This is a genomic window from Roseobacter sp. HKCCD7870 (assembly GCF_037830315.1).
Lineage (GTDB): Bacteria > Pseudomonadota > Alphaproteobacteria > Rhodobacterales > Rhodobacteraceae > M30B80.
Window position 1 is genome coordinate 392,500 of sequence record NZ_JBBLYO010000002.1, and the last position, 55,829, is coordinate 448,328.

At 52.4% G+C, this 55,829-nt stretch carries 57 protein-coding genes, 3 tRNA genes and 1 pseudogene (1 of these 61 running past the window's edge); 36 read left to right on the plus strand and 25 right to left on the minus strand.

Features of this window, described 5'->3' with window-relative positions; translation table 11 throughout:
* The first annotated feature begins 115 nt into the window (after positions 1-115).
* Positions 116-1,009 carry an NAD(P)-dependent oxidoreductase gene (locus tag AAC637_RS10370; protein WP_340303499.1) on the plus strand — a complete coding sequence of 298 codons (894 nt, stop codon included), beginning with the start codon at positions 116-118 and terminating at the stop codon, positions 1,007-1,009.
* Between the two features lie 149 nt (positions 1,010-1,158).
* Here the strand turns inward: AAC637_RS10370 and AAC637_RS10375 are convergent.
* A tRNA-Thr gene (locus AAC637_RS10375) sits at positions 1,159-1,233 on the minus strand.
* A gap of 176 nt (positions 1,234-1,409) precedes the next feature.
* Here AAC637_RS10375 and AAC637_RS10380 point away from each other — a divergent pair.
* The 14 genes from AAC637_RS10380 to AAC637_RS10445 all read left to right on the plus strand — a co-directional run bounded on the left by AAC637_RS10380 (position 1,410) and on the right by AAC637_RS10445 (position 9,850).
* Positions 1,410-1,583, plus strand: a complete 174-nt coding sequence (locus AAC637_RS10380) for a hypothetical protein (protein WP_317655419.1) — start codon at positions 1,410-1,412, stop codon at positions 1,581-1,583.
* Positions 1,584-1,616: 33 nt separating this feature from the next.
* A complete protein-coding gene (murA, locus tag AAC637_RS10385) occupies positions 1,617-2,888 on the plus strand; it encodes a UDP-N-acetylglucosamine 1-carboxyvinyltransferase (RefSeq protein ID WP_340303500.1) in 1,272 nt (423 codons plus the stop codon).
* The gene (locus AAC637_RS10390; RefSeq protein ID WP_340303501.1) at positions 2,881-3,342 is read left to right on the plus strand and encodes a DUF2948 family protein; all 462 of its coding nucleotides are present in this window, start codon (positions 2,881-2,883) and stop codon (positions 3,340-3,342) included. The genes murA and AAC637_RS10390 overlap by 8 nt, the downstream gene beginning before the upstream one ends.
* 65 nt (positions 3,343-3,407) lie before the next feature.
* On the plus strand, positions 3,408-4,721 hold the full coding sequence (gene hisD, locus AAC637_RS10395; protein ID WP_340303502.1) for a histidinol dehydrogenase: 1,314 nt from the start codon (positions 3,408-3,410) through the stop codon (positions 4,719-4,721).
* On the plus strand, positions 4,718-5,200 hold the full coding sequence (locus tag AAC637_RS10400; RefSeq protein WP_340303503.1) for a UPF0262 family protein: 483 nt from the start codon (positions 4,718-4,720) through the stop codon (positions 5,198-5,200). The genes hisD and AAC637_RS10400 overlap by 4 nt, the downstream gene beginning before the upstream one ends.
* A gap of 4 nt (positions 5,201-5,204) precedes the next feature.
* Positions 5,205-5,681 carry an arsenate-mycothiol transferase ArsC gene (locus AAC637_RS10405; RefSeq protein ID WP_317655414.1) on the plus strand — a complete coding sequence of 159 codons (477 nt, stop codon included), beginning with the start codon at positions 5,205-5,207 and terminating at the stop codon, positions 5,679-5,681.
* Positions 5,681-6,073, plus strand: coding sequence for a ketosteroid isomerase-related protein (locus AAC637_RS10410; RefSeq protein WP_340303504.1), 393 nt, complete (start codon positions 5,681-5,683; stop codon positions 6,071-6,073). The genes AAC637_RS10405 and AAC637_RS10410 overlap by 1 nt, the downstream gene beginning before the upstream one ends.
* Positions 6,070-6,654, plus strand: coding sequence for a GNAT family N-acetyltransferase (locus AAC637_RS10415; protein ID WP_340303505.1), 585 nt, complete (start codon positions 6,070-6,072; stop codon positions 6,652-6,654). Before AAC637_RS10410 ends, AAC637_RS10415 begins: the two co-directional genes overlap by 4 nt.
* Entirely contained in the window at positions 6,651-7,544 is an 894-nt protein-coding gene (locus AAC637_RS10420; protein ID WP_340303506.1) for a carbon-nitrogen hydrolase family protein, read from the plus strand. Before AAC637_RS10415 ends, AAC637_RS10420 begins: the two co-directional genes overlap by 4 nt.
* A 73-nt stretch (positions 7,545-7,617) precedes the next feature.
* Positions 7,618-7,836 (plus strand): translation initiation factor IF-1, encoded by a 219-nt coding sequence (gene infA, locus AAC637_RS10425; RefSeq protein ID WP_011455993.1) that lies wholly within the window; start codon positions 7,618-7,620, stop codon positions 7,834-7,836.
* Positions 7,837-7,842: 6 nt separating this feature from the next.
* On the plus strand, positions 7,843-8,418 hold the full coding sequence (locus AAC637_RS10430; protein WP_340303507.1) for a Maf family protein: 576 nt from the start codon (positions 7,843-7,845) through the stop codon (positions 8,416-8,418).
* The gene (locus tag AAC637_RS10435) at positions 8,415-9,467 is read left to right on the plus strand and encodes a ribonuclease E/G (protein WP_340303508.1); all 1,053 of its coding nucleotides are present in this window, start codon (positions 8,415-8,417) and stop codon (positions 9,465-9,467) included. Before AAC637_RS10430 ends, AAC637_RS10435 begins: the two co-directional genes overlap by 4 nt.
* Entirely contained in the window at positions 9,464-9,682 is a 219-nt protein-coding gene (locus AAC637_RS10440; RefSeq protein WP_340303509.1) for a DNA gyrase inhibitor YacG, read from the plus strand. The genes AAC637_RS10435 and AAC637_RS10440 overlap by 4 nt, the downstream gene beginning before the upstream one ends.
* A 93-nt stretch (positions 9,683-9,775) precedes the next feature.
* Positions 9,776-9,850, plus strand: a tRNA-Phe gene (locus AAC637_RS10445).
* Positions 9,851-10,008: 158 nt separating this feature from the next.
* On the opposite strand, the gene AAC637_RS10450 is transcribed toward AAC637_RS10445, so the two are convergent.
* From AAC637_RS10450 to pcaC, 6 genes are read right to left on the minus strand one after another with little or no spacing between them, the layout of a single operon-like run.
* On the minus strand, positions 10,009-11,064 hold the full coding sequence (locus tag AAC637_RS10450; RefSeq protein WP_340303510.1) for a 3-carboxy-cis,cis-muconate cycloisomerase: 1,056 nt from the start codon (positions 11,062-11,064) through the stop codon (positions 10,009-10,011).
* Positions 11,061-11,846 carry a 3-oxoadipate enol-lactonase gene (pcaD, locus tag AAC637_RS10455; protein ID WP_340303511.1) on the minus strand — a complete coding sequence of 262 codons (786 nt, stop codon included), beginning with the start codon at positions 11,844-11,846 and terminating at the stop codon, positions 11,061-11,063. The genes AAC637_RS10450 and pcaD overlap by 4 nt, the downstream gene beginning before the upstream one ends.
* Positions 11,839-12,690, minus strand: coding sequence for a BKACE family enzyme (locus AAC637_RS10460; RefSeq protein WP_340303512.1), 852 nt, complete (start codon positions 12,688-12,690; stop codon positions 11,839-11,841). The genes pcaD and AAC637_RS10460 overlap by 8 nt, the downstream gene beginning before the upstream one ends.
* Positions 12,683-13,237, minus strand: a complete 555-nt coding sequence (gene pcaG / locus AAC637_RS10465) for a protocatechuate 3,4-dioxygenase subunit alpha (protein WP_340303513.1) — start codon at positions 13,235-13,237, stop codon at positions 12,683-12,685. Before pcaG ends, AAC637_RS10460 begins: the two co-directional genes overlap by 8 nt.
* The gene (gene pcaH / locus AAC637_RS10470; protein WP_340260081.1) at positions 13,237-13,959 is read right to left on the minus strand and encodes a protocatechuate 3,4-dioxygenase subunit beta; all 723 of its coding nucleotides are present in this window, start codon (positions 13,957-13,959) and stop codon (positions 13,237-13,239) included. The genes pcaG and pcaH overlap by 1 nt, the downstream gene beginning before the upstream one ends.
* A gap of 51 nt (positions 13,960-14,010) precedes the next feature.
* Positions 14,011-14,394, minus strand: coding sequence for a 4-carboxymuconolactone decarboxylase (gene pcaC / locus AAC637_RS10475; RefSeq protein WP_340260082.1), 384 nt, complete (start codon positions 14,392-14,394; stop codon positions 14,011-14,013).
* 93 nt (positions 14,395-14,487) lie between these two features.
* Here pcaC and AAC637_RS10480 point away from each other — a divergent pair, with 93 nt between their 5' ends.
* The gene (locus AAC637_RS10480; RefSeq protein WP_340301235.1) at positions 14,488-15,399 is read left to right on the plus strand and encodes a LysR substrate-binding domain-containing protein; all 912 of its coding nucleotides are present in this window, start codon (positions 14,488-14,490) and stop codon (positions 15,397-15,399) included.
* 152 nt (positions 15,400-15,551) lie between these two features.
* Here AAC637_RS10480 and AAC637_RS10485 read toward each other — a convergent pair whose 3' ends face one another.
* From AAC637_RS10485 to AAC637_RS10500, 4 genes are all read right to left on the minus strand, one after another.
* Entirely contained in the window at positions 15,552-17,441 is a 1,890-nt protein-coding gene (locus tag AAC637_RS10485) for a bifunctional sugar phosphate isomerase/epimerase/4-hydroxyphenylpyruvate dioxygenase family protein (protein WP_340303514.1), read from the minus strand.
* Positions 17,438-17,668, minus strand: a complete 231-nt coding sequence (locus AAC637_RS10490) for a hypothetical protein (RefSeq protein ID WP_340303515.1) — start codon at positions 17,666-17,668, stop codon at positions 17,438-17,440. The genes AAC637_RS10485 and AAC637_RS10490 overlap by 4 nt, the downstream gene beginning before the upstream one ends.
* 120 nt (positions 17,669-17,788) lie before the next feature.
* Complete coding sequence (locus AAC637_RS10495; protein ID WP_340303516.1) at positions 17,789-18,709, minus strand: LysR family transcriptional regulator; 921 nt, start codon at positions 18,707-18,709, stop codon at positions 17,789-17,791.
* A gap of 463 nt (positions 18,710-19,172) precedes the next feature.
* Complete coding sequence (locus AAC637_RS10500; RefSeq protein ID WP_340303517.1) at positions 19,173-19,880, minus strand: lysozyme inhibitor LprI family protein; 708 nt, start codon at positions 19,878-19,880, stop codon at positions 19,173-19,175.
* Between the two features lie 55 nt (positions 19,881-19,935).
* On the opposite strand from AAC637_RS10500, the gene AAC637_RS10505 reads away from it, so the two are divergent.
* On the plus strand, positions 19,936-20,535 hold the full coding sequence (locus AAC637_RS10505; RefSeq protein ID WP_340303518.1) for a hypothetical protein: 600 nt from the start codon (positions 19,936-19,938) through the stop codon (positions 20,533-20,535).
* 27 nt (positions 20,536-20,562) lie between these two features.
* Here the strand turns inward: AAC637_RS10505 and AAC637_RS10510 are convergent, their stop codons facing one another.
* The 7 genes from AAC637_RS10510 to AAC637_RS10535 all read right to left on the minus strand — a co-directional run bounded on the left by AAC637_RS10510 (position 20,563) and on the right by AAC637_RS10535 (position 29,213).
* Positions 20,563-21,714, minus strand: coding sequence for a CapA family protein (locus AAC637_RS10510; RefSeq protein WP_340303519.1), 1,152 nt, complete (start codon positions 21,712-21,714; stop codon positions 20,563-20,565).
* A complete protein-coding gene (locus tag AAC637_RS10515) occupies positions 21,711-22,919 on the minus strand; it encodes a CapA family protein (RefSeq protein WP_340303520.1) in 1,209 nt (402 codons plus the stop codon). Before AAC637_RS10515 ends, AAC637_RS10510 begins: the two co-directional genes overlap by 4 nt.
* Complete coding sequence (locus AAC637_RS12705; RefSeq protein WP_445322734.1) at positions 22,916-23,758, minus strand: L,D-transpeptidase; 843 nt, start codon at positions 23,756-23,758, stop codon at positions 22,916-22,918. The genes AAC637_RS10515 and AAC637_RS12705 overlap by 4 nt, the downstream gene beginning before the upstream one ends.
* A gap of 222 nt (positions 23,759-23,980) precedes the next feature.
* Positions 23,981-25,363, minus strand: coding sequence for an MBOAT family O-acyltransferase (locus AAC637_RS10520; RefSeq protein WP_340303521.1), 1,383 nt, complete (start codon positions 25,361-25,363; stop codon positions 23,981-23,983).
* A 12-nt stretch (positions 25,364-25,375) separates the two neighbouring features.
* Positions 25,376-26,218: a DUF459 domain-containing protein gene (locus AAC637_RS10525; RefSeq protein WP_340303522.1), complete on the minus strand. Its 843-nt coding sequence runs from the start codon at positions 26,216-26,218 to the stop codon at positions 25,376-25,378.
* Positions 26,215-26,997, minus strand: coding sequence for a DUF459 domain-containing protein (locus AAC637_RS10530; protein WP_340303523.1), 783 nt, complete (start codon positions 26,995-26,997; stop codon positions 26,215-26,217). The genes AAC637_RS10525 and AAC637_RS10530 overlap by 4 nt, the downstream gene beginning before the upstream one ends.
* Positions 26,997-29,213: a tetratricopeptide repeat protein gene (locus AAC637_RS10535; RefSeq protein ID WP_340303524.1), complete on the minus strand. Its 2,217-nt coding sequence runs from the start codon at positions 29,211-29,213 to the stop codon at positions 26,997-26,999. Before AAC637_RS10535 ends, AAC637_RS10530 begins: the two co-directional genes overlap by 1 nt.
* Positions 29,214-29,807: 594 nt before the next feature.
* Between AAC637_RS10535 and AAC637_RS10540 the strand changes: the two genes are divergently transcribed.
* Positions 29,808-30,230: a CBS domain-containing protein gene (locus AAC637_RS10540; protein ID WP_340303525.1), complete on the plus strand. Its 423-nt coding sequence runs from the start codon at positions 29,808-29,810 to the stop codon at positions 30,228-30,230.
* Between the two features lie 10 nt (positions 30,231-30,240).
* Here the strand turns inward: AAC637_RS10540 and AAC637_RS10545 are convergent, their stop codons facing one another.
* Positions 30,241-30,807, minus strand: coding sequence for a hypothetical protein (locus tag AAC637_RS10545; RefSeq protein WP_340303526.1), 567 nt, complete (start codon positions 30,805-30,807; stop codon positions 30,241-30,243).
* 341 nt (positions 30,808-31,148) lie between these two features.
* On the opposite strand from AAC637_RS10545, the gene AAC637_RS10550 reads away from it, so the two are divergent.
* From AAC637_RS10550 to AAC637_RS10580, 7 genes are all read left to right on the plus strand, one after another.
* The gene (locus AAC637_RS10550) at positions 31,149-31,355 is read left to right on the plus strand and encodes a hypothetical protein (RefSeq protein ID WP_340245311.1); all 207 of its coding nucleotides are present in this window, start codon (positions 31,149-31,151) and stop codon (positions 31,353-31,355) included.
* Between the two features lie 132 nt (positions 31,356-31,487).
* Positions 31,488-32,999: an AMP-binding protein gene (locus AAC637_RS10555; protein ID WP_340303527.1), complete on the plus strand. Its 1,512-nt coding sequence runs from the start codon at positions 31,488-31,490 to the stop codon at positions 32,997-32,999.
* Between the two features lie 10 nt (positions 33,000-33,009).
* Positions 33,010-33,987: a 2-dehydropantoate 2-reductase gene (locus AAC637_RS10560; RefSeq protein ID WP_340303528.1), complete on the plus strand. Its 978-nt coding sequence runs from the start codon at positions 33,010-33,012 to the stop codon at positions 33,985-33,987.
* 167 nt (positions 33,988-34,154) lie between these two features.
* Positions 34,155-34,394, plus strand: a complete 240-nt coding sequence (locus AAC637_RS10565) for a hypothetical protein (protein WP_340255203.1) — start codon at positions 34,155-34,157, stop codon at positions 34,392-34,394.
* 21 nt (positions 34,395-34,415) lie between these two features.
* Positions 34,416-34,492 (plus strand) — tRNA-Ile (locus AAC637_RS10570).
* Between the two features lie 348 nt (positions 34,493-34,840).
* The gene (locus tag AAC637_RS10575) at positions 34,841-35,137 is read left to right on the plus strand and encodes a hypothetical protein (RefSeq protein WP_340303529.1); all 297 of its coding nucleotides are present in this window, start codon (positions 34,841-34,843) and stop codon (positions 35,135-35,137) included.
* A gap of 30 nt (positions 35,138-35,167) precedes the next feature.
* On the plus strand, positions 35,168-35,716 hold the full coding sequence (locus tag AAC637_RS10580; RefSeq protein WP_340303684.1) for a hypothetical protein: 549 nt from the start codon (positions 35,168-35,170) through the stop codon (positions 35,714-35,716).
* Positions 35,717-35,839: 123 nt separating this feature from the next.
* Here the strand turns inward: AAC637_RS10580 and AAC637_RS10585 are convergent.
* Positions 35,840-35,944 (minus strand): annotated as a pseudogene (locus AAC637_RS10585) (TRIC cation channel family protein); the annotation flags it as partial.
* Between the two features lie 162 nt (positions 35,945-36,106).
* Between AAC637_RS10585 and AAC637_RS10590 the strand changes: the two are divergent.
* Positions 36,107-37,270 (plus strand): NADH:flavin oxidoreductase/NADH oxidase, encoded by a 1,164-nt coding sequence (locus AAC637_RS10590; RefSeq protein ID WP_340303530.1) that lies wholly within the window; start codon positions 36,107-36,109, stop codon positions 37,268-37,270.
* 2 nt (positions 37,271-37,272) lie between these two features.
* Here the strand turns inward: AAC637_RS10590 and AAC637_RS10595 are convergent, their stop codons facing one another.
* The gene (locus AAC637_RS10595) at positions 37,273-38,157 is read right to left on the minus strand and encodes a DMT family transporter (protein ID WP_340303531.1); all 885 of its coding nucleotides are present in this window, start codon (positions 38,155-38,157) and stop codon (positions 37,273-37,275) included.
* A gap of 367 nt (positions 38,158-38,524) precedes the next feature.
* Between AAC637_RS10595 and AAC637_RS10600 the strand changes: the two genes are divergently transcribed.
* Positions 38,525-39,808 (plus strand): DEAD/DEAH box helicase, encoded by a 1,284-nt coding sequence (locus tag AAC637_RS10600; RefSeq protein ID WP_340303532.1) that lies wholly within the window; start codon positions 38,525-38,527, stop codon positions 39,806-39,808.
* Between the two features lie 98 nt (positions 39,809-39,906).
* Positions 39,907-40,911 carry a Gfo/Idh/MocA family oxidoreductase gene (locus AAC637_RS10605; RefSeq protein ID WP_340303533.1) on the plus strand — a complete coding sequence of 335 codons (1,005 nt, stop codon included), beginning with the start codon at positions 39,907-39,909 and terminating at the stop codon, positions 40,909-40,911.
* On the opposite strand, the gene AAC637_RS10610 is transcribed toward AAC637_RS10605, so the two are convergent.
* On the minus strand, positions 40,908-42,284 hold the full coding sequence (locus tag AAC637_RS10610) for an 8-oxoguanine deaminase (RefSeq protein WP_340303534.1): 1,377 nt from the start codon (positions 42,282-42,284) through the stop codon (positions 40,908-40,910). The two genes, AAC637_RS10605 and AAC637_RS10610, sit on opposite strands and share 4 nt — an antisense overlap.
* A gap of 218 nt (positions 42,285-42,502) precedes the next feature.
* Between AAC637_RS10610 and xdhA the strand changes: the two genes are divergently transcribed.
* The 7 genes from xdhA to AAC637_RS10645 are packed head-to-tail and all read left to right on the plus strand — an operon-like array spanning position 42,503 to position 51,685.
* The gene (gene xdhA / locus AAC637_RS10615) at positions 42,503-43,861 is read left to right on the plus strand and encodes a xanthine dehydrogenase small subunit (protein ID WP_340303674.1); all 1,359 of its coding nucleotides are present in this window, start codon (positions 42,503-42,505) and stop codon (positions 43,859-43,861) included.
* On the plus strand, positions 43,858-46,140 hold the full coding sequence (xdhB, locus tag AAC637_RS10620; RefSeq protein ID WP_340303535.1) for a xanthine dehydrogenase molybdopterin binding subunit: 2,283 nt from the start codon (positions 43,858-43,860) through the stop codon (positions 46,138-46,140). Before xdhA ends, xdhB begins: the two co-directional genes overlap by 4 nt.
* The gene (xdhC, locus tag AAC637_RS10625; RefSeq protein ID WP_340303536.1) at positions 46,137-47,060 is read left to right on the plus strand and encodes a xanthine dehydrogenase accessory protein XdhC; all 924 of its coding nucleotides are present in this window, start codon (positions 46,137-46,139) and stop codon (positions 47,058-47,060) included. The genes xdhB and xdhC overlap by 4 nt, the downstream gene beginning before the upstream one ends.
* Positions 47,057-48,574: an ABC transporter ATP-binding protein gene (locus AAC637_RS10630; RefSeq protein ID WP_340303537.1), complete on the plus strand. Its 1,518-nt coding sequence runs from the start codon at positions 47,057-47,059 to the stop codon at positions 48,572-48,574. The genes xdhC and AAC637_RS10630 overlap by 4 nt, the downstream gene beginning before the upstream one ends.
* Complete coding sequence (locus AAC637_RS10635; protein ID WP_340303538.1) at positions 48,561-49,646, plus strand: ABC transporter permease; 1,086 nt, start codon at positions 48,561-48,563, stop codon at positions 49,644-49,646. The genes AAC637_RS10630 and AAC637_RS10635 overlap by 14 nt, the downstream gene beginning before the upstream one ends.
* Complete coding sequence (locus AAC637_RS10640; RefSeq protein ID WP_340303539.1) at positions 49,646-50,551, plus strand: ABC transporter permease; 906 nt, start codon at positions 49,646-49,648, stop codon at positions 50,549-50,551. The genes AAC637_RS10635 and AAC637_RS10640 overlap by 1 nt, the downstream gene beginning before the upstream one ends.
* 51 nt (positions 50,552-50,602) lie before the next feature.
* Positions 50,603-51,685: a BMP family ABC transporter substrate-binding protein gene (locus AAC637_RS10645; RefSeq protein WP_340303540.1), complete on the plus strand. Its 1,083-nt coding sequence runs from the start codon at positions 50,603-50,605 to the stop codon at positions 51,683-51,685.
* A gap of 61 nt (positions 51,686-51,746) precedes the next feature.
* On the opposite strand, the gene AAC637_RS10650 is transcribed toward AAC637_RS10645, so the two are convergent.
* From AAC637_RS10650 to AAC637_RS10660, 3 genes are all read right to left on the minus strand, one after another.
* The gene (locus AAC637_RS10650) at positions 51,747-52,670 is read right to left on the minus strand and encodes a 3-hydroxyacyl-CoA dehydrogenase NAD-binding domain-containing protein (RefSeq protein WP_340303541.1); all 924 of its coding nucleotides are present in this window, start codon (positions 52,668-52,670) and stop codon (positions 51,747-51,749) included.
* Positions 52,671-53,012: 342 nt separating this feature from the next.
* Positions 53,013-54,134: a Gfo/Idh/MocA family protein gene (locus AAC637_RS10655; protein WP_340303542.1), complete on the minus strand. Its 1,122-nt coding sequence runs from the start codon at positions 54,132-54,134 to the stop codon at positions 53,013-53,015.
* Between the two features lie 9 nt (positions 54,135-54,143).
* Entirely contained in the window at positions 54,144-54,863 is a 720-nt protein-coding gene (locus AAC637_RS10660) for a GntR family transcriptional regulator (protein WP_340303543.1), read from the minus strand.
* 125 nt (positions 54,864-54,988) lie between these two features.
* Here AAC637_RS10660 and AAC637_RS10665 point away from each other — a divergent pair, with 125 nt between their 5' ends.
* Positions 54,989-55,829: the 5' portion of an LLM class flavin-dependent oxidoreductase gene (locus tag AAC637_RS10665; RefSeq protein WP_340303544.1), read on the plus strand. The gene runs 314 nt beyond the window's last position; only the first 841 of its 1,155 coding nucleotides appear in the window; the start codon lies at positions 54,989-54,991; the stop codon falls past the right edge of the window.

Genomic DNA, 55,829 nt, shown 5'->3' on the forward strand with positions numbered 1-55,829 from the left:
AGATTCTTATCCTGAAAGCTAAGCAAATTTGGTTAGATTAAGCTATGATTTATCGAGCTCGTGTTCGCTTTTCGAATGTCCGTAAAGTGTCATTTTCAATAAAACTGGAGCTATTATGAAAGACCATTCGAAATTACCTCAAATTGGATTTGTCGGGCTTGGGATTATGGGCGCCCCGATGGTGCGGCGCCTTCTGTCGCGTGGCTTTAAAGTAACTGTATGGAACTTAGAGCCGGAACGGGCTTTAGAGGTATTGCCGCATGGAGCAATTTGGGCAGACACTCCAGCAGAAGTGCGCGAGTGCAGTGATATCGTTGCAATGTGTGTTCTTAACACTGAAGCAGTTGAAAACTGTTGCTTTGGTCCCACCGGCTTTGCCAACTCAGATGGTGGCGCCGACCTGATTATAGATTTCTCAACTGTGCCACGCGAAGACACTGTGAGAATTGCTGGTAGAATGGCTGAACACGGAGTTGCTTGGATTGACGCGCCCGTATCAGGAGGTCCTGATCCAGCAGAGACAGGAACTTTAACGGCGATGCTAGGCGGTGTGCAGGCCGATTTTGAAAGAGTAATTCCGATACTTGATGCTCTAACAAAGACCTCAACTTTATTGGGTCCATTGGGTGCTGGTCAAATTGCTAAAACCTTAAATCAGGCGATTGTCGGAACGAATTATGTACTGATGGCAGAGGTTTTGACATTGGCGCGATCAGCGCAGATTGATCCCAAGCTTTTGCCAGAAGCATTAGCGGGTGGAATGGCGGATTCTCAAATTTTGCAACGGATCTACAAGCAGATGGTTTCTGAAGATTTTGATCCCCCTAAAGCTTACGCAAGGCAGTTAGCTAAAGACATGACCGCTCTTGCCGCCTTTATGCAGGCTATTAATGGCGGGCTACCGCTTATTGATAGATCTATAGAAATATACACATCCTACGCGAATGACGGGAACGACTTTTCCGACTCTGCTGCTATCAGCGAGTACTATTTAAAAAAATATACATAATATAAATTAATTATAAGTTTGTGGATCACTTTGATCAGCTAGTCATTCTGTTGATCGTGTTCAAAGTCTGCACTTTTGCAGGCTCAGAGCTAATTGAATTACACACACTAACTAGAGCGTTTGTCGTATTAGTGATCATATGATTTTGATGGTGCTGCAGGGGAGGATTGAACTCCCGACCTCTCCCTTACCAAGGGAGTGCTCTACCACTGAGCTACTGCAGCGCACGTGTGGCGCGTGGATTAGACGCAATCGCAGACCCATGCAAGACCAAAGCAGGCGAAAATTTGCACCAAGGCCTAATTCCTTTTGGTGGGTGCGGATGCACATGGGCAATTTTTGCCAATTTCGATTTGCATCGCGCTAGACGCGAATTGTCCGCTTCGCTAAGAGAGGCGGCATGAAGCAACCATCAAACCCGCAGAAAAGATCAAATTCTGGTCAAAGAAGCGCGCAAGACATTCGCACGGAGCGGTTGAAAGCAGCGCTTAAGGCCAATTTGGCCCGCCGCAAGGCGCAGGCCCGCAAAAGACGTGCGGAAGATGGCGAAAATGGCGCGGGCCCGTCATCTTGACGCGGCCTGAGCAAAGCAAAAGAGGCAGCACCCGTGGACAGTATCATTGTTAAAGGAAATGGCCCGCTTTCGGGCGAGGTTCCCATCGCGGGCGCGAAGAACACCTGCCTAAAGCTGATGTGTGCGGCCCTCTTATCGGATGAACCTTTGACGCTGACCAATGTGCCGCGCCTGTCTGATGTGGCGACACTGGGCAGCTTGTTGGAAAGCTTGGGCTGCGAAGTGGCCCGTTTGGCAGATGGCCGCGCGATGATGATCTCGTCTGCCGATGTGACCAACCTAACCGCGCATTACGACATTGTGCGCAAGCTGCGCGCTTCTTTCAACGTGCTTGGGCCCTTAGTGGGCCGATTTGGTGAGGCGGTTGTCTCGCTTCCGGGCGGTTGTGCAATTGGTGCGCGCAAAGTGGATTTGCATTTGACCGCGCTTGAGGCTTTGGGGGCCACAATTGATCTGCGTGAAGGCTATGTTCACGCAACGGCAAAAAATGGCCTCAAAGGGGCTGAGATCAGCTTTCCCTTTGTTTCCGTGGGTGCCACGGAAAATGCGCTTTGCGCGGCGGTTTTGGCCAAAGGCACCACCGTTCTGCGCAATGCCGCGCGCGAGCCCGATACCGTGGCGCTGGCGCATTGTTTGCAAGGCATGGGCGCAGATATCGAAGGCGCAGGCACAGACACCATCGTTATTCGTGGCGTGGATCGTTTGCATGCAACAACGCATCGTGTCATCGCAGATCGTATTGAGTTGGGCACCTATATGATTGCCCCCGCGATTGCAGGCGGCAGCGTGGAATTGATCGGCGGCAGCCGTGCTATTGTGGCGGCCTTGGCCGATAAGTTGGAAGAGGCGGGGGTCGAGATTGTTGAAACCGATCGCGGCTTGCGCGTCAGCCACAAAACGGGCCGCGTGCGGGCCGTGGATGTGACCACCGCCCCATTCCCAGGGTTTCCAACCGATTTGCAGGCACAGATGATGGCGCTGATGTGCACCGCTGACGGGGTTGCCACATTGGAAGAGACCATCTTTGAGAACCGCTTTATGCATGCGCCCGAATTGATCCGCATGGGGGCCAAAATTGATTTGCATGGCGGAACGGCCAAGGTGGCCGGCGTTGCACAATTGCGTGGCGCGCCTGTGATGGCCACGGATTTGCGCGCCTCGGTCAGTTTGATCCTCGCGGGGCTTGCGGCCGAAGGGGAAACCCGTGTGAACCGCGTCTATCACCTTGATCGCGGGTATGAGCGGGTTGAAGAAAAACTCAGCGGCCTTGGCGCACATATTGAACGGGTGGCAGACCATGGTTGATGCCCGATTTGAGGATGGTTTCGAAGCGCCTTTGGCGCTTGCCGCCGCAGATGCGGAGGATGTGAAAATCCTGTCTGCGCTTGCGCAAGATGCCGTTCTTACTGTGGCTGATATCAAATACACCCGCGCCAAACGTCAATTGGTTTTGCTGCTCAATCGCTTTCGTTGGGAAAATGGGGCGCGCGTCAGCCCGCCCGAGCGGGTGCGCAGTTTGCTGATCGTGGATGACGTGCAGAGCGTGGCTGCGCAAGGCATCAGCCCGCAGGCGCGTGATGTGGTTTTATCATTGCTTTCGGTCGAGTGGCAGGCGGGCGAAGATGGTATGGGGCGCCTCACCCTGACCTTTGCAGGCGATGGGGCCTTGGCGCTTGAGGTCGAGGCAATCAATCTTGCTCTGCGCGATGTGACTAGGCCCTATCAGGCCCCTTCAGGAAAAACCCCCGCGCACCCGTGACGCTTTCGCGTCTTGAGCGCGCGGCCAACACAAGGTAAGCCCCTCCTATTCTGACGGAGACGGGTATGCCTATTTTTCTGAACACGGATATGGCGGATTTTGAGGCGGCGTTTGAAGCGCTTCTCGGGATGAAGCGCGAGGATAGCCCTGATGTAGACGCGGTGGTTGCCGATATCATTGCGCAGGTGCGCAGTGATGGCGACGCAGCCTTGATTGCCTTTGGCGAGAAATTTGATCGTGTCCGTCTGACGCCCGAGCAGTTGATCTTTTCCGAGGCCGAGATTGATGCGGCGATTGCCACTGTGCCCGCCGCCGAGCGCGCAGCACTTGAATTGGCCGCCACGCGCATACGCGCCTATCATGCCCGCCAATTGCCCGAAGATGCTGCGTGGCAGGACGAACTTGGTGCCAAACTTGGGTGGCGATGGAGCCCTGTCTCACGCGCGGGTCTTTATGTGCCGGGCGGGCTGGCCAGTTATCCCTCATCCGTTTTGATGAATGCAATCCCCGCTGCCGTGGCAGGGGTTGGCCATTTGTCGATGGTGGTGCCCACGCCCGATGGCAAGGTAAACCCCCTTGTTCTATTGGCGGCGCGTCTTGCGGGGGTGCATCGCATTTACCGCATGGGTGGTGCGCAGGCGATTGCAGCCTTGGCTTATGGCACTGAAACCGTGCTGCCCGTGGATAAGATCACAGGGCCTGGCAATGCCTATGTCGCCGCCGCAAAACGGCGGGTCTTTGGTAAGGTCGGAATTGACATGATCGCAGGCCCGTCTGAGATTTTGGTGATCGCAGATCGTCACAATGACCCCGATTGGATCGCACTGGATCTTCTGTCGCAAGCGGAACATGACGAAAGCGCGCAATCCATTCTGATCACGGATGATGCAGAATTTGGCCGCGCTGTTGCGGAGGCTGTAGATAAACGCCTCGAAACCCTAGAGCGGCGGGCCATCGCAGGGGCCAGTTGGCGTGATTTCGGCGCTATCATTGTTGCGCGTGATTTGGATGAAGCGGCCGCGCTCTCCAACCGCATCGCGCCTGAACATCTCGAGCTTTGCGTGGCTGAGGCTGAAACCTATGCCGATAAGATCAGCCATGCCGGCGCTATTTTCGTGGGGGCGTGGACGCCCGAAGCGATTGGCGATTACATCGGGGGGCCAAACCATGTGCTGCCGACCGCGCGCTCTGCGCGGTTCTCTAGCGGGCTATCGGTGCTTGATTTCATGAAACGCTCCACCATGGCGCAAATGACACCCGCAGCCTTGCAGGCCATTGGCCCTGCGGCGGCAACATTGGCGAAATCAGAAAGCCTTGAGGCACATGGCTTATCCGTTTTGGCACGGCTTGCGCGGATCAATCAGGGGGATGGTGAATGACGATGCACATTACCGATATTCAGATTGACACCTCGAATATGCCTGCACCAACCCCTGAGATTGAGCAGGAACGGCGCGTAGCGATTTTTGATCTGCTCGAAGAAAACAGTTTTGTTTTGCCTTCGCGGTATGGGCGCACACCGCCCGATGGGCCCTATCATTTGGCCTTGGCCATTCGTGACAAACGTCTGGTCTTTTCTGTTGCTACCCAAGAGACGGAACTGGCCGCCGAATTCCACCTTTCACTGTCGCCATTTCGTCAGGTGGTCAAAGATTACTGGCAGATTTGTGAGAGCTATTATTCTGCCGTGAAAAAGCTACCTGCGGCCCAAATCGAGGCGATTGATATGGCGCGGCGTGGCATTCACAATGAGGGTGCGCGCGTTTTGCAAGAACGGCTTGAAGGCAAAGCTGAGATTGATACCGATACCGCGCGCCGCCTCTTTACCCTGATCTGCGTGCTGCATTTCGGGAATTGATGTGGTGGGCAAAGAATTTCCATCCTCGGTTCTGTTTTGTTGCGATCATAACGCAACCCGCTCACCCATGGCGGAAGGGCTGATGAAGAAATATTACGGCCACCGCGCCTATGTTCAATCTGCGGGTGTGCATCATGAATTGGAGATAGATGGCTTTGCCGTTTCTGTTTCCGCCGAGATCGGTGTCGCCCTTGAACGCCATCGCGTGCGCTCTTTCGATGAAATGGCGGAATGGGGGGATGATCTCTCGGGGTTTGATCTGATCGTGGCGCTTTCGCCCGCCAGTCAACGCCGCGCGCTGGATCTGACGCGTCATGCGCATCTCGATATTGAATATTGGCCCATCATTGACCCAACAGGGTTGGGTGAAACGCGCGAGGCGAAATTGGATGCCTATCGCCAAGCCCGTGATCAAATCAAAAAACGCATTCTAGATCGTTTTGGCCCCCCAGATGCGGGGCTAGAACAAGAGGGGGACTAATGGATCTGATCAATCGGTATTACGCCGCGTTTAATGCGGGCGATCTGGAGGCCATGCTTGATTGCCTCAGCGAAGATGTGGCGCATCATGTCAATGAGGGGCAGGTGCGCATGGGCAAAGCGGCCTTTGCCGAATTTTGCGCCCATATGAACCGCTGCTATAAGGAACATCTCACCGATATCGTGGTGATGCAGAATGAGGCAGGCAGTCGCGTTGCCGCCGAATTTATCGTGAATGGCACCTACCTGGCCACGGATGCAGGATTGCCCGAGGCGCGCGGACAGACATATGTCCTGCCCGCTGGCAGTTTCTTTTCCGTTGAGGACGGTAAGATCACCCGTGTTGTGACCTATTACAACCTTGCTGATTGGATCGCTCAGGTTTCGGCATGAGCCTTGACTATCGCATCTATCGCGGGGCTGAGATCTCGGCAATTGTTCCCGATCTGGCACGGCTGCGCATCACGGTCTTTCGTGATTGGCCCTATCTCTATAAGGGGGATTTGGCCTATGAGACGGGTTACCTCGCTCGCTATGCGCAAGGCGGGGCCATAGTGGTTGCCGCCTACGATGGCGCGCAGATGGTTGGCGCGGCCACGGGGATGCCCTTGCTTCAGCATGATGATGATTTCTCCGGTGCTTTGGCGGCCTGCGATATCGCCGCCGAAGATGTGTTCTACTGCGCAGAGTCTGTTCTGATGCAAGACCATCGCGGGCAGGGGGCAGGGCATATGTTTTTCGATGCACGCGAGGCAGAGGCCCGCGCACAGCGAAAAACATACAGCGCCTTTTGCGCAGTGGTGCGCCCTGCGGATCATCCGATGGCCCCAAAAGACTATCGCCCGCTTAATGAATTCTGGAAAAAGCGGGGCTATCAGAAATTGGATGGCGTCTTTGCAGAATTTTCATGGCTCGATATCGGAGATTCTGAAAAAACCCAAAAGCGCCTGCAATTTTGGATCAAACAGCTATGAAATGTGCCGCCGCTGCCTATCCGCTTGACCCGCTGACGCGTTTCGCTGATTTTGACGCGAAGATCACCGCATGGGTCGCTGAGGCCGCGGATGGCGGCGCAGAGATTGCGATTTTTCCTGAATACGGCGCGATGGAATTGGCCCATCTTGCAGGGCCATCCGTTGCGGCCGATCTTGAAGGCAGCCTGCGCGCAGTCAGTGATATTTGGCCTGAGGCGGATGCCCTTTTTTCGCGGCTTGCGGTGCAGCATAGCCTTGCCCTATTGGCACCATCTGCGCCTATTTTTGACCAAGATTATGGGCTGCGGCCCGTCAATCGCGCCTGCATCTATGGGGTGCAGGGGCGGATTGGGCATCAAGACAAGCAGATTATGACCCGCTTTGAACGCGAGATTTGGCATGTGCAATCGGGCGGGCCTTTGCAGGTCTTTGACCTTGGCGATCTGCGGGTGGGTGTGTTGATCTGCTATGATGCGGAGTTTCCGCTTTTGGCGCGCGCCTTGGTTGAGGCGGGGGTTGATTTGCTTCTGGTGCCATCCTGCACGGATAGCGGCGCAGGCTATTGGCGGGTTCGAGTGGGGGCAATGGCCCGCGCGCTAGAGGGGCAATGCGCAGTTTTACAATCGCCCACAGTCGGACAAGCGGCATGGTCGCCCGCAGTGGATGAAAACCATGGCGCAGCGGCGATCTACGGTCCGGCTGAAGCGGGCTTTTGTGACAATGGCGTGTTTGCTGAAGGCGCAATGAACAAGCCAGGATGGGTGATGGCCGATATTGACCTTGGTCGGCTGCGAGATCTGCGCCAAAACGGCACTGTTTTAACCCGCCGCGATTGGCCCGAGAGCGCCGCGCGCACAGCGCTTGTGCCGCAGGTGAAAGATTTACCTTGAAAATCCGCTCCTTTGGGCGCATTTACCGCGGCGAAGCTGCCATTTGGGGCAGTGAGAAAGCTAAGGAGAGACCATGGCCAAGGAAGAGATGCTCGAATTCCCCGGTGTCGTGAAGGAACTCCTGCCAAATGCGACATTCAGGGTCGAGCTCGAAAACGGCCATGAGATCATCGCACATACGGCAGGCAAGATGCGCAAAAACCGCATTCGCGTTCTGGCAGGCGACAAGGTGCAGGTTGAGATGACCCCCTATGACCTGACCAAGGGCCGTATCAATTACCGCTTTAAGTGATTTGTTTTGCGCCTGATTTTGGGATCAGCAAGCCCGCGCAGGCGGGAATTACTGGCGGTGTTGGGGATAACACCTGACGACATCGCCCCGCCTGAAATTGATGAAACCCCGCAAAAGGGGGAACATCCGCTCGCCTATGTCACCCGTATCGCGCGCGAAAAGGTTGCCGCAGTGTCATCTGCGCCCGAGGATGTCGTTCTATGCGCGGATACGACCGTCTTTATGGGGCGGCGGATCTTGGGCAAGCCTGCGGATGCGGTGGAGGCAGAGGCGTTTTTGCGCCTTTTGTCGGGCCGCCGTCATCGCGTCATCACGGCCTTGGCTGCCCGTAAAGGCGCGCGCGTGATCGAGCGCGCAGTTGAAAGCCGTGTGAAGATGAAATCCCTCAGCGATGCGGAAATCGCGGCTTATCTGGCGACAGACGATTGGAGAGGTAAGGCAGGCGGCTATGCCATCCAAGGCCCTGCTGGCGCGTTTATTCCGTGGATTTCAGGCAGCTATCCTGCCATTATGGGCCTTCCTTTGGCCGAAGCAGCCAGTGCCTTGGCGGCCTTGGGCTATCCCGTTTGGAGACAAGAATGAAGGGCTGCGTCATTGCATTGGATAAGGTTGCGGGGCGCAAGGCGGCAGCATTGCTCGTTGATGGCCGCCTGCAGGATATCCGTATTGATCCCCCTGAAAATGACCCAAGCCCCGAGATTGGCGAGATTTACCGCGCCAAGGTGGCCCGTGCCATGGGCGGGCAGGGCGGCGTTATGGTTGCCCTTCCCGATGGGCAATCGGGATTTTTGCGCGGGGTCAAAGGCCTTGAGCAAGGGACAAGCGTGATTGTTCAGGTCATGGGCTATGCCGAAGGCAATAAGGCCGCGCCTGTGACGACAAGGCTGTTGTTCAAAAGCCGCTACGCCATTGTCACGCCCGCGGCGGCAGGATTTAACATCGCCCGCTCGATCCGTGGCGAAGAAGACCGCGATCACCTGTTGGAACTGGCCCATGAGGCGATGGAGGGCGCGCCTGAGGATTTTGGCGTGATCATTCGCTCAGCAAGCGCTGAGGCGGCGGATGAAGATATAGTTGAGGATGTCAGCGCCATGCGCGTCTTGGCCGAGGCCGTGGTGGCCGATGTGACTGGTGCCCCCGAATTGCTGGTTGCAGCCCCCACATCTCATGAGGTGGCGTGGCGCGATTGGACAAGCCCGATGCCTGATGAAGTGGTGGAAAGCCCCACCGCCTTCGCCGATCTCGGCGTGGAGGAGGCGGTTGATGCCCTCCTCTCCCCGCGGGTGGAGTTGGGTGGTGGGGCGTGGGCCATGTTTGAACCCACCTCTGCGCTCGTGGCAATTGATGTGAACACGGGCGGGGATTTATCCCTTGCAGCAGGGCTTAAGGCCAATTTGGCTTTGGTGCGTGATTTGCCGCGTCAATTGCGTCTGCGCGGGTTGTCGGGGCAGATTACAATGGATTTGGCCCCGATGCCAAAAAAAGACCGCCGCCTGTTCGAGGATAAATTGCGCAGTGCCTTGCGCTCTGATGCGACTGACACAGTGCTTGCGGGATGGACACCGCTTGGCCATTTTGAACTACAGCGCAAGCGCGACCGTGCGCCTTTGCACGAGGTATGGCCGTCATGAGTTGCCCGATTTGTCAAAAAGAAACAGTCGCGACCTATCGCCCTTTTTGCTCGCGCCGCTGCGCGGATGTGGATCTGGCGCGATGGTTGAACGGATCATATGCCGTGCCGTCCAATGACCCCGAAGATATCGAAGAAGCCCTTGATCAAGCAGCCCGCGCCAAAGCATTTGGTCGCAACGGCGATGGCGAGGATGACGCAGGGCCGCTGCAATAGAAAAAACGCGATAATTTTACGCAAACCCTATGGACAGCCTCCCACGAAGGCCCTAGAACGCCCCCACCTTGATGGTGTTCCGCCATCACCCGTGCCCGGGTAGCTCAGGGGTAGAGCAGTGGATTGAAAATCCTCGTGTCGGTGGTTCGATTCCGCCCCCGGGCACCACTTCAAAAAATATTTCAATAAAATCAGTGTTTTTATGTAGGTTTAGCGCATGTTTAGTTCTGAGACGTGTCGAAAGATCAACAAGACAGAGCTCGATTTGCAGCCGTAGGTATTCCTAACCTGTCTGAATTCAGTCTTAGGCTGCTGAAATACGGGATCTAACCGTCGTCGCCTATTTGTCTGATCTTTTGACATAAGTCTTTTGCTGCCAAAGTCGCGCTTCCAGTAGCCATCGCCATCTGCGGTAGCACCATCCATTCTAGCATCCATGCGGCGCCGGATCGTTCTTGTTCATGGACAAGGCTTTGATGCATAGCGGAAAGCTGTGTGGCGTTGAACCGTGCAAGGGTGATAAGCAATTCGGCGAGCACTGGATTTGATTTGTGTGGCATTGCAGATGACCCGCCGCCGCCAGACAATGCGATCGCGTCCACGCCTTGCTGCGCCATCAGCGCGATGTCCTGTCCCATCTTGCCCAGTGCACCAGTGATCTGCGAGAGAAGAGACGCAAAACCGGCAATTTGGCTCCGGTCACTGTGCCAAACTCCATTTTCAGTGAGCTTGAGCGCCTTGGCCACTTCTTCAGCAATGGCGTCCCCTTTGCACTCAAAGGCATCGCGAGTGCCCACTGCGCCACCAAGTTGCAGTCGGGCAATCTGCGAACTTGTCTCAGTGAGATTGGCTAGTGCCGACTGAAGGGGAGAACGCCAAGTAGCAATTCGCTCAGCTGCTGTTACGGGCAATGCCGCCTGCATTCGCGTCCGAGCTACCAAACGATTGCAGCCATAATCTTCCGTAAGTCCGTCGAGATGTTTAAGCAACTTGCTGATGCGGTCCGTCAAAAGGTTAGTCGTCGCAGCAAGCGTAATAGATAGGGCTGTGTCCAGCACATCCTGCGATGTGGCTCCTGCGTGGATCGCCTCTGCACAGTCTGGGGCAGCCGCACGCATTTGTTTTACGAAGTTGGGGATTGGTAGCCCGTCAATAGCGGTCGCTCGGGCCAATTGTGGGATATCGAGCGGTGCTTGCTCGATGCGAATGGCGGCTTTTTGGCCTAAACCGGCTGCTACCAACCCATGTGCTTCGAGCGCATGCGCCAAAGCTATTTCGAACTTACGGTAATGCATGATCTGAACTTCGGCCGACCAGAGCGCTTGAAGATCTGGGTCAGAAAAGAGGCCGCCAAGCCAGGGATGGTCAAAGATTGATGTCATGCCAAGAGAGCCATCTGCTCACTTATAAGCCGCGCGACGGTGTCAGGTGCTTCGATCGCCGGTATGTGCCCAACACCATCGATTACATGGTAAATTGCTCCTGTAATCTTGTCGGCTAAGGCTGCGACAACCTCTGGCGTTGTTGCCTTATCTTCGGATCCTGCAAGGCAAACCGTCCTACAACTGATAGACGCAGCTTCGGACGCTAGATCGGCATCCCGAATTGCTGCGCAGACAGATGCATAGCCCTGCACAGGCGTGCGCGACAGCATCATCCTATAACCAGCAATCTGAACCGTTTCCTTTTGCCGGAAGTTACTGGAGAACCACCGCTCAAGCACACCATCAGCCATTGCATCAAGTCCTAGTTCGTTAACCGCACTGATCCTGTCGGCCCACATTTCTGATGTACCAATTTTGTATCCTGTGTTGCTAAGCAGGAGCCCTGCAGTCAAGTCAGGGCGGGCGGCGGACAGTGCCATCGCAATCATTCCACCCACTGACACACCACAGACCAATGCTCGTGTCAGACTCAAGGAATCCATCAAAGTGGAAAGGTCCGCAGCATGGTCAAAAATTGTGACTGCACCCTTTTCACTCAGGCCGTGGCCGGATTTGTCATATTGCAAGGTTGATGTGCCTTCCGGAAGGCGCGCAATAACATCATCCCAAATGCGGAAGTCGGTCCCAAGTGAATTTGCGAAAACGACGGGTATGCCGCCATTGCCGTATCTAAAACGAAAGTGTAACACGCGTCCGTTTACGTTAGTGAACTTAGCCATCGGCTTGCGCGACCTCCTTTTTTAGCCCAAGAATTGCCCGAGCTTGCTGCCAAGTGGCGACTGGACGTTCGTAGGTCTGGCAAAGATCAACAACGCGTTTCACCAATGCTGCATTTGACGGGGCAAGCTTTTCGCGATCGAGGCGGACGTTGTCCTCCAAGCCTGTTCGCGCATGACCACCTGATGAGACGGCCCATTCGTTCAGGGTAAGCTGATGTGCACCAATTCCCGCAGCACACCATGGAGCGTCGTCACCAAACAACCGCTTTACTGTCTTCACGTAGTAATCAAAGACATCGCGGTCCACCGGCATAGCATTCTTAACGCCCATTACGAATTGCACATAGGGTGTGTCTATGATCTGGCCCTCAGCGTGCATCTTAGCCGCTTGATGGATGTGGCTAAGGTCAAAGGCTTCAACCTCAGGCTTGATGCCGTAAGTTCGCATTTCCGACGCCAGCCAATCGACTAGATCGGGAGGGTTCTCGTACACTCGAGTGGGAAAGTTGTTTGATCCTACCGACAGTGAGGCCATGTCAGGTGACAGTGGGAGCATTCCACCGCGTGTTTTGCCGGCGCCAGATCTTCCACCAGTAGACAGCTGGATGATCATACCGGGGCAGTGTTTCTCAACCCCTTCTTGTAGAGCCGCAAATTTCTCGGGGTCTGAAGAAGGGGTTTGGTCATCATTACGTACATGGGCATGCATAATCGCTGCACCTGCCTCGAAGGCTTCATGCGTACTTTCAATTTGCTCTGCCACTGTAATCGGCACAGCGGGGTTGTTTGCTTTAGTCGGTAGAGACCCGGTGATTGCGACACAGATAATGCAAGGTTTAGACATCGAAAAACACCGTTTCATGATCACCCTGTAGGTGGATTGAATGAACATAAACGTTGTCGGTTTTTTCGGCTACAAGTGTTGCAGCACGCTCCCCGGCAATAGCAAAGACTGGATCAGCCGCGTTGTCGTTTTCGGGAAAGTAAACTCGCGTAATCAGCGCCATATTTATTCCGCGAGCAGCAATCCAGAGAAGAATATGTGGTGTTTGGCCGGTAGGTGCGCCTGGCATAAGCGTTTTGAAGATTGCCTCACCGGTTTCGGCATGGGTCGGCTGGCGCCCCCAATGGTTAAAGCCTTCGGTCGGGCCGAATGAGCCTTCTGGACCGGGCTGCCAGGCTTCGATCATCGCATCAGTCATTGGTTCTCCAGCAGCGTCAATGACACGCAGACATAGGGTGATCCGCTCGCCGGCGGGGTTGCCGGTAATCATCGTGTTGCCGAGGTCTTTGCCGCCATACATGCCTTCAAGTCCAGCAAAAGTGGGCACGCAGCCTATATGCACGTAAGGTCCAGCGGTCTGCGACGGAGATTCTTTGAAGTTTGCCATCACGATCCCTCCATCTTGTTTTCAAAGAGTGTCTGATTGCGGCCACGAAGCACTATGTCAAAACGGTAAGCTCGAATGTCCATCGGGATCGTGTTCGACATATCCAATCGTGCAACCAGTGTGTTGATGGCTTGGGTTGAAGGTATCGACTGAACAATTGGACAGAGCGCAATGTGAGGGTCGCCTTCGAAATACATTTGGGTGATCAAGCGCTGTGCAAATCCATCGCCGAAAACCGAAAAATGGATGTGCGCCGGACGCCAGTCATTGCCACCATTGGGCCAGGGGTAGGGTCCTGGCTGAATGGTTTGGAAGCTATAGCTCCCATCCTCCCCAGAGATGCAACGCCCACAGCCCCCAAAGTTTGGATCAAGCGGCGCAGTGTAGCCATCTTTTTTGTGCCGATAGCGACCGCCTGCGTTAGCTTGCCAGACTTCGATCAATTTTCCAGGTAACGGGCGGCGATCTTCGTCTATCAGCTTGCCATGCACGATGATGCGCGGGCCGATGGCAGCTTCGCCAGGATTTGCGTAGTTCAGGATCAAATTGTCATCCAACGCTCCCAGCATGTTATGGCCAAATGTCGGTCCAGTCATCTCAGTTTCAGTCGGATGATAGTGGAGACGCGCATGGGCTGGCGAACGCAAGATTGAGCTACGATAGTCGGGTGCTAGTGGTGGGGGGTGCCAGTCCAAATCACGAGCAGAAATTAGTCCTGTCATATCACTTCCCCTTTAATGCGGATGATCTTTGTCGTAGTGGCATCTGGTGGGTCATGGATGCTCTTCCATTTCGCTGAAGGTCTGTTTTGCGAGTTTGATGGCATGGTTTGCCTTCGGCACTCCTGCATAGATCGCCACATGCAGAAATGCTTGCATTATATCTTCTTTGGAAGCGCCAGTGCGCGCCGTAGCGCGGATATGCATTGGTATTTCCTCGAAGTTGCCGGTTGCAGCCAGAAGGGCAAGCGTTAGCAACGAGCGCTCACGGTAGCTGATTGTGTTATCAGCCCAGACTGTGCCCCATGCACTTTCGGTGATTAACGTTTGAAATGGTTCGTCAAAGGCTGTTTTTGCCGCTTCGGCACGGTCGACATGAGCGTCGCCCAGAACTGAGCGACGTACCTGCATGCCTTTTTGGTGACGCTCGGACAACATTATTCTCCATAATTAGGCTAAGCTTGCCCCATTATATATCATTATTTCGCTTTTTATATTGATTTTATCGGCACGTTATATATCAAATATGTTATGAATTGGGATCAGCATCTAAATCTTCGGCACGTTCGAACCTTCCTAGAAATTGCGCGTGCGGAAAGCGTGTCGCTTGCAGCGGACAGGTTAGGGATCACTCAGCCAGCGGTGTCACGCAGTCTGAAAGAGTTGGAGCAGATGCTCGGTGTGCGACTATTCGATCGCGTCGGCCGGCGGCTTAGACTAAATGAGGCCGGGCGTGTATTTCAGGGGCACGCAAGCTCGTCGCTCACCGAACTCATACGAGGAGCAGAACGCCTTACAGCTGATGGCGAACTAACGACACGTTTATCAATTGGGGTTTTACCGACGGCTGCGACGGATCTGCTTCCTCGAGCAGCTCTGGCATTCCGAAAGGAAATGCCGCATGTCCGCTTGCAAATTCAATCTGGGCCAAACTGGCTTCTTTTCAATCAGTTGCGAGACGGGCAAGTTGATCTGGTGGTTGGAAGAATGCCAGAGCGAGACACTCGAACGGGTGTTACCTTCCAGCAACTTTACATAGAGGATGTGGTCCTCGTCTGCCGTCCTGGCCATCCCATATTACTTGAGCCAGTACCGGAGCAGAAGGTCGAGGGCTATACGTTAATTTTACCTCCGCAGGGTGCGGTTATTTCTCAAACGGTCGAGCGCTACCTCTCCAGTATTGGTTTGCCGGAGATACGTGCAGCCTATGAGACGGTTGCACTTCCAGTGGGGCGTAAGCTTGTGCGTCTCTCGGATGCGCTGTGGTTCATCTCACATGGAGTGGTTGCCGACGAATTGAAAGAAGGAACGCTGGTTGCTGTTGCACTGTCTTCACCTTTGCTTTCCGGCCCTGTTGGCTTCAGCGTAGCAAGAGGAGCGCCAATCAATGTTGAGCGCAGTGTCTTTGCTGAATGCCTGCAATTTGCGGCATCCAAGCAATAGTCAACAAGTGCCCACAATTAGCTGTGCGCTAAAAAAGTGATCAATCTTCTCGGTTGGAACAAAGCGTACGACACATGGCGTCTTAGACATTAATATTTGGAGTGGTTCCCGAGAGCTCTAAGATAAATTGTGGAAGTAACCTATTTTAGCAGTCATTTGCTTGGCATTCCCTTTGGCCGCATGAGCCGTTTTTGCGCAACAATTCTAAAGGGTGCATTTGCTGCGCCATAGCCGTCGTATTGATCGATACGTTGAACAATTTCAAAGAATAAAGCACCCGCAAAAGGCTTGCCATAAAGCTGGTAGAATGCGCCATCTTGATCCTCGTCGTAAAGAATGTTGAGCGCTTTCATTCGCGTTAAATTTTCATCGTTAATTGAAAAACGAGCCTTGAGATCGTGATAGTAATTCTCGGTCATTTCTAGCGGTTCAAAGCCACGCTCTTGCATGCCTACTGCAGTTTTAAAAATGTCTTCTGTTCTGAAGGCCACATGTTGCACAGCACCTGTAAAGCGCTCTGCCAAAAATCTGCCCGCGACAGTTCTATGAGTCTCTGCACCATTAAGAGTTATTCTAATTGAGCCATTTTTTGCTTTAATTGCTTGGCTCCTGACAAGTCCGTCAGGATCGATAACATCCACCATGGGCGTACGATCCATGTCAAAAATTGAAGTGTAGAACAATGACCAGCTGAGCATTTCATCATAGCTCATAGTTTCTGCCAAGTGATCAATTTGGGTCAGCCCGACCTGATTTTCGATGTTGTTCTCAACTGGGACAAATTCTACATCCCACACATTTGATAATCCGCTATCTTTATCAATAAAATGCATGACGCTGCCCGCAACATTATGAATTGCAGGGATGTCCAGCTCACCCGAAGCGACCTGTTGTGTGAAAGGTTTCGCCGCCAGCGCTTGAGCTCGTTTTATAGTGTCGGATGCGTTGTTCACCAATACGCCAATGTCGCAAATGCTCGTACCATTTGCTACGAAAGATGAATGGCTAAAGCCGGTTTTTTCAGTATTTAACAGAATGCGGATTTCACCTTGCTGCCAGAGCTTAAGTTTTTTTGAAACGTGGTTTCCTACATGTAAAAAGCCCATTGACTTTAATTGGTGGCCTAGCGCCTCAGCTTCATTTTCATCAGTTCCGAATTCAATGAATGCGACCCCTTGTACCTCTATCCTCGGCGGTAAGTTGGGCATTGGAACAGTGATGTCGGGTTCGCTTTTGCGAACATCATCCATGAGTGCCACTAAAGAACGGTAGCCATCTCTTGCTAATCCTTTCGGTAGCCCTCCGCGGAATTGGTCATTAAATATTTCCAGACTTATGGGTCCTGTATACCCAGTTGCCATGACGGCTCGCATGAAGTCAGTTACAGCAAGGTCTCCTTCGCCTGGCATGTTTCTAAAATGCCGAGACCAATAAAAAAGGTCCATTTCAATTGAAGGCGCATCTGCTAATTGAACAAAAAATATTTTATCGCCGGGAATACTGCGGATCGTATTAGGGTCGATTTTTCTTGCCAAGGAATGAAAGCTGTCAAGGATCACGCCGATATTAGGATGGCCTGCGCGTCTCACAATCTCCCAAGCATCACGATGATCGTAAACGTGCCTACCCCATGCCAAGGCTTCATAACCCACGCGAATGTTGTACGTTGCAGCTATTTCCCCAAGATCTTGGAAATCTGCGGCGGCGCGGTCAATTCCACCTAACCCATCTGGGCGGGTTGAGGAGCAGAACAAAATCAAATCCGTGCCTAATTCTTGCATCGTGTCGAATTTGTACCGCGCTCTATCAAACGCTTTTTGGCGTGCTACTCCAGTCAGTCCCTCAAAATCTCTAAATGGCTGAAAAAGCGTTATTTCAAGACCATGATCACGGATCATGTCCCCAATCTCGCGGGGCGTCCCACTATCTGCAATAAAATCTTGTTCGAAAATCTCTATGCCCTTGAAGCCTGCTGAGGCGATAGCTTCAAGCTTTTCTTTTAGGTTTCCAGATATAGAAACTGTCGCGATAGAAGTCTTCATGCCACGTCTCCATTGGATATGAGGTCTGATCGAACGCGATTTTCAGCAGGGGGAAGATTAACAAAGTGTGCCCACGCATGTACTCCTTGATAGAAGAACAATTCATATCCAGAAATAACGTCCAATCCCTTCGTTTCTGCATTTTGAAGGAACTCAGTATTTATAGGGGTGTAATGAGCGATATTGTCACCAATAAGGCCAAGATCAAGATTGCTTTTGTTGACCATGAACACTTCCCCAGTGAGCTGTGAGGCGCACTTGGCACCTCCAGCTTTGTGTTCATTGTTTATATTCCATAACTTAACGTCAAATATTTATATGATCATATCATTAACATGATGTTACTTTTATGAGCGGTACCAAGGCCCGTCTTTTACTGCACGTTCCAACTGTCGTTGAAAATGACCTATTGTGTCTTCTGCGAAACGCGAGAGCACCCGGCCTTTTTTGCGAGCGACATATGATTTGATAGGGATATCGTGCACCAGTGGCCGTCGCACCAATCCGGGCATATACACTTCAGCTACCGAAAACTCATCAATAACCGCCACCCCCAAACCGTGTCTGACCAGGCTAACAACGGTTTGAGCAAAGCGTCCACGCATTGCATGATTAATCTCAATACCAGCCTCTAGAAAAGGTTTAGCCAATAGCGCTCCATAAGGATCATTGGGATCGACGCCGATCACAGGCTCCTTAGCAAGATCCAAGGCTGAAATATTCTTATTCTTGGACAGCCTGTGGCCTTCGGGCATAATGGCGACTAACCGCCCCTCTGCGATCTCTTCATTATCAATTGCTGCATTTTCTACAGGGGAGCTCATAATGACAAATTCACCTCTTTCAAGAAGAAGGTAATCAACTGTCTCTTCAATTTTTAGAACATTCATGTCTACAAATAAGTCGCCATACACGCCCCTAACGTTCTGCAAAACTCGTGCAGCGATAAATTGTGCGATTGAAGGTGCAGTAGCGAACGATAGCCTTACATCTTCGCCACACTTAAGTGAGCTGACTGCAGCATTTAAGCTTTCAACTTGCCGGTATATTTCTCCCACCTGATCAAATACGCGACTTGCTTCAACTGATGGTATGAACACGCCAGCTTTTCGCTCAAATAATCGTATTCCAAGCGTTTCTTCAGTATGCTTTACAAGCCGACTAATCCCTGGGGCGGAAACATTTAAGAGCCCTGCTGCTCCTGAAATCGTGCCCGTTAGCATAACAGCACGTATCACTTCAATTTGTCGTAAGGTCATGTCGTGCATTCGCAAAAGCTCCCTACCTTTACGACCACTATAAGATCTTTGTTAAACGGAAGTCAGCATAGTTTCACCATTCAAAATGTATAAGAATTACGGGATCAAAGTGGGAGGGTTGGATCTTTAAAAACAACACGGAATATAAAAATTTTTATGAAAAAACCATGTCTCGGCACAGGCTTAATCCCGCCCCCGCAACCACTTTTTTCGAGCCAATAAAACAAGGCTCATCCGTAACAGAGTGGGCTTGTTTTTTGCCTGATAGAGCGACATTGAACAAAGCTGCCAACTAACCGTGCGGCACGACTTCCTATCCCTCAGGGGCGTGGCGCAGTTCAAATCGGTCGATCAATTTGCGTATTAACGGAGTAGCTGTTTAAGAGACCAGGTTAAGTTGAGCGCATCATAGTATGGTGAACCCGTCGTGGTTTTCTATTTGCTAACAATGGGGTTAAGCAGTGATTTTTTGTCAATATTCGATGTACTGCTCGAGTCCACCCTGGGCGCGCATTCCGCAATAGTTGTTACAATTTCCTTGAGGGAAAATAGAAAAGCCGTCAGCACTAATTTCAATCAACAGTTCGCAACTGGTGTTGTTGTCTCGATAAATCCATGAGCTGCCTTCTCGTTCAGCGCGACCAGCGAGGGAACAACTATGGCCATTGGGTCCGTCATAATACACGTCAAACGCCATACTACCACCGACACTGAAGCCCCGAATCCGAGGGCCACCCGGATAAGCGGTCACACACTGGCCCCACTCTGCGAGTAAAGTGCCCTGAACACATTTTCCGGAAACTGGATCTCCTTGATACAAGTATGAAGCGAAACTACTACCGGTGTTAAACTCCAAAAAACTGGCTGAAATTTCTTTCAGTCTGGATGTGTATTCCTCTCGAATACAGAGATAATTACTGCCACATGTGTCTCTAGATGCTATCCACTCCCGTTGTGATTGTCTCAGTTCATCCTCTGTCATCCAGCCCTCTGGTGACTGACGTGCCAATTGATATGCTGCTCCCATAAGTTCGTCGAGAGCAGACAATTCAGAATAGTCACATATCGCATGCTCAGTGGGGGTCGACGCCCTCTCACAATCAAAACTTGCGGCTAGAATTCTCGATGAACCACCAGTAGTGAGAACGGCCACACCGAATAAAAAAACTAGTTTGTACATTTTAAGAACTCCATACTAGAATTGCAGTATATCAGGATCCCGCGAGAGTGATGTGATGAGGTTAATATCTTTTATGATTAAATATTTTATATCATCTCTCGCACTACTATTTCCGTCCTACGTTACTGCACAAGATAGCACTTACACAGAACTAAATATTGAACAGGGTTGTACCCTCATTAAAGAAACTGTTGAGGGAACTAGCGCTTCTTATCAGTGCCAGGGCTTTGAAAATTATCCTGTTTATTGGACTTTCGGGGATCTAAGGGAATTTGTAAGGTTTGGGTATATTTCGGATCCTGCATCTTACTATGAAACATTCGCGGAGTGGAATTACGTCAATACCACAATTGAATGGCGCCTTGATAATGGGATCCCTTTTGCCACTATACTTAGGTGGTTCATAGATAATGTAGATCCTGTAACGGGCTCAGTAGATCCAGCAATGCGAGGTCAAGTTTTGGTAGTATCGAGAGTGGCGAATACTCCTAGCGAGCAGAGCTGCATGGTTGGATTGGTTGATGCCAGAGCCAACGCAGATGCTAACGTCCTTGCGCGAGAGGTCGCAGATGGAATGGCTCGCAAGTTCAACTGTGGTTCAGACCTGATTCAATACTATGGTGACGTCGGGCGGTATGCACCCTCGCCGCCATAAATGTATTTTCACGAGAAGCATTCGAATTTACATCGGTTCAGGAAGCCCACATGTCCAGTTAATGTCTAGTGCACAGCAAGCACGGTGAGCACGCTGCCCGTATGGTCCGCCAAAACACGCGAGCCCTCTTGGAGCCCTGAAGGCATCCACAGTGTCAAAAGAGGCTCCTAAGGGACCAGCGCTAATTACAGAAAGCCGGTTGAGGTTGTTAATAGTTGCCTCGGCTCTTGCCATGCTCATGCTGCGCGGAGAAAGGTGCACATTGGTTAGAGGAATGGCCTCGAGTGCGGAGAGTCTCGGACTATCACCAGACATGTCAAAATAAGCTTTGCCCAATAGGCCATAATCTTGCACTGCTCCCCCTACAAAGAGAAGGTTTCCTAACGAATAAAATATTGCATATTCTGAAGTTGCTTCGACTGCTCGAGCGACATGTGGATGGTGACCCAGTACTAAGTGAGCGCCACCCTCCTCAACGGCTCTCAAGAATAAGTCCCTCTGTCCCGAGTCTAGGTATGTTTGGTTCTCAGCTCCATAATGGATTGAAATTATTTTCAAATCCGCATCAATTGTAGCCATATTTTGTAGTAGTATATCATAATGCTCGCCAACGCCGAGGGTCGCCATCCCTATAGCTGTTGGGCTGGACGCTGCATAAAACTGACTGCCGATGCCAATTGCGCCGAATGCAACCCGATAACCACTGATTTCTATGACGCTTGGCATTAAAGCACCGTCGAAGTTACCTAAGCCGGCGAATAACAGCTCAGGATTATATTCGGATGCGGCCGTGAAATAATCTAGAGTTTGTTCGATACCGCCATAACCGTGATCATAAGCATGGTTATTTGCGAGCGAGAACACATTGACACCCAATGCAATTAAGTGGTCGAAATTTTCTGGATGGCTCCTAAAAACAAAGGTTTTATCTGGCCCATCATAATCATTTTCAGAAACCACTGTCTCCACATTAATGAAATTCAAATCTCCATTCCATTCGTGGGAGATAAATTCAGTCGTATAGTCGATTGGGTATGTGCCGAATTTAGTCACCTCGTATGGATTAGGCGCCACGCGACTTTGCGCAAAATTGACGTCTCCACCAAAGGAAATCAGTATTTCTTCGGCAAGGCACGGATGCGCAATAAGTGAAAAAAATATAAATACTAATTTTTTCATTGAATGGAAAAGTTGTCTTGATTGCTCAAATTTTCACAATACTGGCTTGGATGAAGCCCATGATTGGGAATGAGGCTTTCGACGTGATTTCGTGCATTTGTCAGTCCTTGTCTTAATTCACCCTCAAAAATTGGTTGCACCTCTAATGCTCCACCCATTTGCATCCGCATCGCCACCCATCCAATTTCAGACACTACTAAGGTTGGGCGCAAATTGTCGGCTAGGTCTCCAGATAAATTCTGGCGACACATCTCTACCCGCACAAAAATTCCGGTTTCACGCTCTAAGCCCAACTGTCCAGACACAAAATTTCCAGTCGAATAAACGATTGGTACGATATTGTTCGACTGTGGCACAAACTCCCATGGCTGAACTACATGGGGGTGAGTTCCTACAACCAATGTAGCTCCCGCAGAAGCTAAGTCTTCTGCCAAGTCCCGCTCCTGTAAGCTTGGATTACTTGCGTATTCTACCCCCCAATGCGTCAGGACGACTACTGCAACGATATCATGAGATTCGTTTAAGCGTCTGACTTCATCCAATATGTATTCTCGGTCTCGGTAGCAGTACAGAACTTGCTCATCTGTGTCGATTATACCATTGGTGGAGAATGTGCACGATATCCAGGCAATCTGCCCAAGATCTGTGTCAGTTAAAGTAGTAAAGTCTCTAGGATTATTGCTGCGTACTGTACCTGAATATGCAATCCCGAACTGCTCAAGCAGATCTATAGTAATATCTGCCCCAAGGCTGAATCGATCTAGCGCGTGGTTATTGGCTGTCGAAAGGAAGTCGATACCGCTACTTTGCAGGGCTTGGAGAAGGTTAGGATGATAATTGAACAGTGGGTATGATGTGAAAACTACATTGTCGTATACAGGACCAGGATAATCCACGACGCGCCCGTTTCGATCGATCGTTGGGGCCACCGGACCTTCTAAATTTGCTACCGCAATATCAACTTCTTTGAAAAGAGGTATTACTTCCTGCCACAATGAGGAAAATCCTTGAGATAGGCCCTGTCTCTGGAGGCGGCCGTGGATCAAGACATCACCTACAAACGATAGCGTAACCCGCTCATCACTGGCGCAAGCATTAATTTCGGGTGGAGAATTTTGATAGGCCACTGAACATGTTTCAGCCCGGCCTAATTCACCATACAACATCACAGAAATTAAAAAGATTAGACTGCTGGCAAGCCTCATGCACGATCATCTCGAAAAAAAACCGCCAACACTTTGTATCCCGGCTTTGTCAATGTGTTCCCAATAGTGTCGTGAAGTAGACGACCGTCGCGTACGTATCCAGAGCGAGCCGCCCAGCTGTCTTCTGGATCAGATGTAAAATAGCGCGGCACTTCACCCCACAGTGGGCTATGTTCGCGCGGTTCCCCATGTGGAAATAACATGGAGTGTATTACGTCCATGTTTGGTTGCGTCACCCGAACACACCCATGGCTGGCTGGTGTCCCCAGGTGAGCGTACCTACTCTGTGTTGTTCCATGGATTGCCACGCCCGAAGCTCGGCCAGATGAATAGTGTAGGTCGATGTACACCGCCTTATACATTCCTGGACTGCCCCAACCGCCTCGATATCGATGAGTTCTTTCATCGATATTGAAAACACCAACTGGCGTGGGACCTGCACGGGCTTCATTTGCATAGAGGGCTCCAGATGAAACTGGCCAAGACCACCCGTCAGAACCCGAAACAGCGGTGGGGTCGCGGTAGGCAAGGTCCCAGCCGGAAAATCTACGCCGTAAGACCCACATTTTCTGCATTGCGGCGCCCGAGTAGGCAACATTCACATACATAACATGTGAATAAGCTTCATGGACTGCATGCGGGGCCACGAATTTATTTGTATCAGCTAAACTGGAGCTCTCGGATAGTCCTTCTAGATAATCAATTCCTAGTGAATTGCTTGCTTTTGCAATTGATGGTGAAAAACAGACAGTTGCCGCCGCAGCGCCTCGTACAAACGATCGCCGAGTAAGAAAGTTTGCACTTCTTTGATAATTATCCAGGCAGACCAGTCCACTCATGAATTAACTCCCTTAGGAGAGAAAAGTAATTGGTGTCAATCAGCAACAGCTTCAAGCTCTCAAGCTTTAGGATAGCAGAAATTATCAAATCATCGACAAAGAAAAAGTCAGGAATTTCAAAAGCTAGGTCGATGAATATTTCACCTGAAATTAACCAGGACACGATGATCATTATCCATAAAACAATAATAAAATATTTTATTTCGCTATTCATATTATTTCTCAAAATTGAAAATATATAAATGGAGCGACACCATCTTGTGCACATGCAAAGCATAAGAGTATCAACAGAGCAAAGCACACTGCTTTTAGAACGGCTGGCAGGATTGTAAATTTTTTGAGTATTTCGGGCATCCATCTTATTGGTATGAAGTTCATTAGGAAGCCCAGCGTAACAAGAACTGTAATTTGCGGGTAGTACCCGTTGGAGAAATAAAAATTTCCACTGAACATTGATGCCACTAAATTTTCTGTTTCATCCCATGTTCCCGATCGAAAGGGTATCCAAAGGGACAAGACGAAAATAATTGTAAAATATCGATAAAATGGGAGCTTTTTATCAAGGGAGAGCAGTCGCTCGGTCAACAACGCGGTTCCATGAAGAGCCCCCCAGACTAGGAAATTCCAAGAAGCTCCATGCCATAAGCCAGCAAGCGACATAGTCACTAGCAATACAATAGCTTGGCGGATCTTACTTCCTTTGTTTCCGCCAAGCGGTATGTACAGATAGTCGCGTATCCAGCTTGAGAGTGAAATGTGCCACCGACTCCAAAAATCTTTGAGGGACCGTGCACTATAGGGCTGATTGAAATTTGGTGGGAAGCGATAGCCAAGAAGTAGAGCGAGGCCAATTGCCATATCCGAATAGCCGGAGAAGTCGCAGTAAATCTGAACCGCGTACGCAAGAACTGCCAATAGAGTGTCAAACGAACCATGCTCCGCGGGGAAACCGAAGACAGGATCGACAATCAAAATCGCTAAGTAGTTTGCGATTACTATCTTTTTGAAAAGACCGATAGAAATTAAAAGAATTGCTTCTGCTATAGTCCTCTGATTTATCGAGTAATTTTTTTTAATTTGAGGAAAAAAGCTTGAGGCTCTGACTATAGGGCCTGCAACTAATTGCGGAAAGAAAGAAATATAAAGAGCAACATTCGCAAAATCTTTCGATGCGCTTAATTGCTTTCGGTCAACATCAAAAATATAGGAAATGGCTTGAAAAATATAAAAAGAAATCCCCAGCGGCAGGATAAAGCTTAGCCACAAGAGATCACGTTCTAAGAAAGTTTCCCTAAACAAATCCTGTAGAGATAGTATGAAAAAGTTGTAATATTTGAATAGGCCTAAAATTATTAATAAAGATGAGATTGATATTAGCTTTATGCGGTATTTTGGCCCCTCTCTTTCCAAGATGAGACCCGCACCCCAAGCTATGAAAGATACAAAGACCAATAGGGCAAGAAATCTCCAGTCCCAGGCTGCGTAGAAAATATAGGAAGACAAAATAAGAACGTACTTTCTGATATTTTTCGCGGAGCTGACAACTAAGTAAAGTGTTATAACTATTATGTAGAAAATAATAAAACTAATGGTTGGGAAGATCATTGTTACCTCAGCCTACTGGGGTCTAAACAGATGTGCCAAGCGATCATTTGAATTATTAGGATCTAATTGAGGAAACTCATTCTGTAAAAGGTCAACCATCAGACTGGCAGCAAAACGATATCCCTGCATCGTGAAGTGAGAGCCATCAGAAGTTCTCAGCGCAATTCGTTGATTATTTGCAACGATATTTGAAACAAATTCACCGTCAGGGCCCGAGGTATAGCTTCGTAGGGGAATGTATAGTGCGGAATAGTGGTGGGCATTTTCTTCGAAGATTTCGGCCACCATGCGAAGGTGTCGATCTAGATTTGAATTTCTATCAGGCCCGGGACCAATAAATAAAATTGGCGTATTATGCTCAATATTGATTCTAATGAGTTGTTCGACTTGCCGACGATAAGTTTGGTCCCACTCAGCGGTACTATACGCCACAGTTTGGCTTGTTGAGCGGATAGCCTGCATATCATTGGTGCCAAAATGCGCCACGACAATGTCGGGCTGTATTTCGCCCATAAGGCTGTCATATTCCGATACCCAATCGTAGTAATCAATTCGCGCAAGGCCCGTTGACGTTCGCCCCGCATTGGCCACTGTGATCAAGAGGTTTCGGTCATTGACCACTTCTTCGATCAGCATACCGTAGCCTTGAGCGAGACTGTCTCCAATTATGAGCAACCGCGCCGGATTTTGTAAGGTTATGTTGTTTCGGATCGTCGACGGCAACGATGTCGTATGGGCGAATACTCGGTTTTCAGTTAGATCAAATCCCAGATCTTGCGCGTTAGCGTTATTGTCAGAACTCGTGCACGACACCAAAAAAATTAAAACAAATCCAAGCGTCAATAGTTTCATCATTGAAGCTCAACGGAATTTAGAATTGCATCTTTGTCAGCTTCACGAGATGCGTTGATAAGGTGCTGTGTTAAGACGCTACTAACAGCGTCATAACCCGCTTCGGTAAAATGGATTCGGTCTGGGGCGCGCATTTGAACGAGTTCACCATCCCATAGAGCATTCATCACAAAGGCTTCGGAGCCGAACATCGTCAACTCACGAATGTCATAAAAAATTCCTCCGTTCGCCAAGACTATAGCTTGTTGTACTTCGGTAACCTGCGAATATTGGCTTTGTAATGTATCACTGCCAACGATGGGAAGACCAACCCAAATTACTGTTTGAGAGAGCTTATTCAATTCGTCCCATAAAATTTGTGCCCGAGATCCGTAAGTATCAAACCACTCTGGAGAACCAAATACGAAGCGCTGAGAGCCTTCCCGGATATTGCGGATGTCATTAGCGCCTAGTTGGACAATGACTAGATTGAAGCTATCGGCAGCCTCATCTAACCGAGCTCTCCATTCTAGGGGTGGCGTGCGAGTGAGGCCGTCTGACACTTCGGTTATTCTGTAAACATTAACGGAGCTGCAATTTGAGAAGGCTCGATAGGTTGACCCCCACAAACCGTCGGCCAGGCTATCGCCGACCACAGCAATTGAAAACTCCTCGTTGGGACATTCAACAGACCCAAGTCCAGAAGGAGACCCAAAAACAGCACCGGCACAAATGCCGCAACTGATGGCAAAGGTCCATACTTTGAGGCTGAGCTCGATAGACTTCCTTTGTAACAAGCTCATTACGTCTGCTCGAGGAAAGTTTCTATGGCTGATAGAGTGCCATTGCCGGCAATACCATCAACTGAACCATTAAAAACGCCTGCATCAACCAAGTGGCCCTGCAGCCTAGAAATGAAACCCTCAGGTCGATCTCTCAAATTTGCGAGTATTTTTCGTTGTGCTGTTGCATCTCCTTGCTGCAGCGCCAGCCAATAGAGGTCAGCCGCCCGTGTAGGATCAGCATCTACTCCTTCGGCGCCCACTTCTAGTAGGTCGGCTAGAAATGAAGCCGCGTGCATGTAGCCGTTATTAACTGCGCTTTCTAACCAACTAATGGCTTCAGTTGAATTGAGATCAACGCCTTCACCTAACATATAAAAGTACCCGACAAAGAACTGTGCCGCTGGATTACCGTCGCGCGCTTGAGGCATCACAGTGCTGAAGGCATCCGATGCATTTTTGCCTTCAATCAACTCTCGACTATAGAGAATTGCGAGGAGTTCTCCTGATAACCAGTCACCTTTTTCATAGCCGATTAGCGCTAAGCGTTCAGCCTCTAAATAATTCACTGGAAAGTCTTCACCCGGCGCATAGTTCAGATAGGCAGCTAAGCCATAAGCGCTTGGCACCCCTGCTAGCATACCGACCGCATACGCATCTTGAGCATCGGCCATGTCGCCTTTTGCTTGATGTGCCCTACCTAGGGCCACAGTTGCTTCAGGCGATCCTGGGAAAACGCCTAACACGGCCTCACAAGATGCGAAGGCGGCGGTCTGATCGATTTCATCTAAGCGCCTCGGCCCACCTTGCTGCGGCAGGCCTGCATTTTGAAGGCAAGTTTCTGATGCTTCGGACTGCTGGCGCAGAGACGATATCGCGTTTTCAGCCTCCGCTTGCAAATCGCATACAGAGCAAGAATTCAGCCATGATCTTATTTCGGACAGGTTGTTTGCGGCAATCGATGAACGAAGCCGTTCATTTTCTGCGTGTAGTAGCTCATCTGCTTCAAGTTCGAGAATCATTGCTTCGGCATTTTCTATGCTCTCACAAACCATGCAATCGTTCCGCCAAGTGCGTAATCCAACTAAATCACGCTGCTGTAACAATGCATCAAGGCTTTGGGTCTCACGATACCGCAGTTCCGCTTCGTCGTTTATCTCGCTAATGCGTTGTTCTGCCTCAAGCGCGAAAAGGCAAGCTTGGCAGTTTTCAAGGTAAACTTGTAAGCGGTTAATTTGGTCATCGTCTTTGATCTTGTTCCAAATCTCTGTTTCTAACTGTTCCGCCAAATCTTGTTCTGCGATTTCTTCCAAGCGCAACCTCAGTTGCAGTTCATTGGGACAATATTCACAAGTCTCCAAATAACCGTTGATAGCCTCAGGGTCATTGGACGCGCCTAAAAATAAAGCTTCGAAAGTTTCTTGAAAAACAACTGCCTCAATGGAAGGAAAAAGGGGATTTTGCGGGGTCTCGTAAAGAATACGATCTGTGTCGTTCGTACCAGATACTACAGTATAACCCACGCCGCACATCGTGGACCGTGTCGCCAACCTGTCTATTCGTTCAGAAACAAATTCAACTGCTTCATTTGCTGTTGTCTGTCCATCACCATTTCCAAAGGGAGTTCTGTCAGCAATACCGGACATCAACGCAAATTCGAACTGTTGGTATTCGGATCCACAAACAGTTCCGCCGTCGTTTGAGATGTTTAGTACAGCCAATCCAGTGTCTAAGGCGAGCACAACCTCATTGAAGCTTTCTATCGCTTCAGGAAATAAACCGCTTTGGTCGGCTATGTTAAAGACCATCAGGCGCACCGATGGGCTATCAAACGCACTTATAATTCCTGAAACTCGAGTTGCTAACTCATCAAAGCTAAATGTATCTTGATCAACCACTATCTGGGGTAGGCCCTCTTCTGACATGCTCAATTCTACATCTAGAATTACTGTCAGGGTTTCCACTCTTTGTGCAGCGACGGAGGATGACCTTTCCATTGTGGAAACATTTTTTGCCTGTAGCATTGCTGACATAATACTACTTTGAGCCCGGTCAGGTTCAGGTAAATTCTGAAAGATCAGCTGTTCGAAGCCTTGAGCCTGTGAAATTTCCATCGCTTCCAGAACACCAGATCCGACATAAACTGCCGCAGAACGCTCTAGAGTTTGTGCAGTAGCTGCATGCAGAAAGGTAAAGCCAAACAGACTGGCTACTAAGAGGAGGGCGAGTTTTTTCATCTATCTGTCCTTTTGTCCTAGCGCGTCTTGTGTAAAGTACACACTCTAAAAATTAGTGCAAATATTACAATTGAAAATAATAAATGACGCTGCCTCATTGGATGGAATGCAGGGGGACATTTTCGATGGTCTCGCACTTAGATAAGATTGAGGAAGATCTGCGTGTGTTGTGAAGACGCTCACAATCAACCTTACCGGCAATTTCATTACATTTCATGCTGCTGGGCGTGACAGCCGCGGCGCACGTGACAGCGCTTGTTGAGTTGTTCCTCGTATCGCAGACCTATAGGCGATACGCGAGCTAATGTTCCATTTGCAGTCAGTGATGATTGGATCATACATCTAAATACGTCAAACTGCTCATTGATTAATTTGAGTTCGACATAGGCTTAATCCCGCCCCCGCAACCACTTTTTCCAAATGTCTCAAGTCTAAGCTTTGCTGAGGTTTCTTACTTCATAATTACTGCCCTCATAGTGGGTGAGGGGCAACTATGGAGCTACTACTGGAATGGTTTAGTTATGACTATTGCGTTCCTATGCGCCCAAGATACAATTTTAAGGCGAGTCGATTGCAGTTCTTGGGAGGGATGACATGACGCCGTTTATGAAAAGCCTTATCGCACGCCCATGCTATACAGTGGGCCCTAAGGCTACACTGTCGGAAATCATCACCTTATTAGCAGAGCATAATATTGGTGCCGTTGTCGTCGAAAATGGCGCTGGTAACGTGCAGGGCATCATTTCGGAGCGTGACATTGTGAGACACCTTGCAACTGAGCAAGACCTTAGTGGTTGGATTGCGCAGGACATCATGACCAAAAAAGTTGCTACGGTGACCACTAAGGCTCTGTCATCAGAGATGATGCAAGTGATGGCTGAGTATAATTGCCGCCATCTGCCAATTCTCGACGACGGGAAGCTGGTGGGTGTAGTCTCAAATAAAGATGTGATGAACCGTACGCTAGAGAAGTATCAGGATGAGGCTGAAGCTATGAGGGCGTTCATCAATTCTTGATCATAGCAGATCAGTTCATCATCCGTTCATGCACAGCTTGCATTCCACGATCCACCATGTCGCTTACCTCAGCTGCATGGAGATGTAACGCCGATACCAGCTCTGGATCGTTTGATGTTTGGGTCACGGCAATGCCGTTTTCGATGACTTCGATTTCAGTATCGATATTCTCGCCGCGCACAAAGAAAACATCCAGCGTTGGGCTTTGAATAATGACTTGTGGGTCATCCTTCGCTTCAACACGTGCAATCATGCCCGTCACATGGCTTACCAGAGCATTGAATGTATTAGGGTCACTGGTGGTTGTTACCGTATATATGCCGTTTTCAAGATTGCTCACCTCACGCTCAATTAATGTGAAGTTACGAAATAAGGTTTGCATTTCGGCAGTCTCACCCGCTGTCGTATTAGCCCCTCGAAGTCCTGGCATGGTATGTTCGTCATGCCCCATGCCATGGCCACCGTGCTGCGCATGAAGCCGCTCATGCCGGGTCATCATCTGTGCTTCAACGATATACGCACCTGCCGCGAGTGTGCTGAGAACTGCTATGCCTGCGAAAAGGTAACGTTTATTCATTGGATAGGTCTTTCTATAATTCTTAAGCACTAAATCAGCGGGGCTTACTGCGTACAAGCCCACGGATTGCCGCATGAGTATTAGCTATTTCAGTGTTGCGGTGTCAAATTAAGCAATGAGAATTTCGTTCGGTATCAAGCAACTGATACGTTGCGCTTGTCGCCTTTAAGGCGATTGCGCCAGCCATGGGTATATATAATTTTCTGCTTCATCACTGATCAGATTTGACCCACTTCATGGCGCATTATTTTTAGCTACGCAGTATACAAAAGTATATGAAAGTATTCATTTTGCCAAATTAAAACAATGCAATACATTCTCAGTACAGGGAGGTATTTCGCATGTTTTCTAATGATGAAGCAGCTTTAGTTTTGCAGTTCTGTAGTCAGCTCACATCTGGAAAAGAAATGGATCCAGAGGTCTTTGGTATAAGTAAGCAGTGGCTTGAGCGACAGGGTAATCAGATAAGTGTGACCGAAACTGGTCGGGCACTTTATGCGTCTTTGAAAGGCCAATCTTTGACGCGTTCTGCATGGAACGGATTCTAGCTTAGTTCTTAAACTTTATCATAATGATGGTGCCATATCCCAGACCCATTGGCTCTATCCTAAGGCTTTGTCTTAACAGCTTTCGACAATCGTTGCGGCTTGGGCATAAGTATCAAGCAAGGGAAGAGTAATATGAAAATGTTATCGGATCTGATATCGGGTCATTCTGGAAACTCACGCGCTATCGGTGCGCCAGGCCGTGAATGGATGACATATGACGGTCTCAGAAAATTATCACGAGATGTGAATAGTTCGCTGAGAAAAGCGGGCATCGGATCGTCTGATCGTGTGGCTATTGTGCTTCCTAATGGCCCTGAAATGGCAGCGGCGTTTGTGACCATTGCTCAATCCGCTACTACAGCTCCTTTGAACCCTGCGTATCGCGAGGAAGAATTTGAGTTCTATCTCGAAGATTTAAAAGCGCGCGCGCTTGTTGTTGCGGCTGGATATGATGGTCCCGCGCGTGCCGTGGCAGAACGGTTTGACATGATCGTTTTTGAGTTAACATCCTTAGAACCTGCGGGTAATTTCACCCTCTCAGCGAACGTGACGGGCGAAGCCACAGCGGCCGTTCCAGGCGCTGATGACATTGCTCTTATACTTCACACCTCCGGAACGACATCACGGCCTAAAATTGTGCCGTTACTTCAATCAAATGTTGTCGCATCTGCTCAAAACATCATGAAGTCTTTGGCGCTGACCGAGGATGACTGCTGTCTAAATGTTATGCCGCTATTTCACATTCACGGCCTAGTTGCTGCTGTTAGCGCGTCTCTCGCCGCTGGCTCGTCAATCAGCTGCGCGCCAGGATTCGATGCATTAAAGTTTTATGGTTGGCTCGAAGAGGTTGATCCGTCTTGGTATACGGCGGTGCCGACGATGCACCAAGCAATTCTCGCACGAGCCCCTCGTAACCAGGCCATTATTGAGAAGTCTCGCCTACGTTTCTTGCGTTCTTCGTCGTCATCGCTGCCAGGTCCAGTAATGATACAGCTTGCTGAAACTTTTGGTGCGCCAGTTGTAGAGGCTTACGGTATGACCGAGGCTGCCCACCAAATGTGCTGTAACCCAATTGAACTAGGTCGACAGAAACCAGGCGCTGTAGGGTTGCCAGCAGGGCCGGAGGTCCGCATTGCACACGAAACAGAAAATCGTTTGATTAATGGTCTTGGTGAAGTGAGCATATCGGGGCCAAATGTAACGCCTGGTTACGAGGCAAACCCAGAAGCTAATGAAAAGAACTTTTTTGAAGCAGAAGGAAAGCGTTGGTTTCGTACAGGTGATCAAGGCATGTTCGATGAAGACGGTTATTTGAGCCTCACTGGCCGTTTGAAGGAAATCATCAACCGAGGTGGCGAAAAAATCAGTCCATTGGAAGTAGACGGCATATTGTCGGATCATCCCAGCGTAGCCCAATGCGTTACATTTGCTATCCCGCACGACAAGTTGGGTGAGGAGGTTGGCGCAGCTGTCGTGTTGAAGGAAGGGCAAGTTGCCACCGATGCTGAGATCCGTGAGTTTTTAGCTGCGCGCTTAGCAGCATTTAAGGTCCCGCGCACAGTTCTTATCTTGGATGAAATCCCAAAAGGTGCCACCGGTAAACTTCAACGTATCGGGTTGGCTGAAAAACTGGGTCTTGCATAGAGGTATTTCTTTGAAAATTTGTATTTTTGGTGCAGGCGCAATTGGCGGTTATATGGCTGTGAAGTTAGCTCGAGTTGGAGCTAACGTAAGCCTTGTCGCGCGTGGTCCACATTTGAAAGCCATGCAACAGAACGGGCTAACTCTGATCGAAGAGAGCGGCAAAACAACAGTAGAGGTCAACGCGTCTGAAGGCCCCGAGGCGCTAGGGGTCCAAGATTATGTTGTTGTAACGCTTAAAGCACATTCTGTGCCTCCAGTCGTATCTAAAATGGCCCCGCTTATCGGGGATGGAACCACGGTTGTATCAGGCGTCAATGGTGTGCCGTGGTGGTACTTTCACAAGATTGGTGGGCCTCTAGAAGGTACGCGTCTTGCGTCCGTGGATCCCGGCGATGCCCAATGGAATGCGTTTGGGCCGGATAGGGTATTGGGTTGCGTCGTTTACCCGGCTGCTGAAGTTGTTGAGCCAGGTGTTATTAAACACATTGAGGGTAACCGATTTTCCCTAGGTGAACCTGACGGGTCCAAGTCAGAGCGCGCCATGGCATTATCGGCCGCTTTGTCCGAGGCGGGGTTAAAGGCTCCGGTGCGCCCAAAACTGAGAGACGAGATTTGGGTTAAGCTCTGGGGCAACCTGTCATTCAATCCCATCTCAGCACTTACACATGCTACATTGGATGTATTATGCACGGATGCCGGGACTAGAGAGATTGCCCGAAACATGATGCTCGAGGCGCAACAAATAGCAGAGGCGCTTGGTGTGAAGTTTCCTATTGATGTCGATCGTAGAATTGATGGCGGTGCCGCAGTCGGCGCTCACAGAACCTCGATGTTGCAAGACTTAGATCTGGGCCGTCCGATGGAAATCGACGCCCTAGTATCCTCTGTGCAAGAACTCGGAAAGATTACGGGTATCCCCACCCCAACCATTGATACGGTGTTGGCTCTGATCCGACTAAGAGCCCGCAGTGCTGGGCTTTACAGCTGACTTTTAAGTCGGACGCAGATCTTCTGCTAATTTCGATTGTTGGATGTTCAACAAGCAGCTGGATGCGATAAACTTTATTGTATTCTGGAAATCAATTTTGTTCCACAAACCTTGAACATTTGTAAGGGTTCACCACATATTTGGCCGTGGCTATGATTGGGGAGCGAATGGCGGACGTGTCCAATATTTCGGATATCCTTAACCGTCTACGAACGGCTAAAGATCCTGTAAAGTCTATGCAGGCCGCTGTACTTGAGTATGGAGGAAATTGGCAGGCAGAACGAGAAGGTGTCTTTTACGAAATTCAATTCTTAGGTTTCGTAGGATTAGGCGTCTCCTGCCAAGCTGCTGTGAGCGCTTGGATACGTGCAGCGGAAGCTCAAATCACAGTGGACACCAACGAATAATAATTTTACGTCTGAGTTTGAGGGCCTGTAGCTCAATTGGTTAGAGCAGAGCGCTCATAACGCTTTGGTTGCGGGTTCAAGTCCTGCCGGGCCTACCATAAAAACTTGCCCTATTGGGTGGGACTGAGATCCCAAAAAATCCAATGAAATTAATTTTTTCAAAAGTCCTACCATCTCGTAAGTATATGCTTTGCAATGAAAATTATGCTCCTCCCCCGGGCGCCACTTCAAAAAACCAGAAAAAATGCGTTGATCTGCCTTTTGTGCCTCAGATGTGTTGAGCCACATATTCGGGACGTGTTCGGTCAGGTCGTTTGTCAAGAAACCCTTGCGATAACGCAACGGGTTGCGGCTGTCCGGCGCTGTGCTGGACTTAAGCGGCCGACCCACATAAACTATCTGAAATTATTCGACTGCTAATATGAGAGCAGAAGGAGGAGTTATACGTGTCGATGAAGTTTGACATCCTCACCAATGTCGCGCGCTTGCGCTATACGTTGGAAAAAATGGAGGCGTCATTGGGCATTCACCAACTCACTGAGGCTGAGAAATATGTGCTCAGTGCCGCGGCATTGGCTGCAAAAGCAGACGGCTCATTTTCGCTGCATGATTTAGAGGCGCAGGATTTGATTGCGGACATGCCCGTGAGCACAAAGTTTCGCACCCTGCGCTGCCTGATCGATAAGGGCAAGCTGAAGCGCGCAGGCGCAGGTCGCAAGTCCGATTATATTATCGTGGCTTGATCTTTTAATTTCCCGAGTAAGGCTGTGCGTATGCGGCATGCACTTATGACCGATCTTGTGGCCTTGGTCATGTGTTCGATCTTTTACGCGATGGCCTTTGAGGCTGTATTCGTTGTGTCGGATAAATTGCAGCAGTCCGTAGTGCCGGGCATTATTTATGGCAGCGTGCTGTTCTTCCCTCATGGTGTTCGGGTGCTGGCGGCCTATTTATTTGGTTGGCGGAGCATCCTCTACCTACTGCCTATCAGCGCGGTCTATGCGGGGCTTGGGGGGGATGCGGCCACGATCCTCGAAGGGCTTGTTCTGGCATTGGGGAGCCTCGTTGCCTGCGTGCTGGCCTTCGAGGTATTGAGCCGCTTTGACTTTATTGAGCGCAATTATCTCTCGGTTTCAATCGATTGGAAGAGTTTAGCCCTCGCAGGTGCGTTTGGTGCAATGATGAATGCGGCCCTGCACTACACTTTGGATGTAACAGACGTGCGGGCCTCTGGCGCTATTTTTGCCGGAGATGTTCTTGGCTTTGCAGTGGTGTTGCTCATCGCGATGATGGGCTTTCGGCTCTTGCGAGAATTGAAATAGCTTTGAAAAAAGCGGAAATAGCAAGCGCACGCCCCGAAAAATGGAAGTGCGCTCGTTGTAAATGCTTACGCGGCCAGTTTCGAAGTGATTTCGATCTGGCGTTTGATTTGATACAGCCGCTAGGAAGAGGAACCCGATAATGTCCAACTGTTTGCGCGATGCGGCCAAGGCGCCGGTGGCGGCAAATAGGGCCACGCCCACGTAATAAAGGGTTTCAATCGAGGTCATCGGCGGCACGCTCCAGATATATTTTTTGCGATCTTAACGGCTCTTGCCGCGCTTCTAAAGGAGCACGCTTTTTGGTTTGTGATGAGATCACTTTACTTTCTCAGTCAAGCGCATAAGTCAGGGGCAACCCATTTCATCCAGTCTTATTATAGGCGGTCTGCTATGCCCTTTGAGAGTAAATTATTTTCACCCGTGACCCTGCGTGGCCTCACCTTGCGCAATCGTATCGTTCTCTCGCCGCTGTGTATGTATTCCGCAAAGGATGGTTTGGCCTCTGATTTTCACGCGTCCCACCTGTCGGCGTTTGCGCGCGGCGGGGTAGGATTGGTCTTTACCGAGGCGACTGCGGTCGAGCCGCGCGGACGGATCACGCCCAAATGTTTGGGAATTTGGAACGATGCACAGGTGGAGGCGTTCAAACCCATAACGCGGTTCATCACTGAGATGGGCGCGGTGCCTGCAGTCCAATTGGCCCATGCGGGGCGCAAAGCCAGTAGCGCCCCCCCATGGGGTGGCGGCAAGCCTGTTGCCCCCGATGACACAACATGGGGCGAGGGGGGGTGGCAAACGGTTGCGCCCTCTGGCCTGCCTGTAGCCGATGGGTGGCCAAGCCCCAAAGCGTTGAGTGTGGATGAGATCGCGGGGCTGATTGCGGCCTTTGCCGATGCCGCAAAACGCGCGCTCGCCGCAGGGTTCAAGGTGATCGAAATTCATGGCGCACATGGGTATTTGATCCATAGCTTTTTGTCGCCCGCCACCAATCAGCGCAATGATGCCTATGGTGGGGATCTTGAGGGGCGGATGCGCTTTGCCTTGGAGGTCAGCCGCGCGGTGCGCGCGGTTTGGCCTGAGGATCTCCCCCTGTTTTTCCGTATCTCTGCAGTGGATACAGGGGGGTGGTCGCTTGAGGATTCCGTCACGCTGGCCAAGGCGCTTAAGGCGATTGGGGTTGATGTGATTGATTGCTCATCAGGTGGGATTGCGGGCGCGCCTGCCTTCCGCGCCAGTGATGATGGGCGGCCTTTACCTGCAGGCGGACAGCGACCTTTGGGATTTCAGGTGCCCTATGCCGAGGCGATGGAGCGCGAAGCAGGTATTGCTGCCATGGCGGTTGGACGGATCGTGGACGGGCAGCAGGCCGAGGATATCCTGCAAGAGGGGCGCGCCAGTTTCATCGCCTTGGGGCGGGAATTGATGCATGATCCGTTTTGGCCCCTTCACGCCGCCGAGGCCCTTGGCGAGGCGGATGCGTTTTCGCTCTGGCCTGAACAATATCGCTGGGCGATCGTGCGCCGTGCCGAGCTTGGACAGTATCAAGCGAGGTGACCTCACGCCCTGCGGTCAAACAGGCCCGATGCCAACACCACGCCCGCAGCCACCAAGATCACACCGATCAATTTGATCAGGGTAACAGTTTCGCCCAAAAACAGCGCGCCCCCGATTAAGGCCAGAACGGGGGTCAATGCGCCAAAGGCGGCGGTTTGCGCAGCCCCCAATTGGCGCACGGCGATAGAGTAGAGAACCAATGCCAAAACAGCGATCAAAACACCCTGAAGTACAGCCATGACGAGGAAGTCCTGCAGACTTACTCCCGCAAAACTGACATTACCTGAGAGGGCCAGAAATGGCGCCACGGCCAAGGTTCCCCAAAATAGCCCAATCACCAAACCTTGCAGGGGCGTGAACCCGCTTTGTTTGAAATAGACCGAATAGATCGCCCATAAAAAAGACCCAGAGAGAAACAAGATATGCCCCCGCAATGCGCCATCTGCGCTGCCATGCAAGACCTGCCACAGCCCCACCATCAATGCCCCGATAAAGATCACGATCAATCCGATCAGTCGTGGCTTTGAGGGCTGCTCACCCGTCATAAACACCATGACGATAGCCGTCCAAAATGGTAGCATTCCTGGTGCCAAGACCCCCGCATCCGAGGCTGGCGCAAAGAACAAACCCATTGAGATTATGTAGGGAAAGAGCGCACTAGCCCCAAGTCCCAGCATGATTGCGCCTGTTACGCTTTGGCCGTACGGGACCACGCCTAATTTCAGCATAAGTGGGATCGTGATCAAAAATCCTGTGCCAAGGCGTAGAAGCAAGACCTCCTCTACTGTAAAATTCGTGCTGACGGCAAACCGCGTGCCGACCAGAAACAGGGCCCATATCGTGACAGTCGCTAGAGCCGCGAAAAGACCTTTGAGGGGAAGGGCCATGGCGGGTGTCATCCATTATTGCAAAGAGTTTGCGCATGAGGACTGCGCGCGCTGACCATCGCGCGGATTGTGGCCCAAATGCAAGGGGAGGGTTGCATAGCGGCTATGCGCCAATCACCGCTTGACTTCTCATCTCAGATACACGAGGTCGGGCCCTGCACCCGCGTGATCGCGTGAGAGAGTTGTGCCCGACAGACGGGCCGAGCGGGGCATCACCACTCAGTATCCCCACACGCAGGGTTCCTGATACAGCGATAGGGTGGCGGGAAGGCCAATGTCGCTGTGAACCCGAAACGGCTGCCTATCATTTGGCGGCCAAACGGTTTTGTGCGCGCTTTGCATAGGGCTTTGTGAAAAGGATATCTCTTTGTTTGATTTTGATATGCTGGGACTTGAGCCCACATTGAACGCGGCGTTGAAAGCCGCAAATTTGTCCGAACCCACCCCGATCCAGAACCAAGCCATTCCTTTGGCCTTGGAAGGGCATGATATTATGGGTCTGGCGCAAACCGGCACGGGCAAGACGCTGGCCTTCGGTTTGCCGCTGATCAACCATTTGTTGGGCAAGCAGGGCAAGCCTGAGCCAAAAACCGTAAAGGCATTGGTGCTTGCGCCAACGCGTGAATTGGTGAACCAAATCGCAGACAGCCTCAAGCCTCTGACGGCAGGATCCAAGTTGCGGGTTCATTCTGTGGTGGGGGGGCAATCCATCCCCAAGCAGATCAACCTTCTGGCGCGCGGCACTGATATTTTGGTGGCAACACCCGGTCGCTTGATTGACCTGCTCAATCGCCGCGCAGTTGATCTTAGCCAAACGCGCCATCTGGTTTTGGACGAGGCCGATCAAATGCTTGATCTGGGCTTTATCCATGCGCTGCGCCAAATCGCGCCGCATTTGGCAACCCCGCGCCAAACCATGCTGTTCTCGGCCACCATGCCCAAGCAGATGGAAGAATTGTCGAGCGCCTATTTGAACAACCCCTGCCGTGTTCAAGTTTCGCCTCCGGGAAAAGCGGCAGATAAGATCACGCAGTCGGTGCATTTTGTCTCTAAGGGCGACAAACCCGCCAAACTGCGCGAAATCCTGAGCCGCGATTTGGACGCGCTGACGCTTGTTTTTGCACGCACAAAACATGGTGCGGAAAAGCTGATGAAAGGCTTGGTTGAGGATGGCTATAAGGCCGCATCGATCCACGGCAACAAAAGCCAAGGCCAGCGCGATCGTGCCATCAAACAATTCCGCGCGGGTGAGATCACTGTGTTGGTCGCAACCGATGTTGCGGCCCGTGGCATCGATATCCCAGGTGTGGCTTATGTGGTCAATTATGACTTGCCAGATGTGCCTGAGAATTACGTCCATCGTATTGGCCGCACGGCCCGCGCGGGGCGTGAGGGAGAGGCAATTGCCTTTTGCGCCGCTGATGAAATGGATTTGCTGCGCCAAGTGCAAAAGCTGATGAAACTCGAAATCCCCGTGGCCAGTGGCAGCGCGCCTGAGGGGGCCGAGCAAGGTGGTGGTCGCCTGCATCGCGGCGGCCCTCGCCGTGGCTTTAAGCCAAAGGCCAATGCAGGGCATGGCGCGGCAGATGGCAAACCGCGTCATCGCCGCCGTGGAAAACCCGCCCGCGGGTCACGCCAAAAGGCAGCATAATCTTTAGGGAAAGGGGGCCATATGCCCCCTTTTTTCTTTGCACCCCCGTCCTTCGGGGTTTAGCAAAAGCACCAAAGTGTTTCTTGGGAGGGGACAAGATGGTGGTGCGTGTGGCGGTCATTGGCGCAGGCGTGATGGGGGCGGATCATGCAAAGATCATCGCCCAAGATGTGCCGAATGCCTGTTTGCAACTTGTCTGCGACATGGATGGCGCGCGGGCGCGCGCCGTGGCTGATGCGACAAGTGCGGTTGATTGTACAGATGACCCCGAAGCCGCGCTGTTGCGCGAAGATATTGATGCGGTGATTATCGCCTCGCCCGATTTTACCCATGCACCTTACACCAAGACACTGATTGCACGCGGCAAGCGGGTTTTGTGTGAAAAGCCCCTAAGCCAAAAGATTGACGAATGTTTGGATGTGATGGCCGCCGAACAGGCGACAGGGGCGCCCCATATCATGGTTGGCTTCATGCGCCGCTATGATCGCGCCTATTTGGATATGCGCGAAGCCCTTGCCAAAGGTGTGTTGGGGCGGGCTTTGATGATGCATAACTTTCACCGCAACCTCGCCACGCCTTATTCCAGTTTCACGGGGGCCATGGCGATTACCAATTCCGCGCCGCATGAGTTTGACATCGCGCGGTATCTTTTGGGGGTGGAGGTGACCACGATCACCGCCCATCAGCCGAGGCGCAGCGATGATGTTGTGGCGCCCGTGGTGATGGTTCTGGAAACCGATGATGATCAATTGGTCACAGTCGAGGTCAATAACAACGCCGCCTACGGATATGATGTACGCGCAGAATTGGTCGGCGAGCTTGGCAGTATCTCAACCAACAAAGTGGCGCATTCCCGCCTTGATGCGCGGCTGAGTTCGGCGATCCGCTATGACGAGGATTGGCGCGGTCATTACCATGATACCTATGTCGCGCAAAATCGCGATTTCATGGGATTTGTGCAAACGGGTATTTTGCCAGAAGCGGCTGCCAGCACATGGGATGGCTATGCCGCCGCCCTTGTTGCGGATACAGGCGTGCGTGCCTTGCACTCAGGCGTCAAAGAGCGGGTTGAAATGATCAAAAAACCCGCCTTTTACGCTTAGGCCCGTTCCATCAAATCTCGGGTCATGGCCGCGTGATTTGCCAAGAGTTTGCTCATATCCATGCAGACCAACTGCCCCTCTTCAACAATGACCTTGCCATTGATGATGGTGTAATTGGTCTTGCCTGAGCCGCAGAACAACAGACCTGCAAGGAGATCCCATTGCGCGCCTGCAAAATCGATGCCGCGTGTATCAAAGGCAGCAAGATCGGCGGCATAGCCCTTGGCAAGCACCCCGATATCATCGCGGCCTAGAACAGACGCGCCGCCACGGGTTGCCACCGCCAAAGCCTCGCGCGCGGTCATCGCGTCGCCCCCTTTCATGACGCGCTGCAGCAGCATGGCTTGGCGCGCCTCATTGAGCATGTGGCCGCTGTCATTGGAGGCCGAGCCATCAACCCCAAGCCCCACCTTAACCCCCGCATCCAGACAGTGACGGACGGGTGCAATGCCACTGGCCAACCGCATATTCGAGCAGGGGCAATGCGCAATACCCGTGCCTGTTCGAGCGAAGAGATTGATCTCGCCCGCATCCAATTGAACGCAATGGGCGTGCCAAACATCATGGCCTGTCCAACCAACCGCCTCGATATATTCACCCGGGCGCATCCCAAAGGTCTCGAGGCTATAGTCGATATCCTCGACATTTTCGGCCAGATGCGTGTGCATCCCGACCCCGTAGCTGCGCGCCATAGTGGCGGTTTCGCACATCAAATCCATGCTGACGGAGAAAGGCGAACACGGGGCCAAAGCCACCCGCCGCATGGCATAGCGGCTGGCGTCATGATGGGTTTCGATCAGGCGTTGGCAATCGGCCAGAATGGCGGGTTCGGCTTCGGTCAGACGATCTGGGGGAAGCCCTCCTTTGCTTTCGCCAATGCTCATCGAGCCGCGTGTGCCATGAAAGCGTAAACCGACATCTTCGGCTGCGGCAAAGCTATCTTCAAGCCGCGCGCCATTGGGATAGAGATACAGATGGTCAGAGGAGGTTGTGCAGCCCGTCATCGCCAATTCCGCCATGGCCAAGGCCCCTGACCAATAAATATGATCTGGCCCGATATTGCACCAGATGGGGTAAAGGGTCTGCAACCAACCAAAAAGCGGTGCGTTTTGCGCTGCAGGCACGGCGCGGGTGAGGTTTTGGAACATATGGTGATGGGTGTTCACCATTCCTGGGATCACCACATGGCCGCGCATATCAATCACGCGATCTGCGCTTTGCGGCAAATCCGCGGTTTTTCCAACCGCCTCGATCACCCCGCCGCGTGCGAACAGCGCGCCATCGGTGATCTCATCGCCATAGGGCGCATCTGGGCGCGCCTCCATCGTGCACAGAAGATCTGCGTGTTTGATCAAAAGCGTCTCTTGCGCCATGGGTGCCGTCCTGTTGGTTATCCTGCAAGTCTGCATCATATACGGGCATTTGCGTGCAAGTTAAGCGTTTTGGCTGCGGGCGGCGCGACAAAATTCTTGCCAAACGCGAAAACCCTCGCTTTGATTATTGTTAATACAGACGCTCAGGTCTCTACGCCGCATCGACGCCTGAGGATGTGACGGCATATGACGGGGTAAAGCGGCTGGTTAAATTCTCGATGGAGGTTTCGTTTCTTCTGAATGGAGAGGCCGTGCAGGTTTCGACCCATCCCACTGCGACATTGCTCGATTGGCTGCGCGAAGCGCGGGGTCTGACGGGCACAAAGGAAGGGTGCAACGAGGGCGATTGTGGGGCCTGCAGCGTGGTGGTTCAGGATCTTAACGGGGTTCGCGCGGTTAATGCCTGCATTCTGTTTTTGCCCCAGATTGATGGCAAAGCCATTCGCACCATTGAGGGCATTGGCGCTGACGTGCTGCACCCTGTCCAAGAGGCCATGATCACGCATCACGGGTCGCAATGCGGCTTTTGCACGCCCGGCTTTATTGCTTCGATGGTCGCAGGCCATGCCAATGGGCGCCGTGATCACGACACGGTTTTGGCAGGCAATTTGTGCCGTTGCACGGGATATGCCCCGATTATCCGCGCGGCACAAGCGGCTGAAGATGACGCGCAACCCGCATGGCTTGCGCGCGATGCAGCATGGGTGGCCACAGCACAAAAAAGCATCCATGCCCCGCGAAACAGCGATGAATTGGCAACGCTTTATGCTGCAAAACCTGACGCGTTATTGATTGCGGGGGCCACCGATATCGGCCTTTGGGTAACCAAACAGTTGCGCGATTTTGACGAGGTGATTTTTCTCAACCAATGCGCTGATCTGGCTGATGTGCAGCAGGGCGAAGATGAAATTCGCTTGGGCGCAATGGTTAGCATGGCGCGGGTGCATCAGGTGATGGCGCAGTATCACCCCAGCTATGCCGAGATGATCCGGCGCTATGGGTCAGAGCAGGTAAGAAACGCCGCCACAATCGGCGGGAATATCGCGAATGGTTCACCCATTGGGGATAACCCGCCCGCATTGATTGCGCTTGGCGCGCGGCTGCATTTGCGCAAGGGCGATGTGGGGCGTGCGATTGCGATTGAAGATTTCTTTATCGACTACGGCCACCAAGACCGCGCAAGCGGGGAATTTCTCGAAGCGGTCACTTTGCCGAAATCCGCGCCTGATTTGCGGTGTTACAAACTGTCGAAACGCTTTGATCAGGATATTTCCGCCGTTTGCGGTGCGTTCAATGTCGTGGTCAAAAATGGTATTATTCAAGACGCGCGTCTGGCCTTTGGCGGTATGGCAGGAACGCCCAAACTGGCCCGCGCGGCAATGGCTGCGTTGATCGACCAACCTTGGGGCGAGGCCACAATCGCGGCTGCTGCCGCAGCCTTAGCTAATGATTTCACGCCGCTCTCTGACATGCGGGCATCAGCCGCCTATCGGATGGCAGCGGCGCAAGGCATGATGTGGCGCTATTACGCCGAACGCCAAGGCACACCCGTATCCGTGCTGGAGGTGACCCCATGAGCGTTCACGCCCCCATGGCCCATGACAGCGCGCGCCTGCACGTTACGGGGGCCGCGCGCTATGTCGATGATATTCCAACCCCGCAGGGCTGCTTGCATCTGGCCTTTGCCCTGTCGCCCGTGGCGCGTGGAGTGATCCGCGGACTGGATCTTGCCGCTATGAAGGCCGCACCAGGCGTGGTCGCGGTGCTTGTTGCTGCTGATCTGCCCTTTGCCAATGATGTCAGCCCTTCGGTGCATGACGAACCTTTATTGGCGACAGATCGGGTGCATTACATGGGGCAGCCCGTGGCCTTGGTCGTGGCAGATACTCACCTTGCGGCGCGCAAAGCTGCGCGGCTTTTGCAGATTGAGATTGAGGCGGAGCCAACGATCCTCAGCATTGAGGATGCACTGGCCGCGGAGAGTTATTTTGAAGATGGCCCGCGTGTTTGGGCCAAGGGGAACACAACAGCCGCCCTTGGTCAGGCAAAGCGCCGCCTGCAAGGTGAAATCACCATGGGCGGGCAAGAGCATTTCTATCTGGAAGGTCAAGTCGCCTTGGCCCTGCCACAAGAGGGCGGGGATATGGTGATCCACAGCTCGACCCAACACCCGACTGAGATACAGCACAAAGTGGCCGATGCTTTGGGCCTGCCAATGCATGGGGTGCGGGTGGAGTGTCGGCGTATGGGGGGTGGCTTTGGCGGCAAGGAAAGCCAAGGCAACGCATTGGCTGTGGCCTGTGCCGCGGCCGCGCGTCAGACAGGGCGCGCCTGCAAAATGCGCTATGATCGCGATGATGACATGATCATCACGGGCAAACGGCATGATTTTCGTATTGCCTATGATGTGGGCTTTGATGATCAAGGCCAGATCGAAGCGGTGCGGTTCACGCAGATCACGCGGGGCGGTTGGGCGCAGGATTTAACCGCACCCGTTGCGGACCGCGCTATGTTGCACGCCGATAACGCCTATCTTTTGCCCCATGCGGAAATCACTTCGCTGCGGTTAAAGACCAATATGCAATCGGCTACGGCCTTTCGCGGGTTTGGGGGGCCGCAGGGCGTTTTGGGGATTGAACGGGTGATGGATCATATCGCCCATGATTTGGGCCTTGATCCCGCAATTGTGCGGCGCAGAAATTACTATGCTGCTCCAAAGAGCGCCGCGCGTGCAGGGCTTGCGAACACCACCCCCTATGGGATGGAGGTGCGCGATTTTCTGCTGCATGAGATGACAGATCAACTGCTGTCTGATTGCGATTACGCAGCGCGGCGTGCAGAAATTGCAGCGTGGAATGAAACCTCGCCCATCCTGAAACGTGGCATTGCGTTTTCCCCGGTAAAATTCGGAATTTCCTTCACCCTCACCCATCTCAATCAGGCGGGTGCGCTGGTTCATGTATATCAAGATGGGTCAATTATGATGAACAATGGCGGCACGGAAATGGGACAGGGCCTATTCCAAAAATTGGCCCAAGTGGCGGCAAGCCGTTTTGGGGTTGGGGTTGATCAGGTGAAGATCACCGCGACCGACACGGCCAAGGTTCCTAATACTTCGGCCACGGCGGCCTCATCGGGGAGTGATCTGAACGGGATGGCCGTGCTGGCCGCGTGTGACGCCATTCGCACCCGCATGGCCGAGTTTCTGGGCCAAGGGGCAGAGGTGCGGTTTGCCGATGGCCGTGTCATGTGGGGCGACCAAAATATCAGTTTCGCCAAGGCTGTGGCGGCCTGTTATCAGGCGCGCGTTGGGCTTTCGGCCACGGGATTTTACAAAACCCCCGATTTGTCATGGGATCGCGCCGCAGGGCAGGGCAGGCCCTTCTTTTATTTTGCGCATGGTGCCGCCGTGAGTGAGGTGGTCATTGACCGATTGACGGGCGAGAACCGTATCTTGCGCGCGGATATTTTACATGATGTGGGCGCATCGCTGAACCCTGCGCTTGATCGCGGGCAGGTTGAGGGCGGCTATGTCCAAGGCGTGGGATGGCTTATGACCGAGGAATTGGTCTGGGATGATCGGGGCCATTTGCGCACCCATGCGCCATCCACCTATAAAATACCTGCCTGTTCGGATCGGCCCGCGATTTTTAACGTGGCGCTCGTGGATGGTGAAAACCCCGAAGCCACGATTTATCGCTCAAAGGCGGTGGGTGAGCCGCCCTTTATGCTGGGCATATCCGCCTTTCTGGCTGTGTCAGACGCAATTTCGGCCTGCGGTGGGGGCTATCCAAATCTGGATGCACCTGCAACGCCTGAACGTATTTTGCGCGCCATCCAAGGCTTGCAACCATGAGCCTTGATTTGGCATATTTGCGCGCTTGTGCGGCACGGGGGCCGTTTGTGCGGATTTTGATCACGCGTACGGCGGGGTCTGTCCCGCGCGAGGCGGGCACCTCCATGATCGTTTGGGCCGAAGGTCAAGAGGGTACAATTGGCGGGGGGCGTCTTGAATGGGAGGCTGCGGCAGAGGCCCGCGCGATGCTGCCGCAAGGCGGGATCGCGGTGCGGAACTATCCGCTTGGGCCACATTTGGGTCAATGCTGCGGCGGGTTTGTCAGCGTGGTGTTCGAGGTCTTTGCGAAAGATATTCCTGACAGTTTGCCCTATGCGCGGCCGCTTGGGCCAAATGCGCATTGGGGCGCAAAAATCGCGCGCGCAGCCGAGCGTCTGCATCCATCCCACAGCCCTGCTGTTGTTGGGGATTGGCTGATCGAAACTGGGCCTGCCGCCCCGCATCACATTTGGATCTGGGGGGCGGGTCATGTAGGGCGGGCCTTGGTGGGTGTGCTTGCGCCTTTGCCTGATCTAGTCCTGACTTGGGTGGATATCTCGCAGTCTCGATTTCCCGAGGTCATCCCCCCCAATGTCACGTCATTGATCGTGCAGAAGCCGCAAGGGGTGGTGCGCCACGCGCCAAAGGCGGCTGATCATATCATCGTGACCCATAGCCACTCCCTTGATCTCGAACTGTGCCATGCCCTGCTTGGTCATGAGTTTGGCAGCGCAGGATTAATCGGGTCAGCCACAAAATGGGCGCGGTTTAAAGGCAGATTATCGGCGCTTGGTCATAGCAGCGCACAAATTTCACGCATATCCTGCCCAATAGGGGATATATCCTTGGGCAAACACCCGCAGGCCATTGCCTTGGGGGTTGCCACAGCCTTGCTGTCTCGGGCAGAAGAGGCAGCACATAAAAACACGGGGGCAATGTGAAGCTTCTTGGATTGCAGGGACTGACCAAAGCCTATCCAGGCGTCATCGCGAATAGCGATGTTAGCTTAGATATCGACAAGGGCCAGATCCACGCCGTGCTTGGCGAAAATGGTGCAGGCAAGTCGACCTTGGTCAAGACCATTTATGGTCTTGTGCGCCCCGATGAGGGGCAGATGCTGCTTGAGGGCGCGCCATTTGCCCCCAGTGACCCGCGCACTGCGCGCGCCGCAGGCGTCGCGATGGTGTTTCAGCATTTCTCGCTGTTTGACGCAATGAGCGTGGCGGAGAATATTGCGCTTGGTATGGAAAACCCATCCAAGACGCAGGACCTTGCAGCGCAAATTCGGGCTGCATCTGAAAATTATGGGCTGCCTTTATCGCCTGATCGGATTTTGGGCGATTTATCAGCGGGCGAGCGGCAACGGGTCGAGATCATTCGCTGTTTGCTGCAGAATCCCAAGCTTTTGATCATGGATGAGCCAACCAGCGTCCTGACCCCGCAAGAGGTCGATATCCTGTTTGGCACATTGCGTCTCTTGGCGTCTGAAGGGACATCAATCCTTTATATTTCGCACAAACTTGAGGAAATCCGCGCTTTGTGTGAGCACGCCACTGTTTTGCGCCAAGGTGAGGTTGTGGGCACCTTTGACCCACGCGAAATGAGCAACCGTGACATGGCCGAGATGATGGTGGGCAAGACCCTTACCACACCAAAACGCGCGGCTGTCATCACTGGACAGCCCTTGTTGCAAGTATTGGGCCTGAGCGCGCCTGCGCCGCACCAATTCGGAACAAGCCTGAAAGAGATCAACTTTACCCTACACGCGGGCGAGGTCTTGGGGATCGGCGGTGTTGCGGGCAATGGTCAGGATGAATTGGTCGCAGCCCTGTCAGGAGAGATGCGCACACATGCTGATATGATCCTATTACAGGGTCAGGGCATTGGCGCCGATGGGCCAAATGCCCGCCGCGCCCTTGGCCTTTGTGCCGCGCCAGAGGAGCGTAATGGCCACGCCGCCGCCCCCGATATGAGCCTAGTGGAAAACGCATTGATGACCGCGAAAACGCGGCTTTCTTTGTTGAAAAACGGGTTTATTGATTGGCCGCGCAGTCGGGCCTTCGCCCAAGAGGTGATCGCGCGTTTCGATGTGCGCACGCCAAGCCCCGAAACCGCCGCGCGTGCGCTGTCGGGCGGGAATTTGCAGAAATTCGTAATCGGGCGCGAGATCAGCCAAAACCCGCGCGTTTTGGTGATCAACCAACCCACATGGGGCGTTGATGCTGCGGCCGCGGCTGCGATCCGTCAGGCCTTGCTGGACTTGGCCAGTGCAGGATCAGCGGTGCTTGTGATCTCGCAAGACCTTGAGGAGGTGTTGGAAATCACTGACCGCTTCGCGGCGTTGAACGAAGGCACCTTATCACAAGCGGTGCCAACATCGGGGCTGACCATGGAGGAAATCGGGTTGATGCTCGGTGGTGCGCATGATCTGGAGGTGGCCCATGCTCAGGCTTGAGAAACGGCCACAGCCTTCGCGCGGGTGGACATATGGCGCGCCCGTCTTGGCGGTGATTTTGACCATCATTCTTGGCATGGGTCTGTTTGCGATTTTGGGCAAAGACCCATTGATCGCGATCAAGACGATTTTCTGGGATCCAATCTTTGGCCCCTTCGCGCATTTTTACCGCCCCGAGATTGTCAAGAAAGCTGCCCCTTTGGTGCTGATCGCCGTGGGGCTGTCCTTTGGGTTTCGGGCGGGAATTTGGAATATCGGTGCTGAAGGTCAGTATATCATCGGCGCAATTTGCGGGGCAGGGGTGGCCTTGGCCTTTTACCCTATGGAGGCGCGCTGGTTGATCTTTCTGTTGATGATCGTTGCGGGGCTCTTGGGGGGGCTTCTTTGGGCGATGATCCCTGCGATTTTACGGGTGGTGTTCAAGACCAACGAAATCCTTGTATCGCTGATGCTGGTCTATGTGGCCGAGGTTTTGATCAAGGCCTTTTCTATTGGCCTTTTGCGCAACCCCGAGGGGTTTGGCATGCCTGGAAGCCGCAATTTGCGGCAATACCCATCGGCCGCCAATTTGGATTTGATCCCCAACACAGGCTTTCATTGGGGGGCTTTAGCGGCGCTGATGGCCGTGGTGGGGGCCTATATCCTATTCACCCGACATCAGTTTGGCTTCAACGTGCGCCTTGCGGGGCAAAGCCCGCGGGCGGCGGGATTTGCAGGGGTCAATGCTAATCGCCTTGTGATCTTATGTATGGGTATATCGGGCGCGCTTGCGGGACTTGCAGGATTGTTTGAGGTGGCAGGGCCATCGGGGCAGATCCTTGGTTCTTTCCCCGCCTTTTACGGGTTTACCGCAATTATTGTGGCCTTTTTGGGGCGGTTGCATCCTGTGGGCATTCTTTTTGCGGGGCTCATCATGGCGCTGACCTATATCGGTGGACAGGCGGCTGAGGCACAGTTGAATCTGCCTGCAGCGGCAATTTTGACCTTTCAGGGCATGTTGCTCTTTTGCCTTTTGGCTGTGGATGTGTTGACCAATTATCGCTTCAAATTCGGCCAAGGGGAGGCGCGCTGATGGATATCAATCCAATCCTGCTTTTGGCCGCGCTGATGGTGGCCTCAACGCCGATCTTGCTTGCGGCAATCGGTGAGTTGGTGGTCGAGCGCGCGGGGGTGCTGAACCTTGGGGTTGAGGGGATGATGATTTTCGGCGCGGTCTGCGGCTATATTGCGGGCCATTCAAGCGGCAACCCTTATTTCGGCTTTCTGGGGGCGGCTTGTGCGGGTGCAGTCGTTTCCTTGGTCTTTGCCGTATTGACCCAATTTCTTTTGACCAATCAGGTCGCCACAGGTTTGGGCCTGACGATGTTCGGCCTGGGCCTTTCATCGCTGATCGGGCAAGATGCGGTTGGATCACCTGATTTGACCGTGGCGAAGCTCTCTTTCCCCATTTTGTCCGATATTCCGGTTTTGGGGCCGATCCTGTTTCGTCATGATCTGATGGTCTATCTGAGCATTGCCATCGTGGCGGGGGTTTGGGCGTTTTTGAAATATAGCCGTGCGGGTCTGATCCTGCGGGCTGTGGGTGAGAATCACGAAGCCGCGCATGCGCTAGGGTATAATGTGCGCCGTGTGCGCGTTCTTGCGATTGTATTTGGTGGGGCCTGTGCAGGGCTTGCAGGGGCCTATATCAGCCTTGTCCGCGTGCCCCAATGGATTGACGGGATCACAGCAGGCGCAGGCTGGATTGCTTTGGCCATTGTGGTTTTCGCCTCTTGGAAGCCATGGCGCTTGATTGCAGGTGCCTATCTTTTTGGCGGTGTCACTGTTCTTCAGCTTAATTTGCAGGCAGAAGGCTTGAAAATTCCTGTCGAATATCTGTCAATGGCCCCATACCTTGCGACCATCATCGTCCTTGTGATGATACGCGCAGGACGGGCGCCTGCCTCATTGGGCAAACCCTTTCACCCCTCGTCATGAGGGTTTCAGCAACGACCAGAGCCTGATCTCTGGCAAACCGGGAGAGTAATTATGAAACGCAGAACACTACTTGCGACTGGCGCAGGTGCCGCCCTTGCCGCAGCAATGGGCATGCCCGCGCGCGCGCAGGACAAGACCAAGGTAGGCTTTATCTATGTTGGCCCGATCAATGATGGCGGCTGGACACAGCACCACCATCACTCCGCAATGGAAATGGTCGAGCATTTTGGCGATGCGGTTGAATTTGTCTATCAAGAGAGCGTCCCAGAAGGCCCAGATGCCGAGCGTGCGATCACCCAAATGGCTTTGGGTGGTGCGGATATTATCTTTACCACATCCTTCGGCTTTATGGATCCAACCGTGAACGTGGCTGCGAATTTCCCTGATGTGAAGTTCGAACACGCAACAGGCTATAAGCAGGCGGATAACGTGTCTGTCTATTCCGCGCGCTTCTATGAAGGTCGCGCGATCCAAGGTACATTGGCGGGTCGTGTCACCACCACCAACAAGATTGGCTATATTGCGTCTGTGCCAATTCCTGAGGTGATCCGTGGCATCAACTCGGCATATATCCACGCCAAAAAGGTTAACCCTGATGTGGAATTCAAGATCATCTGGATCTTTGAATGGCTGAACCCCGCGAAAGAAGCAGATGCGGCCAAGGCATTGATTGAACAGGGCTGTGACGTTGTTCTGCAGCACACCGACTCGACCGCGCCGCATCAGGCCGCGCGTGAGGCAGGTGGCGTTTACACCTTTGGTCAGGCGGCCGATATGGCGGAATATGGCCCGATGCCCCGTATTTCTTCGATCATCGACAACTGGGCCCCCTATTACATCGACCGCGTGCAGGCTGTGATTGATGGCACATGGTCATCCGTGAACACATGGGATGGCATCAGCACAGGCATGGTTGGCATTGGCGAGATTTCCGATGTTGTGCCCGCAGATGTAAAGGCCGAGGCCGAGGCGCTGCGCGATGCAATCGCGGCGGGCGAATATCATCCGTTCACAGGGCCGATCAACAAGCAAGATGGCAGCCTGTGGTTGGCTGAGGGCGAAACCGCGTCCGATGGCGACCTTGCGGGTATGTTCTTCTATGTCGAAGGGGTCGAGGGCGATATCCCGTCCTGATCCCAACCCTTATAGGGCGTGAAAGTGGGCGCATCTGCGCCCACTTTTTCTTTGCGGTGGGTTATAGTGCCTGATCTCCCTTTAGGCGCAAAAGGGCCACCAATGCAGCATCACGGCGCGCGCGCAAATCTGTGCTGCCCATGCTCGCCAATTCCGCTTCGACACCTGCAACCAATTCCGCCTTGAGTGCCTCGGTCAGTTCGGGATGACCAAGGTCTTTCCATCGCGCCTCTTGCGTGGGGCCAAGATGGTCAAGATACGCGCGATAGCCGCCCGCACCACCGCCCAAGTGATAGGTGAGATGTGGCCCCATCAAGGCCCATCTCAGACCTGGCCCATTGGCAATGGCGCGATCAATATCAGCGACATCTGCAATCCCTTCGGCCACAAGATTGACCGCTTCGCGATAGAGTGCTGCGGTCAGGCGGTTAGCGATGTGGCCTTGCACCTCGCGCTTTGCGCGAATGGGCACGCGGTGCAGCGCATGATAATGCGCTTCGGCTTGATCCATGGCTTCGGGTGCGGTGAGGTGGCCTGCGACCAGTTCAACCATCGGGATCAGATGCGGCGGGTTCATCGGGTGCGCGACCAAGATGCGCTCAGGATGTTTGGCGCCCTGCTGTAGATCACTTGCCATGAGTGACGAGGTGCTTGACGCAATCACGACCTCAGGCCCGACCTGAGCCTCGATTTGGCGGATCACCTCATGCTTGACCGCGATCCGCTCTGGCGCATTTTCTTGGACAAATCTGGCCCCTTTAAGAGCCGCATAATCTGGGCTGACATCAGGCGCAGTCGGCTGATGGGCCAACCCCAATTCTGCCAGGTTTGGCCATGCATGGGCCAAAAAGGCTGAAAGATCCTGGCTGCATTCAGGGTCGGGGTCGATAATGACCACTTTATGACCCAATGATGACGCTAAAGCGGCCCAACTCAGACCGATCAAACCACCTCCAACAATTCCAATTTGGTCTAAATTCGACATATATGACACTTTTTAGGTATTTTTATTGTTTATTAACAATTTCAAATTCATGAATTACATCCTCGTAATATGAAATAATGATAACTTAACCCTCCACGACATCTAGTAGTCATTGACTGTTGTGCGTGGATTTGATTCCATATAACTGCCCATAAGGAGTAATTAATCATGAAAAAACTATCTGTTGCAGTTTGCATCACAGCGCTTGTTGCTTTGTCGGCGTGCTCTTCGCAGCCCGTTGCGGCGCCAATCGAAGCGCCTGCGGCAAACAAAGTTCCAGGCTGAGGCTTGCCTCGGATTTCCCCATCACCTGCCACTAGCAGGTGATGGGGCATCTTTCAGTTACCCATCCATCGCGCGGGTAAGTTCTGAAATCTCTACAGCGCGATGTTCCTTCATCGAAATTTGTGCAGCCATTCCCATAATGACGGCCATGTAGCCATCGTTGAGGCTGACTTCGGGTGCTTGGCTTTTACCGCGCACCAAATCTAAGAATTTCTGATGTTGATAAAAGGTTGATCCATTATGGTCGCCTGCTGCCAATAGGGTCGGGTCGACAGGGATGTCGCGGGCGATAGGTCCTTTGGGGTCTCGTGGGCTTTCAATCAATTGCGGGATTGGGGCCTCGCCCAAATGATCGGGCCAGAACCGACCGGGGCCGGGCACATAGGCCTCAATCTTGCCCTTAGGGCCAGTGGCGCAGACCTCTTCTTGATAGCGGCTGCCTTCAGCGAACATGCACAGTTCGAGCAGCGCCCGTGCGCCATTGGCGAAATCCACGATGACAAACCCATTATCGAGGATATCTGGCGTCTCGCCGTCATAGGCCTCGTCTCGGTGATTCACATCCATCCCACCCGAGGCCAACACCCGCACGGGTTCTGATTTCAGGGCGAGGCGCATCAGGTCAAAGAAATGGCAGCATTTCTCAACAAATGTCCCGCCCGTATAGCGGTTAAAGCGGTTCCAATCGCCCACCTTTTCAAGGAAAGGAAAGCGATGCTCGCGCAAAGACAGCATCTTGATCCCCCCCGTGGCCCCTTCGGCGGCCTCAAGGAAGGCGGTGATTGGCGGCATGTAGCGATATTCCATCGCGACCCAAATAGGCGCGGGATAGCTGTCACGGATCTCGCGCAGGCTGTCTTGTTGCGCTGGATCCGTAAAGAGCGGCTTTTCCACGAGGACAGGCAGGGGGCGATGTTTGGCGAGATATGATAACTGCTCGACATGGCGGAAATTTGGGCTGGCGATCACGTAACAGTCGAGATCGGGATGGGCCACCAGTGCCTCAAGGCTATCGTAAAGCGTGGCCTTTGGTGCAAGGGTCAGTGATTTCGTAGCCATACCTGCATCGGGCTCGAAAATCGCGGCCACCTCCGCCCTGTCTAGCAGAGCGATATTTTGCAGATGTTCTTGGCCCATCATACCGCAACCGATGATGCCGTAGCGTGTAATTTGAGACATTTGTCCTCTCTACTTTAGACGTTGCACATAATGTGCGCGCGTGTGGTCAATCCAATTTCGGGAATATTCAATGATGCCCCGACCGTCTGCATGGCTGTAACGTTCAACAAAGGGGGCAGGGCTTGTGGCTGGGCGCGCGAAATCGGGCGGCACCCAATCGGGGATGGGGGCAATGCTGACATAATCCTCAGCTTGAAGGATCCGCAGGCCCAATTGCACGCGATAGGTCAGATACAACGAATCAGACAGCTTTTCGGCCTCCAATCGGCCTGCAGCTCCGTCTAGCCAGATCTCCTCCACCGCCACTGGCAGAGAATTGAGGAACCTCAAACGGCGGATTCGCGTGGCATGCGAGGCCGTGCCAAAACTGGGCAGATCGGCGGGTTTCGCGAGATAGTCCAACGCCAAAACTTGCGCGCTTGGCAGCCCGCCGCCTGTGCGAAGTTCGAGGCGAAACATCGAGTAAATCGAACTGATCTGCGCGCTTGATTGCACATAATTTCCAGACCCCTGCACGCGGCGCAAAAGACCTTTTTCTTCAAGAATATTGAGGGATTTTCGCAATGTGCGCACCGTGGTTTGATATTGCGCAGCCAGCGTGCGTTCGGGCGGCAGGCGGCTGCCATCGGGCAGGCGGCCCGCTGCGATTTCACGGATCAAGACCTCGCTTAATTGTATGTAAAGCGGCAGCGCCGATGAGGCGGGTCTGCGGTCGATTTGATCGCGCATCGAAGCGGCCTTTCGAGAAAATTGATACACTATTGATCCAGATCAAGCACACGGCTAATTTCGGAGAAAGTCAAGCGGCAGCGATGACGATTAGATCAACGCGCCGCAGGGAGGGGAGAAGAGATTTGAGCGTGGTTCCCATCACATCTGCCGATCTAGATGCCGCCGAAGTGTCGTGGTTTGCTGCGCTTTGCTCGGACGATTATCAATTCTTGGGCGTGCCAGATGGGGCCTTGCGCTCATCTTTTGCGCATTGCTCGGATATTGTGAAAACCGCTGAAAACTACGGCTTTCGCAATGTGCTGTGCCCTTCGTCCTATCAGGTGGGACAAGACACGCTCAGCTTCGTTGCGGGCTGTGCGCCGATCACCTCCAAGATTAACCTGCTGGCGGCTGTGCGCTGTGGCGAGATGCAGCCCATTATGTTGGCGCGCACCATCGCGACACTCGATCACATGCTGGAAGGCCGCCTGACGGTTAACATCATCTCTTCGGATTTTCCTGGTGAGGTGGCCGACAGTTCATTTCGCTATCAGCGTTCGCGCGAGGTTGTGGAAATTCTGAAACAGGCATGGACACAGGACGAGATCAATTACAAAGGCGAAGTTTATAACTTTGAAGGCCTGACCACTGACCCTGCGCGCCCCTATCAAAAGGGCGGGCCGCTGCTGTATTTTGGAGGCTACTCGCCTGATGCGCTTGAGCTTTGCGGTCAGCATTGTGACGTCTATCTCATGTGGCCTGAGCGCGAGGACGAGTTGCGTGGACGGATGCAGGCCGTGAATGCCGTGGCCGAGCGTTATAACCGCACGCTTGATTACGGTTTGCGCGTCCATGTGATCGTGCGCGACACCGAGGCCGAAGCGCGCGAATATGCCGAATATATCGTTTCGAAACTTGATAAGGATCAGGGGGACGCGATCCGAAATCGCGCGCTTGATGCCAAATCCCTTGGGGTGAGCCATC

Bases quoted from the DNA above. Each gene is read 5' to 3' on its own strand.
- AAC637_RS10370 (WP_340303499.1), top strand. From the start codon at position 116: ATGAAAGACCATTCGAAATTACCTCAAATTGGATTTGTCGGGCTTGGG.
- AAC637_RS10380 (WP_317655419.1), top strand. From the start codon at position 1,410: ATGAAGCAACCATCAAACCCGCAGAAAAGATCAAATTCTGGTCAAAGA.
- AAC637_RS10390 (WP_340303501.1), top strand. From the start codon at position 2,881: ATGGTTGATGCCCGATTTGAGGATGGTTTCGAAGCGCCTTTGGCGCTT.
- hisD (WP_340303502.1), top strand. From the start codon at position 3,408: ATGCCTATTTTTCTGAACACGGATATGGCGGATTTTGAGGCGGCGTTT.
- AAC637_RS10400 (WP_340303503.1), top strand. From the start codon at position 4,718: ATGACGATGCACATTACCGATATTCAGATTGACACCTCGAATATGCCT.
- AAC637_RS10410 (WP_340303504.1), top strand. From the start codon at position 5,681: ATGGATCTGATCAATCGGTATTACGCCGCGTTTAATGCGGGCGATCTG.
- AAC637_RS10415 (WP_340303505.1), top strand. From the start codon at position 6,070: ATGAGCCTTGACTATCGCATCTATCGCGGGGCTGAGATCTCGGCAATT.
- AAC637_RS10420 (WP_340303506.1), top strand. From the start codon at position 6,651: ATGAAATGTGCCGCCGCTGCCTATCCGCTTGACCCGCTGACGCGTTTC.
- infA (WP_011455993.1), top strand. From the start codon at position 7,618: ATGGCCAAGGAAGAGATGCTCGAATTCCCCGGTGTCGTGAAGGAACTC.
- AAC637_RS10435 (WP_340303508.1), top strand. From the start codon at position 8,415: ATGAAGGGCTGCGTCATTGCATTGGATAAGGTTGCGGGGCGCAAGGCG.
- AAC637_RS10440 (WP_340303509.1), top strand. From the start codon at position 9,464: ATGAGTTGCCCGATTTGTCAAAAAGAAACAGTCGCGACCTATCGCCCT.
- AAC637_RS10450 (WP_340303510.1), bottom strand. From the start codon at position 11,064: ATGACATCAATCTTTGACCATCCCTGGCTTGGCGGCCTCTTTTCTGAC.
- pcaD (WP_340303511.1), bottom strand. From the start codon at position 11,846: ATGGCTAAGTTCACTAACGTAAACGGACGCGTGTTACACTTTCGTTTT.
- AAC637_RS10460 (WP_340303512.1), bottom strand. From the start codon at position 12,690: ATGTCTAAACCTTGCATTATCTGTGTCGCAATCACCGGGTCTCTACCG.
- pcaG (WP_340303513.1), bottom strand. From the start codon at position 13,237: ATGGCAAACTTCAAAGAATCTCCGTCGCAGACCGCTGGACCTTACGTG.
- pcaH (WP_340260081.1), bottom strand. From the start codon at position 13,959: ATGACAGGACTAATTTCTGCTCGTGATTTGGACTGGCACCCCCCACCA.
- pcaC (WP_340260082.1), bottom strand. From the start codon at position 14,394: ATGTTGTCCGAGCGTCACCAAAAAGGCATGCAGGTACGTCGCTCAGTT.
- AAC637_RS10480 (WP_340301235.1), top strand. From the start codon at position 14,488: ATGAATTGGGATCAGCATCTAAATCTTCGGCACGTTCGAACCTTCCTA.
- AAC637_RS10485 (WP_340303514.1), bottom strand. From the start codon at position 17,441: ATGAAGACTTCTATCGCGACAGTTTCTATATCTGGAAACCTAAAAGAA.
- AAC637_RS10490 (WP_340303515.1), bottom strand. From the start codon at position 17,668: ATGGTCAACAAAAGCAATCTTGATCTTGGCCTTATTGGTGACAATATC.
- AAC637_RS10495 (WP_340303516.1), bottom strand. From the start codon at position 18,709: ATGCACGACATGACCTTACGACAAATTGAAGTGATACGTGCTGTTATG.
- AAC637_RS10500 (WP_340303517.1), bottom strand. From the start codon at position 19,880: ATGTACAAACTAGTTTTTTTATTCGGTGTGGCCGTTCTCACTACTGGT.
- AAC637_RS10505 (WP_340303518.1), top strand. From the start codon at position 19,936: ATGAGGTTAATATCTTTTATGATTAAATATTTTATATCATCTCTCGCA.
- AAC637_RS10510 (WP_340303519.1), bottom strand. From the start codon at position 21,714: ATGAAAAAATTAGTATTTATATTTTTTTCACTTATTGCGCATCCGTGC.
- AAC637_RS10515 (WP_340303520.1), bottom strand. From the start codon at position 22,919: ATGAGGCTTGCCAGCAGTCTAATCTTTTTAATTTCTGTGATGTTGTAT.
- AAC637_RS12705 (WP_445322734.1), bottom strand. From the start codon at position 23,758: ATGAGTGGACTGGTCTGCCTGGATAATTATCAAAGAAGTGCAAACTTT.
- AAC637_RS10520 (WP_340303521.1), bottom strand. From the start codon at position 25,363: ATGATCTTCCCAACCATTAGTTTTATTATTTTCTACATAATAGTTATA.
- AAC637_RS10525 (WP_340303522.1), bottom strand. From the start codon at position 26,218: ATGATGAAACTATTGACGCTTGGATTTGTTTTAATTTTTTTGGTGTCG.
- AAC637_RS10530 (WP_340303523.1), bottom strand. From the start codon at position 26,997: ATGAGCTTGTTACAAAGGAAGTCTATCGAGCTCAGCCTCAAAGTATGG.
- AAC637_RS10535 (WP_340303524.1), bottom strand. From the start codon at position 29,213: ATGAAAAAACTCGCCCTCCTCTTAGTAGCCAGTCTGTTTGGCTTTACC.
- AAC637_RS10540 (WP_340303525.1), top strand. From the start codon at position 29,808: ATGACGCCGTTTATGAAAAGCCTTATCGCACGCCCATGCTATACAGTG.
- AAC637_RS10545 (WP_340303526.1), bottom strand. From the start codon at position 30,807: ATGAATAAACGTTACCTTTTCGCAGGCATAGCAGTTCTCAGCACACTC.
- AAC637_RS10550 (WP_340245311.1), top strand. From the start codon at position 31,149: ATGTTTTCTAATGATGAAGCAGCTTTAGTTTTGCAGTTCTGTAGTCAG.
- AAC637_RS10555 (WP_340303527.1), top strand. From the start codon at position 31,488: ATGAAAATGTTATCGGATCTGATATCGGGTCATTCTGGAAACTCACGC.
- AAC637_RS10565 (WP_340255203.1), top strand. From the start codon at position 34,155: ATGGCGGACGTGTCCAATATTTCGGATATCCTTAACCGTCTACGAACG.
- AAC637_RS10580 (WP_340303684.1), top strand. From the start codon at position 35,168: ATGCGGCATGCACTTATGACCGATCTTGTGGCCTTGGTCATGTGTTCG.
- AAC637_RS10590 (WP_340303530.1), top strand. From the start codon at position 36,107: ATGCCCTTTGAGAGTAAATTATTTTCACCCGTGACCCTGCGTGGCCTC.
- AAC637_RS10595 (WP_340303531.1), bottom strand. From the start codon at position 38,157: ATGGCCCTTCCCCTCAAAGGTCTTTTCGCGGCTCTAGCGACTGTCACG.
- AAC637_RS10605 (WP_340303533.1), top strand. From the start codon at position 39,907: ATGGTGGTGCGTGTGGCGGTCATTGGCGCAGGCGTGATGGGGGCGGAT.
- AAC637_RS10610 (WP_340303534.1), bottom strand. From the start codon at position 42,284: ATGGCGCAAGAGACGCTTTTGATCAAACACGCAGATCTTCTGTGCACG.
- xdhA (WP_340303674.1), top strand. From the start codon at position 42,503: ATGGAGGTTTCGTTTCTTCTGAATGGAGAGGCCGTGCAGGTTTCGACC.
- xdhB (WP_340303535.1), top strand. From the start codon at position 43,858: ATGAGCGTTCACGCCCCCATGGCCCATGACAGCGCGCGCCTGCACGTT.
- xdhC (WP_340303536.1), top strand. From the start codon at position 46,137: ATGAGCCTTGATTTGGCATATTTGCGCGCTTGTGCGGCACGGGGGCCG.
- AAC637_RS10635 (WP_340303538.1), top strand. From the start codon at position 48,561: ATGCTCAGGCTTGAGAAACGGCCACAGCCTTCGCGCGGGTGGACATAT.
- AAC637_RS10640 (WP_340303539.1), top strand. From the start codon at position 49,646: ATGGATATCAATCCAATCCTGCTTTTGGCCGCGCTGATGGTGGCCTCA.
- AAC637_RS10645 (WP_340303540.1), top strand. From the start codon at position 50,603: ATGAAACGCAGAACACTACTTGCGACTGGCGCAGGTGCCGCCCTTGCC.
- AAC637_RS10650 (WP_340303541.1), bottom strand. From the start codon at position 52,670: ATGTCGAATTTAGACCAAATTGGAATTGTTGGAGGTGGTTTGATCGGT.
- AAC637_RS10655 (WP_340303542.1), bottom strand. From the start codon at position 54,134: ATGTCTCAAATTACACGCTACGGCATCATCGGTTGCGGTATGATGGGC.
- AAC637_RS10660 (WP_340303543.1), bottom strand. From the start codon at position 54,863: ATGCGCGATCAAATCGACCGCAGACCCGCCTCATCGGCGCTGCCGCTT.